The 57,671-nt window shown below is 39.7% G+C and carries 56 protein-coding genes and 1 other annotated feature (1 of these 57 running past the window's edge); of the genes, 4 read left to right on the top strand and 52 right to left on the bottom strand.

Going from position 1 to position 57,671, the window contains the following annotated elements; genetic code table 11:
- On the bottom strand, positions 1–492 hold the 5' portion of the coding sequence (locus AWM68_RS09800) for a calcium-translocating P-type ATPase, SERCA-type (protein ID WP_066240625.1). The gene continues 2,178 nt to the left of window position 1, outside the view; the window shows 492 of its 2,670 coding nt (coding positions 1–492); its start codon is at positions 490–492; its stop codon lies off the left edge, out of view.
- Positions 493–590: 98 nt separating this feature from the next.
- On the opposite strand from AWM68_RS09800, the gene AWM68_RS09795 reads away from it, so the two are divergent.
- Positions 591–2,300 carry an Rqc2 family fibronectin-binding protein gene (locus AWM68_RS09795; RefSeq protein ID WP_066240623.1) on the top strand — a complete coding sequence of 570 codons (1,710 nt, stop codon included), beginning with the start codon at positions 591–593 and terminating at the stop codon, positions 2,298–2,300.
- A gap of 297 nt (positions 2,301–2,597) precedes the next feature.
- Here AWM68_RS09795 and AWM68_RS09790 read toward each other — a convergent pair whose 3' ends face one another.
- From AWM68_RS09790 to AWM68_RS09615, 36 genes are all read right to left on the bottom strand, one after another.
- Positions 2,598–3,257, bottom strand: coding sequence for a class I SAM-dependent methyltransferase (locus tag AWM68_RS09790; RefSeq protein ID WP_231868423.1), 660 nt, complete (start codon positions 3,255–3,257; stop codon positions 2,598–2,600).
- Positions 3,258–3,289: 32 nt separating this feature from the next.
- The gene (gene pyrE, locus AWM68_RS09785) at positions 3,290–3,928 is read right to left on the bottom strand and encodes an orotate phosphoribosyltransferase (protein ID WP_066240617.1); all 639 of its coding nucleotides are present in this window, start codon (positions 3,926–3,928) and stop codon (positions 3,290–3,292) included.
- On the bottom strand, positions 3,897–4,631 hold the full coding sequence (gene pyrF, locus AWM68_RS09780) for an orotidine-5'-phosphate decarboxylase (RefSeq protein ID WP_066240615.1): 735 nt from the start codon (positions 4,629–4,631) through the stop codon (positions 3,897–3,899). Before pyrF ends, pyrE begins: the two co-directional genes overlap by 32 nt.
- On the bottom strand, positions 4,604–5,542 hold the full coding sequence (locus AWM68_RS09775) for a dihydroorotate dehydrogenase (protein ID WP_066240611.1): 939 nt from the start codon (positions 5,540–5,542) through the stop codon (positions 4,604–4,606). The genes pyrF and AWM68_RS09775 overlap by 28 nt, the downstream gene beginning before the upstream one ends.
- The gene (locus AWM68_RS09770; protein ID WP_066240609.1) at positions 5,539–6,309 is read right to left on the bottom strand and encodes a dihydroorotate dehydrogenase electron transfer subunit; all 771 of its coding nucleotides are present in this window, start codon (positions 6,307–6,309) and stop codon (positions 5,539–5,541) included. Before AWM68_RS09770 ends, AWM68_RS09775 begins: the two co-directional genes overlap by 4 nt.
- Positions 6,306–9,512 carry a carbamoyl-phosphate synthase large subunit gene (gene carB, locus AWM68_RS09765; RefSeq protein WP_066240606.1) on the bottom strand — a complete coding sequence of 1,069 codons (3,207 nt, stop codon included), beginning with the start codon at positions 9,510–9,512 and terminating at the stop codon, positions 6,306–6,308. The genes AWM68_RS09770 and carB overlap by 4 nt, the downstream gene beginning before the upstream one ends.
- Positions 9,505–10,602, bottom strand: a complete 1,098-nt coding sequence (locus tag AWM68_RS09760; RefSeq protein ID WP_066240603.1) for a carbamoyl phosphate synthase small subunit — start codon at positions 10,600–10,602, stop codon at positions 9,505–9,507. The genes carB and AWM68_RS09760 overlap by 8 nt, the downstream gene beginning before the upstream one ends.
- The gene (locus tag AWM68_RS09755; RefSeq protein ID WP_066240600.1) at positions 10,599–11,891 is read right to left on the bottom strand and encodes a dihydroorotase; all 1,293 of its coding nucleotides are present in this window, start codon (positions 11,889–11,891) and stop codon (positions 10,599–10,601) included. Before AWM68_RS09755 ends, AWM68_RS09760 begins: the two co-directional genes overlap by 4 nt.
- Positions 11,866–12,786, bottom strand: coding sequence for an aspartate carbamoyltransferase catalytic subunit (locus tag AWM68_RS09750; RefSeq protein ID WP_066240596.1), 921 nt, complete (start codon positions 12,784–12,786; stop codon positions 11,866–11,868). The genes AWM68_RS09755 and AWM68_RS09750 overlap by 26 nt, the downstream gene beginning before the upstream one ends.
- Positions 12,787–12,915: 129 nt before the next feature.
- The gene (locus tag AWM68_RS09745) at positions 12,916–14,235 is read right to left on the bottom strand and encodes a solute carrier family 23 protein (RefSeq protein WP_066240594.1); all 1,320 of its coding nucleotides are present in this window, start codon (positions 14,233–14,235) and stop codon (positions 12,916–12,918) included.
- Between the two features lie 156 nt (positions 14,236–14,391).
- A complete protein-coding gene (gene pyrR, locus AWM68_RS09740; protein ID WP_066240591.1) occupies positions 14,392–14,934 on the bottom strand; it encodes a bifunctional pyr operon transcriptional regulator/uracil phosphoribosyltransferase PyrR in 543 nt (180 codons plus the stop codon).
- A gap of 192 nt (positions 14,935–15,126) precedes the next feature.
- Positions 15,127–16,041: an RluA family pseudouridine synthase gene (locus AWM68_RS09735; protein WP_066240589.1), complete on the bottom strand. Its 915-nt coding sequence runs from the start codon at positions 16,039–16,041 to the stop codon at positions 15,127–15,129.
- Entirely contained in the window at positions 16,034–16,498 is a 465-nt protein-coding gene (gene lspA / locus AWM68_RS09730) for a signal peptidase II (RefSeq protein ID WP_066240586.1), read from the bottom strand. The genes AWM68_RS09735 and lspA overlap by 8 nt, the downstream gene beginning before the upstream one ends.
- Before the next feature lie 372 nt (positions 16,499–16,870).
- Positions 16,871–19,633 (bottom strand): isoleucine--tRNA ligase, encoded by a 2,763-nt coding sequence (gene ileS, locus AWM68_RS09725; protein WP_066240585.1) that lies wholly within the window; start codon positions 19,631–19,633, stop codon positions 16,871–16,873.
- Positions 19,634–19,731: 98 nt separating this feature from the next.
- Positions 19,732–19,962: a binding site (T-box leader), on the bottom strand.
- A gap of 39 nt (positions 19,963–20,001) precedes the next feature.
- A complete protein-coding gene (locus tag AWM68_RS09720; RefSeq protein WP_066240582.1) occupies positions 20,002–20,511 on the bottom strand; it encodes a DivIVA domain-containing protein in 510 nt (169 codons plus the stop codon).
- 76 nt (positions 20,512–20,587) lie between these two features.
- Positions 20,588–21,361 (bottom strand): RNA-binding protein, encoded by a 774-nt coding sequence (locus AWM68_RS09715; RefSeq protein ID WP_066240579.1) that lies wholly within the window; start codon positions 21,359–21,361, stop codon positions 20,588–20,590.
- Positions 21,362–21,368: 7 nt separating this feature from the next.
- Positions 21,369–21,644 carry a YggT family protein gene (locus tag AWM68_RS09710; protein WP_066242415.1) on the bottom strand — a complete coding sequence of 92 codons (276 nt, stop codon included), beginning with the start codon at positions 21,642–21,644 and terminating at the stop codon, positions 21,369–21,371.
- 25 nt (positions 21,645–21,669) lie between these two features.
- Entirely contained in the window at positions 21,670–22,092 is a 423-nt protein-coding gene (locus AWM68_RS09705) for a cell division protein SepF (RefSeq protein ID WP_066240575.1), read from the bottom strand.
- Between the two features lie 12 nt (positions 22,093–22,104).
- Positions 22,105–22,785: a YggS family pyridoxal phosphate-dependent enzyme gene (locus AWM68_RS09700; protein WP_082820660.1), complete on the bottom strand. Its 681-nt coding sequence runs from the start codon at positions 22,783–22,785 to the stop codon at positions 22,105–22,107.
- Positions 22,772–23,614: a peptidoglycan editing factor PgeF gene (gene pgeF, locus AWM68_RS09695; protein WP_066240573.1), complete on the bottom strand. Its 843-nt coding sequence runs from the start codon at positions 23,612–23,614 to the stop codon at positions 22,772–22,774. Before pgeF ends, AWM68_RS09700 begins: the two co-directional genes overlap by 14 nt.
- 74 nt (positions 23,615–23,688) lie before the next feature.
- Positions 23,689–23,973, bottom strand: a complete 285-nt coding sequence (locus AWM68_RS09690) for a YlmC/YmxH family sporulation protein (protein ID WP_066240570.1) — start codon at positions 23,971–23,973, stop codon at positions 23,689–23,691.
- Positions 23,974–24,064: 91 nt separating this feature from the next.
- Positions 24,065–24,847, bottom strand: a complete 783-nt coding sequence (gene sigG, locus AWM68_RS09685) for an RNA polymerase sporulation sigma factor SigG (protein ID WP_066240567.1) — start codon at positions 24,845–24,847, stop codon at positions 24,065–24,067.
- 121 nt (positions 24,848–24,968) lie between these two features.
- Positions 24,969–25,691: an RNA polymerase sporulation sigma factor SigE gene (gene sigE / locus AWM68_RS09680; RefSeq protein ID WP_066240564.1), complete on the bottom strand. Its 723-nt coding sequence runs from the start codon at positions 25,689–25,691 to the stop codon at positions 24,969–24,971.
- Between the two features lie 29 nt (positions 25,692–25,720).
- Complete coding sequence (gene spoIIGA, locus AWM68_RS09675; RefSeq protein WP_066240561.1) at positions 25,721–26,632, bottom strand: sigma-E processing peptidase SpoIIGA; 912 nt, start codon at positions 26,630–26,632, stop codon at positions 25,721–25,723.
- Between the two features lie 719 nt (positions 26,633–27,351).
- Positions 27,352–28,539 (bottom strand): cell division protein FtsZ, encoded by a 1,188-nt coding sequence (ftsZ, locus tag AWM68_RS09670; RefSeq protein WP_066240558.1) that lies wholly within the window; start codon positions 28,537–28,539, stop codon positions 27,352–27,354.
- Between the two features lie 32 nt (positions 28,540–28,571).
- A complete protein-coding gene (gene ftsA, locus AWM68_RS09665) occupies positions 28,572–29,855 on the bottom strand; it encodes a cell division protein FtsA (RefSeq protein WP_066240556.1) in 1,284 nt (427 codons plus the stop codon).
- 149 nt (positions 29,856–30,004) lie between these two features.
- Positions 30,005–30,358: a small basic family protein gene (locus AWM68_RS09660; RefSeq protein ID WP_066240553.1), complete on the bottom strand. Its 354-nt coding sequence runs from the start codon at positions 30,356–30,358 to the stop codon at positions 30,005–30,007.
- A gap of 1 nt (position 30,359) precedes the next feature.
- Entirely contained in the window at positions 30,360–31,067 is a 708-nt protein-coding gene (locus AWM68_RS09655) for a DUF881 domain-containing protein (protein ID WP_197468159.1), read from the bottom strand.
- A 5-nt stretch (positions 31,068–31,072) separates the two neighbouring features.
- The gene (locus tag AWM68_RS09650) at positions 31,073–31,768 is read right to left on the bottom strand and encodes a DUF881 domain-containing protein (protein ID WP_066240546.1); all 696 of its coding nucleotides are present in this window, start codon (positions 31,766–31,768) and stop codon (positions 31,073–31,075) included.
- Positions 31,755–32,534 carry a cell division protein FtsQ/DivIB gene (locus AWM68_RS09645; protein ID WP_066240543.1) on the bottom strand — a complete coding sequence of 260 codons (780 nt, stop codon included), beginning with the start codon at positions 32,532–32,534 and terminating at the stop codon, positions 31,755–31,757. The genes AWM68_RS09650 and AWM68_RS09645 overlap by 14 nt, the downstream gene beginning before the upstream one ends.
- 233 nt (positions 32,535–32,767) lie before the next feature.
- Complete coding sequence (gene murB, locus AWM68_RS09640) at positions 32,768–33,682, bottom strand: UDP-N-acetylmuramate dehydrogenase (RefSeq protein ID WP_231868411.1); 915 nt, start codon at positions 33,680–33,682, stop codon at positions 32,768–32,770.
- 436 nt (positions 33,683–34,118) lie between these two features.
- On the bottom strand, positions 34,119–35,186 hold the full coding sequence (gene spoVE, locus AWM68_RS09635) for a stage V sporulation protein E (protein WP_419865583.1): 1,068 nt from the start codon (positions 35,184–35,186) through the stop codon (positions 34,119–34,121).
- A gap of 69 nt (positions 35,187–35,255) precedes the next feature.
- Positions 35,256–36,605 (bottom strand): UDP-N-acetylmuramoyl-L-alanine--D-glutamate ligase, encoded by a 1,350-nt coding sequence (gene murD, locus AWM68_RS09630; protein ID WP_066240537.1) that lies wholly within the window; start codon positions 36,603–36,605, stop codon positions 35,256–35,258.
- Positions 36,606–37,580 carry a phospho-N-acetylmuramoyl-pentapeptide-transferase gene (mraY, locus tag AWM68_RS09625; RefSeq protein WP_066240534.1) on the bottom strand — a complete coding sequence of 325 codons (975 nt, stop codon included), beginning with the start codon at positions 37,578–37,580 and terminating at the stop codon, positions 36,606–36,608.
- Positions 37,577–38,959, bottom strand: coding sequence for a UDP-N-acetylmuramoyl-tripeptide--D-alanyl-D-alanine ligase (locus tag AWM68_RS09620; protein WP_066240531.1), 1,383 nt, complete (start codon positions 38,957–38,959; stop codon positions 37,577–37,579). Before AWM68_RS09620 ends, mraY begins: the two co-directional genes overlap by 4 nt.
- Positions 38,956–40,422, bottom strand: a complete 1,467-nt coding sequence (locus tag AWM68_RS09615) for a UDP-N-acetylmuramoyl-L-alanyl-D-glutamate--2,6-diaminopimelate ligase (protein ID WP_066240527.1) — start codon at positions 40,420–40,422, stop codon at positions 38,956–38,958. Before AWM68_RS09615 ends, AWM68_RS09620 begins: the two co-directional genes overlap by 4 nt.
- A 314-nt stretch (positions 40,423–40,736) precedes the next feature.
- Here AWM68_RS09615 and AWM68_RS21410 point away from each other — a divergent pair, with 314 nt between their 5' ends.
- On the top strand, positions 40,737–40,883 hold the full coding sequence (locus AWM68_RS21410) for a hypothetical protein (RefSeq protein ID WP_156488374.1): 147 nt from the start codon (positions 40,737–40,739) through the stop codon (positions 40,881–40,883).
- Positions 40,884–40,983: 100 nt separating this feature from the next.
- On the opposite strand, the gene AWM68_RS09610 is transcribed toward AWM68_RS21410, so the two are convergent.
- From AWM68_RS09610 to AWM68_RS09560, 11 genes are all read right to left on the bottom strand, one after another.
- Positions 40,984–42,918 carry a stage V sporulation protein D gene (locus tag AWM68_RS09610; RefSeq protein ID WP_066240525.1) on the bottom strand — a complete coding sequence of 645 codons (1,935 nt, stop codon included), beginning with the start codon at positions 42,916–42,918 and terminating at the stop codon, positions 40,984–40,986.
- Positions 42,919–42,981: 63 nt separating this feature from the next.
- Complete coding sequence (locus AWM68_RS09605) at positions 42,982–45,192, bottom strand: penicillin-binding protein (RefSeq protein WP_066240522.1); 2,211 nt, start codon at positions 45,190–45,192, stop codon at positions 42,982–42,984.
- A 15-nt stretch (positions 45,193–45,207) separates the two neighbouring features.
- On the bottom strand, positions 45,208–45,567 hold the full coding sequence (gene ftsL / locus AWM68_RS09600) for a cell division protein FtsL (protein WP_066240519.1): 360 nt from the start codon (positions 45,565–45,567) through the stop codon (positions 45,208–45,210).
- A gap of 14 nt (positions 45,568–45,581) precedes the next feature.
- Positions 45,582–46,514, bottom strand: a complete 933-nt coding sequence (gene rsmH / locus AWM68_RS09595; protein ID WP_066240518.1) for a 16S rRNA (cytosine(1402)-N(4))-methyltransferase RsmH — start codon at positions 46,512–46,514, stop codon at positions 45,582–45,584.
- 32 nt (positions 46,515–46,546) lie between these two features.
- Entirely contained in the window at positions 46,547–46,978 is a 432-nt protein-coding gene (gene mraZ, locus AWM68_RS09590; RefSeq protein WP_066240515.1) for a division/cell wall cluster transcriptional repressor MraZ, read from the bottom strand.
- Between the two features lie 127 nt (positions 46,979–47,105).
- Positions 47,106–48,728 carry a bacillithiol biosynthesis cysteine-adding enzyme BshC gene (gene bshC, locus AWM68_RS09585; RefSeq protein ID WP_066240513.1) on the bottom strand — a complete coding sequence of 541 codons (1,623 nt, stop codon included), beginning with the start codon at positions 48,726–48,728 and terminating at the stop codon, positions 47,106–47,108.
- 80 nt (positions 48,729–48,808) lie between these two features.
- Positions 48,809–49,192, bottom strand: coding sequence for a DUF3397 domain-containing protein (locus AWM68_RS09580; protein ID WP_066240510.1), 384 nt, complete (start codon positions 49,190–49,192; stop codon positions 48,809–48,811).
- Positions 49,193–49,196: 4 nt separating this feature from the next.
- On the bottom strand, positions 49,197–50,084 hold the full coding sequence (locus AWM68_RS09575; RefSeq protein ID WP_066240507.1) for a ketopantoate reductase family protein: 888 nt from the start codon (positions 50,082–50,084) through the stop codon (positions 49,197–49,199).
- A gap of 88 nt (positions 50,085–50,172) precedes the next feature.
- Positions 50,173–51,711 carry an acyl-CoA carboxylase subunit beta gene (locus AWM68_RS09570; RefSeq protein ID WP_066240505.1) on the bottom strand — a complete coding sequence of 513 codons (1,539 nt, stop codon included), beginning with the start codon at positions 51,709–51,711 and terminating at the stop codon, positions 50,173–50,175.
- A 53-nt stretch (positions 51,712–51,764) separates the two neighbouring features.
- Complete coding sequence (locus tag AWM68_RS09565; protein ID WP_066240502.1) at positions 51,765–51,977, bottom strand: acetyl-CoA carboxylase biotin carboxyl carrier protein subunit; 213 nt, start codon at positions 51,975–51,977, stop codon at positions 51,765–51,767.
- 22 nt (positions 51,978–51,999) lie between these two features.
- Positions 52,000–53,343, bottom strand: coding sequence for an acetyl-CoA carboxylase biotin carboxylase subunit (locus AWM68_RS09560; protein ID WP_066240500.1), 1,344 nt, complete (start codon positions 53,341–53,343; stop codon positions 52,000–52,002).
- Positions 53,344–53,509: 166 nt separating this feature from the next.
- Here AWM68_RS09560 and AWM68_RS09555 point away from each other — a divergent pair, with 166 nt between their 5' ends.
- Entirely contained in the window at positions 53,510–53,989 is a 480-nt protein-coding gene (locus tag AWM68_RS09555; protein ID WP_066240497.1) for an N-acetyltransferase, read from the top strand.
- A gap of 36 nt (positions 53,990–54,025) precedes the next feature.
- Here the strand turns inward: AWM68_RS09555 and AWM68_RS09550 are convergent, their stop codons facing one another.
- The 4 genes from AWM68_RS09550 to AWM68_RS09535 all read right to left on the bottom strand — a co-directional run bounded on the left by AWM68_RS09550 (position 54,026) and on the right by AWM68_RS09535 (position 56,272).
- Positions 54,026–54,595 (bottom strand): RsfA family transcriptional regulator, encoded by a 570-nt coding sequence (locus AWM68_RS09550; protein ID WP_066240493.1) that lies wholly within the window; start codon positions 54,593–54,595, stop codon positions 54,026–54,028.
- 88 nt (positions 54,596–54,683) lie between these two features.
- Entirely contained in the window at positions 54,684–55,445 is a 762-nt protein-coding gene (locus AWM68_RS09545) for an enoyl-CoA hydratase/isomerase family protein (RefSeq protein WP_231868410.1), read from the bottom strand.
- Positions 55,446–55,527: 82 nt separating this feature from the next.
- Positions 55,528–55,701, bottom strand: coding sequence for a 50S ribosomal protein L32 (gene rpmF, locus AWM68_RS09540; protein ID WP_066240492.1), 174 nt, complete (start codon positions 55,699–55,701; stop codon positions 55,528–55,530).
- Between the two features lie 52 nt (positions 55,702–55,753).
- Entirely contained in the window at positions 55,754–56,272 is a 519-nt protein-coding gene (locus AWM68_RS09535; protein WP_066240487.1) for a YceD family protein, read from the bottom strand.
- Positions 56,273–56,413: 141 nt separating this feature from the next.
- Here AWM68_RS09535 and AWM68_RS09530 point away from each other — a divergent pair, with 141 nt between their 5' ends.
- Positions 56,414–57,628: a nucleotidyltransferase gene (locus AWM68_RS09530; protein ID WP_419865581.1), complete on the top strand. Its 1,215-nt coding sequence runs from the start codon at positions 56,414–56,416 to the stop codon at positions 57,626–57,628.
- The last annotated feature ends 43 nt before the right edge of the window (positions 57,629–57,671 follow it).

Genomic DNA, 57,671 nt, shown 5'->3' with positions numbered 1-57,671 from the left:
TGCTGACTCCTCGATTTGCAGACCTGACGTCTTTAATAATCGAATATCTGCACCCACTCTATCGCCACTTTTTACTTTGATCACATCACCTGTTACGACATCTTTTGCGGCGATCGACACCCATTTCCCTTCTCTTAAAACCTGTGCCGTCGGTGCAGAAAGTTCTTTTAGGGAAGCAAGAGACTTCTCTGCTTTTCTCTCTTGAATAAACCCTAGAATACCATTCATGACAACGATCAAGATGATGGCAATAGCGTCTAAATATTCTCCTAAAAAACCAGAAAGCAACGTCGCAGCTAGTAATACTAAAACCATAAAATCTTTGAACTGTGCAAGGAACATTAAAATGGCAGACTGCTTCTTGCCTTCTTCTAACTGGTTCGGTCCATCTAGCTTTAACCGTCGTTCTTGCTCGCTCTTCGTGAGCCCTTCTTCCATTCTGCTGTTCAGTATGGATTCAATTTCGTCTTGCGGCAGCTGGTACCAATTCATAGCTTCCACCTCTAATAAGATTAGTTAATAGCATTTATATGCAGGCATGTCCCCAAAAATGCTATACTATGAATCAGAAAAAAGAGGTGAACCAAATCATGAGTTTTGATGGAATAATGACACGTGCAATTACTACAGAATTACAAAACACACTTACGTCAGGCAGAATTTCAAAAGTGTATCAGCCACATAAGACTGATCTCGTTTTTACAATCAGAGCGAACGGAAAGAACCATAAGCTTTTGTTATCTGCCAATCCTTCGTTTGCGAGAGTTCATCTGACTGAACACACATATGAAAATCCAGATACTCCACCCATGTTTTGTATGCTGCTCAGAAAGCATTTAGAAGGGGCTTTTATCGAAAAGATCGAACAACTTGATGTGGAGAGAATCATTAAGATCACTGTAAAAAACCGTGATGAGATCGGGGATGAAACAACAAAGGTACTATACGTAGAGATCATGGGCAGACATAGCAACATTATTTTAGTTGACGAAAAATCAGAAAAGATTGTCGATAGCATCAAACATGTTCCCAGCTTTCAAAATCGTCACAGAACCATTCTTCCAGGTTTTCAATATGTGATGCCTCCTGCACAGGAGAAAACCAATCCTTTTACTATTACAAATAAGGAAGACTTTATTTCAAGAATTTCCTGGAACGAAGGGAAATTAGATAAGCAGCTTGTGGCCCGATTCAGCGGGTTCTCTCCATTGATCGCAAAAGAAATTGTTCACAGAGCCGGTCTATCCGTTAAAGAGGAAGTTGCGGACGCATTTTTTGAAATAATGAAGCCTTTATCAGAGCAAAACTACGAACCTCAAATGATTACAAATGAAAAGAAAGAATACTTTTCAGTCATTCCGTTAAATCATGTTACAGGTGAGAACCGCCTTTTTGATACCGTAAGCAAAATGCTCGATCGCTTTTTCTATGGAAAAGCTGACCGAGATCGGATTAAACAGCAGGCAAATGATCTTGAAAAATACTTGTCAAACGAGTATGACAAAATCACGAAAAAGATTGGCAAACTAGAAAGAGAACTTCAGCAAACTGTCAATGCTGAAGAGTACCAAAGAAAAGGTGAACTGCTTACTGCGTATATGTATTTAGCAAAAAAGGGCGATAAAGAAATAGAAGTTGAGGATTATTTCTCAGAGGACCAGCCATTAATTAAGATTGATCTTGATCCGCTTAAAACGCCTGCAGATAATGCACAAAACTACTTTAAAAAATACGCAAAGTTAAAAAAATCTGTTTCAATCATCAAAGAGCAAATAGAAAAGTCAAAGAATGAATTGCTTTATTTTGAAAGATTAATCGTTCAGATGGATTCTGCATCCATGAAAGACGTTGAAGAAATTCGAGAAGAGCTTGGAGAAGGCGGTTATTTAAAACACCGGCAAAGTAAAAATAAGAAAAAACAAACCAAGACCCCTCAGCCAGAGAAATTCGTTGCTACCGACGGAACCGAAATCTTGGTTGGAAAGAACAATAAGCAAAACGATTTTCTAACGTTTAAACTTTCTCGAGCGAATGAAACATGGCTTCATACAAAAGACATTCCAGGCTCTCATGTGCTTATTCGCTCATCATCTCCAAGTGAATCAGCAATTCAAGAAGCTGCAGTTTTAGCAGGATTTTTCAGCAAAGCAAAGAATTCCAGCTCAGTACCCGTTGATTATACGTTAGTCAAGCATGTAAAAAAACCAAACGGAGCAAAGCCTGGATTTGTCATTTATGATAATCAGCAGACGCTTTATGTGACACCGGATGAAGATTTAGTGTTTCGTTTAAAAAAATAATAAACTGATTAGTAAACTCTGTAGCTCTTGAAAGATGTTGATTCCCGTTACAGGTAGCTCGCTTTCCTCGGGGCAGGCGGTGAGCCACATTCGGACGTTTCACTCTTAAGTGTATCACCTGCCCGCCTGTCCCGCAGGACAAGGAAGGCTTCGGCAGTGTCGCATCGCACGAAGAAAATTCGAAGTTCAATTTTCGAGGAGTCTCGCCACCTTTCACTCTAATAATGAAGCGAATGAACAAGCTTATCTATAGCAACATATTCTAAATTAGAACTGAAAAAAAGCAGAACAGCATGATTAGCTGTTCTGCTCTTTTTTTGCTGTAGTAATAAGCGCAAGCCCGCCTAGAACTTCTTGATGTTTGATCTCCCTAAAATGAAGATCTTGAAGCAATCCTGTCATTTCATTCTCTGTATAACGATGTCTTCTCGTACTGACATTTGACCATTTTAATAAAGCCGTTCTCTCAAAGCCCGAGATTCCATGTTCCTTCCCGAAAGAAAGAGCGGTCTCCTGACTCATCTTTTCAGTAGGGTTCAACATCGCAATCATACCATCATGCTTAAGTGTACGATGAACCTCTCGTATTCCCTTACGAGGATCTGGCAATAAGAACATCACACAAGTGGATAATGCTAAATCAAATTCTTCATCTTTAAATGGCAAATTTTCTGCGTCTGCAACTAAAAATTCACTTTTACTACTTAATTCATGGTAAAAAAATTGTTGAATACTCGCCTTCACCATCTCAGATGATAAATCCACTCCTACTAACCTTTTCGCTTCTTCTGCTCCTCTGAGCAAAAGCCTGCCGGTTCCACAACCTACATCCAGGACTTCTTTATCCACCCATGACCCTGTTGTTTCTTTTAATGTATCATGTACTTCTTTCAGCCATGTTGTACGCGCCATAGCATCAAAAAAAGAAACAAGCTCGTCAAATTCTTCACCGTTCATTTTTCTCAAAATCGTAGTCTCTCCTTAGAATACTATTTGGAAAAAGAGGCAGCTCCCCAATGCTCTGGGTCTTGTTGCCATTCTTTTAATAAAGAAAGCCCCTGTTCACTAATCTTACCGCTTTCTTGTGCTTCCTCTATTAATGTACTAAAGTTTGTAACCGTTTGAAAAGGAATATCTCGTTCACCAAGTGCGTCATCTGCTTTTTTCAATCCGTAGCTAAAGATGGCTACAACACCTAACACTTCAATACCCGCTTCACGAAGTGCAAGAACAGATTGAATGGAGCTTTTTCCTGTAGAAATCAGATCTTCAACAACAACTGCCTTTTTGCTTTTTTCTGTTAAACCCTCGATTTGTTTCGCTTTTCCATGAGCTTTTGCGCTTGATCGTACGTAGCACATCGGCAGATTCATCTGTTCAGCTACAAATGCAGCATGCGGGATACCAGCTGTTGCAGTTCCTGCGATTAAATCGGCTTCCCCGTAATGATTCTGAATTAACGCTGCAAGTTCTTCAGCAACTTGTTTACGAATTTCCGGGTACGCGATAATTAGACGGTTATCGCAATAAATGGGAGACTTTAAACCTGAAGACCACGTGTAGGGATTTTCTGGTGATAGTGTTACGGCTTCAATATTAAGCAAGTGTTTGGAAACGGTTGTTTTCATAGCTTTCTCTCCATTCATTGAAAATTTCGTTATATATGCTCACTGGTTCTTCAGCTCCTGTGATGCTCCGACCGACAACCATATAATCTGATTTCTTCATTGCTGCTTCTGCTGGTGTTGCTATTCTTGCTTGATCATGCGTCTCAGAACCAGAAAGTCTGATTCCAGGAGTTACCGTAAGAAAATCTTCTCCGCAAACATTCTTTATAGAAGAAGCTTCTTGTACCGAGCAAACGACGCCATCAAGACCTGCATGCTTTGCAAGTTTTGCATAGTGTGATACGCAATCATTCAAATTGTGATCCTTAATCAACAACTCTTCTTTCAACACTTTTTCTGTTGTACTCGTCAGTTGTGTGACAGCAATTAATTTCGTCTGATGAGCACCTGCTGCAATCAGTCCGTCCTTAGCGGCTTTCATCATAGCAAATCCGCCAGCAGCATGAACATTAACCATATCAATGTTCAGTCCACCTAGAACTTTCATAGCTTTATGGACAGTCGTCGGAATATCATGAAGCTTTAAATCTAGGAAAACACGAAAGTTTCGTTCTTTCAGCCAGCTGACAAAGGAAGCACCTTCTGCATAAAAAAGCTCCATGCCCACTTTTACATATGGAGACCGACCTTCAAAACTGGCTAAAAATGCTTTTGTTTTTTTTGCATTTTCAAAATCTAACGCGATGATAACGGGGTTTTCCATTTTCTAAAACTCCTTCCAGTCATTTCGCTTATATTTTCAACACCGATCTCGTCCAATAATGCGGGAAGACTGTCGATAATTTCAGGGCATATATAAGGATTCACAAAGTTCGCGGTACCTACCGCTACAGCAGAAGCTCCAGCTGACATCATTTCAAGTACATCTTCAGCAGTACTCACACCGCCCATACCGATAATCGGAAGTGATACTTTTTGACTGACTTCATAGATCATACGAATCGCTACTGGTTTGATCGCTGGACCAGATAAACCGCCAGTTTTGTTCGCCAAGATCGGATTTCCCGTTCTCCAGTCCAGTTTCATTCCAACAAGTGTATTGATCATCGAAAGACCGTCTGCACCTGCTTCTTCCACCGCTTGTGCCATCTCCACGATGTTTGATACATTCGGTGAAAGTTTAACGTACACAGGTTTTTGTGATGCTTCTTTTACTTTTCGTGTTAAGTCAGCAGCTGATTTATAATGTGTTCCGAACTGTATGCCACCCTCTTTTACATTCGGGCAGGATATATTTAACTCAACCGCTGATACGAGAGGTGAAGCGGAAATTTGTCGTGTAACTTCGATATATTCCTCTTCTGTTGATCCTGCAATATTAGCTAAGATTGGAATGTTGTATGGCTTCAGCGCAGGAAGTTCATTTTCGATAATGTTTGCAACTCCTGGATTTTGTAGACCAATGGCATTTAGCATGCCGCTTTCCGTTTCCGCTACTCGAGGGGTTGGGTTTCCGAAACGACCCTCAAGCGTAGCCGCTTTAATCGTAATACCGCCAAGAAGGCTTAAGTCATACCATTTTGAATATTCTTTTCCGAAACCAAAACAACCTGACGCAGGCAGAATGGGGTTCTTCATATTTAATCCTGGCAATGAAACACTTAGCCGACTCATAAAACAACCTCCCCCATTTTAAAGACCGGTCCGTCGCTGCAAATTTTTACGTAACCTGATTTTCTTGTTTCGGTCGGACATACACACGCAAAACACGCTCCGATCCCGCAGCCCATTCTTTCTTCTAAAGAAAGATAGCCGTCTAAGCTGTCTGCTTTTTCTTCAACAGCTTTTAGCATTACTGCTGGGCCAACAGAATAGATAACAGGCTCCTCTTTCAAGCTTTGTTCCATCGCATCTGTAACAAATCCTTTTATACCAAAAGAACCATCTGCGGTCGTTACGATCGTTTCACCAATTTCTTTAAACTTATCAATATAAAAGCTATCTTCAAGTGATTGATAGCCCAAGATGAACGTGACTTGTACTCCAGTATTTTTAAGCTGTTTTCCAAGGTAGTAAAGCGGGGGTACACCAATTCCTCCACCGACAAGGAGAGCACTTCTTTTTATATCAACTTCATCCATGTTAAAGCCGTTACCAAGCGGACCAAGAACATCTACTAGTTCACCGTTTTGTTTTTCGCTAAGCTGCTTCGTACCATCACCTTGCGCTCGATATAACAAAGTTACTTCTTCTCTTTCAAGATCTACATCACAGATCGATAAAGGACGGCGCAATAGTTTAGAAGTATGATTTCCAATACTGACATGGAGAAACTGACCAGGTGAAGTCATATTTCCTACACCAGGGCCAGTCAATTTCATTTCAAATATATTTCGAGCTATCTCCGTATTCGACGTAACCTTTAACAAATGTTTCATCATACGAGCACCTTTTCTTTTTTAGTGAAAGAAGACAGGGCATGCGCTGAGAACGAAATGGACTCTAGTACTTCTAATAGAGCAACAGAAGTATCCAGGTTTGTCAGACACACTACTCCGTTTTCGGCACATTCTCTTCGAATTCGGAATCCGTCTCTAGCTGGCAGCTTTCCTTTAGTCAGTGTGTTAACAACAAATTGTGCTTCGCCTTTTCGGATCACTTCTAGCATGTTTCTTCCTTCAGCACCAATCTTGCCTACAACTTCAACTGGGATGCCTTCTTTTTCAATAATGCCTGCTGTTCCTTCAGTCGCCATGATTGTGTAGCCGATCTCGTAGAATCTCTTCACCATATGAAGCGCTTCTTCTTTATCTTTATCTGCTACAGTAAAGAGTACTGCTCCATATTTAGGAATCTTCATGCCAGATGCGATAAGTCCTTTGTAAAGGGCTTTTTGAAGATTCTTATCTCTTCCCATTACTTCCCCAGTTGATTTCATCTCAGGTCCTAAATACGTATCTACTCGGCGCAGTTTAGCAAATGAGAACACTGGTACTTTTACAGAAACTTCATCCGCTTCCTTCTGGTAGCCTGTATGATAGCCTTGACTTTCTAAGCTGTCACCTAAAATAACTTTTGTAGCAACGTTTGCCATCGGAACACCTGTTATCTTGCTTAGGAACGGCACTGTTCGGCTTGAGCGCGGATTCACTTCAAGTACATATACTTCCTCTTTGTGCCAAACAAACTGTATGTTCAACAATCCAATGATCTTTAATCCTTTTGCGATCGAGATGGTTCTGTCGATAATCTTTTGTTTGATATTTTCAGGCAATGTTTGCGGAGGATATACCGCGATTGAGTCACCTGAGTGAACACCCGCGCGTTCAATATGCTCCATCATTCCAGGGATGAACACATCTTTTCCATCTGAGATCGCATCGACTTCAATCTCTTTACCTTCAAGGTATCTGTCAACCAATACAGGGTGATCCGGATTTACTCTCGCTGCGTTCTCCATATATTGAAGAAGTTCGCTTTCTTGGTACACGATCTCCATCGCTCTTCCACCTAATACATAAGACGGGCGAACAAGAACAGGGTAGCCGATTGAATTTGCGATCGTTACAGCATCTGTTACAGAGAATGCTGTTTTTCCTGCTGGCTGCGGAATGTTAAGCTGCTGCATCACTTTTTCAAAACGCTCTCTGTCTTCTGCTAAATCCATGCTGTCTAACGATGTTCCAAGAATCTTAATTCCTCTTCTTTCAAGTTCTTCAGAAAGATTGATGGCAGTTTGTCCTCCAAACTGAACAATAACTCCTTCAGGCTTTTCGTGTTCAATAACATGCATAACGTCTTCTACCGTCAGTGGTTCAAAATAAAGCTTATCTGACATACTAAAATCTGTAGATACGGTTTCAGGATTATTGTTAATGATGATTGCTTCATATCCTGCTTCTTGAATCGCCCAAACGGTATGAACAGTAGCGTAGTCGAATTCAATTCCTTGTCCGATTCTGATCGGTCCTGAACCAAGTACTACAACACTCTTCTTTTCGGTAATGATTGATTCATCTTCCTCACCGTAAGTTCCGTAGTAGTAAGGTGTCGCGGATTCGAACTCAGCCGCACACGTATCTACCATCTTGAACACAGGTTTAATTTCTTCGTTCAGTCTGAATTGGTAAAGCTCGTATTCATCCATCTCCCAAGCTTCTGCAATCCAGCGGTCGCTGAATCCTTTTTCTTTTGCTTTCTTTAAGATCACCGCATCTTTTTTACGCTCTTTAACTCGTTTCTCTAGTAAGATGATTCCGTATAACTTTTCTAAGAAGAACAGATCAATCTTTGTCCACTCATGAATTTCTTCCACTGTAATGCCCATTCTGAATGCTTCTGCGATATAGAAAAGTCTTTCATCATCTGCTCGCAGGATCTTTTCTTCAACTTCTGATTTTGTTAGATTTTTTTCTTTTACATCTAGATGGAAAGCAGATATTTCGAGTGACCTCACTGCTTTTAAAAGTGATTCTTCAAAGTTGCGTCCGATTGCCATAACCTCTCCTGTTGCTTTCATCTGAGTGCCGAGCTTACGGTTCGCGCCTTCAAACTTGTCAAACGGCCATCTAGGTATCTTTGAAACAATATAGTCAAGAGCAGGTTCAAAACAAGCATACGTTGTTCCTGTTACGGGATTTTTAATCTCATCGAGTGTGTAGCCTACTGCAATCTTCGCCGCTAGTTTCGCGATCGGATAACCTGTCGCTTTTGAAGCAAGTGCTGATGAACGGCTGACACGCGGATTTACTTCAATCACATAATATTGTGAGCTTTCTGGGTCTAGAGCAAGCTGTACGTTACAGCCTCCCTCAATTTTTAACGCTCTAATAATTCTTAATGATGCATTTCGTAAAAGCTGGTAGTCCCGATCTGTCAGTGTCTGACTCGGAGCTACTACGATTGAATCACCTGTATGAATACCGACAGGATCAATGTTTTCCATGTTACATACAACGATGGCTGTATCATTCTTGTCTCTCATTACTTCATATTCGACTTCTTTAAAGCCTGCGATGCTTTTCTCGATCAGTACTTGTCCAACAGGGCTTGCATGCAGACCAGATGGTGTAATTTCTAAAAATTCTTCCTCGTTTGTTACGATACCTCCGCCTGTTCCTCCGAGTGTAAAGGCAGGACGAATGATCACTGGATAGCCATTTTCTTCAACAAATGCTCTTGCTTCTTCCATGTTGTGAACGATTGCACTCTCAGGTACTGGCTCATTCAACTCTCTCATTAAATTTCTGAACAAGTCACGATCTTCTGCTTGCTGGATGGAGGGAAGCTTTGTTCCTAATAGTTCTACGTTGTATTCTTCAAGAATGCCTGAGTTAAACAGTTCTACTGCCATGTTAAGTCCTGTTTGACCACCAAGTGTAGCAAGAAGTCCATCAGGACGCTCTTGACGGATAATTCGAGAAACAAACTCAAGTGTTAAAGGTTCGATGTACACCTTATCTGCCATGTTAGGATCTGTCATGATGGTTGCTGGGTTTGAGTTAACAAGTACAACTTCATATCCTTCTTCTTTTAAAGCTTGGCAAGCTTGTGTACCTGCATAGTCAAATTCTGCTGCTTGTCCAATTACGATTGGTCCAGAACCAATCACTAGAATTTTTCGGATGTCTTGTCGTTTAGGCATATTGCATCAAACCTTCTTTCTTAGTTGTTTTTATCATGTTCATGAACTCATCAAAGATCGGATTTGAATCTTGAGGTCCTGGTGACGCCTCTGGGTGATATTGAATAGAAAAAGCTGGTTTAAATTTATGCTTCAAACCTTCCACTGTCCCATCGTTTACCGCTTGATGTGTAAGCACTAAATCTGTATTTAACAATGAACTTTCGTTTACCGCGTATCCATGGTTTTGAGAAGTTAGTGCGATCTTGCCTGTTGCAAGATCTTTTACAGGGTGATTCGATCCTCTATGACCGAATTTAAGCTTTTCTGTATCAGCTCCTGAAGCTAGAGCTAGAAGCTGATGCCCCAGGCAGATTCCTAAGATTGGAACATTGTTTTTTAACAGCTCTTGAATCATTGTAATCCCTGTGTGTACATCTTTTGGATCTCCAGGGCCATTGCTGAGTAAAACACCGTCTGGCTGCAGGCGGATAATTTCAGCTGCCGTAGTGTTGTAAGGGACAACGATTACATCACATAAACGTCTAGAAAGCTCTCTAAGCATTCCGCTTTTTACACCAAAGTCTACTACTACAACTCGATATCCGCTGTTTGGCAGGTGATAAGGAGACTTTGTCGATACTTTACTTACTTGATCAGTCGTTAATCCTGATCTGTTTAATTCATTAATGATCTCTTCAGCATTTTCAATGGAATTCGTCATTTTTCCTTTTAATGTCCCGAATTGACGTATCTTTCTCGTTAACTTGCGCGTATCAATTCCGTACAGTCCAGGAATGTCTTTCGCCGTCAGCCAGCTGCTTAATGACTGCATGCCTTCATGGTGATTAGGGAACTCCGCATGTTCGTTTACAATGATTCCGCTTGTAGCTGGATGAATCGACTCATAATCAGATCGGTTGATTCCGTAGTTGCCTACTAACGGGTACGTAAAGCATATGATCTGATCACAATACGATGGATCTGTCATAACTTCCTGATAACCTGTCATACTTGTTGTAAATACAACCTCTCCACTTGATTCACGCTGTGAACCAAATGCCAGTCCGTTAAAAATTGTTCCATCCTCTAATATTAAGTAGCGTTTCATACTAAGCTCTCCTCTCTGTGATAAACAAGCTTTCCATCAAATATGGTTGCAACTGGCCATCCTTTGCAGTTCCATCCGTCAAATGGTGTATTCTTCCCTTTTGATACGAACTCACCAGCGTTGATGACTTCTTCTTTTTCTAAATCAACGATTGTTATGTCTGCTACTGCACCTTCTTTAAGTGATCCATAAGGCAGATCAAAGCTTTCTGCCGGCTTTTTCGTCATGTTATCCACCAGCTCCTGCAGTGTGAATAGCTTCTTCTTTACGACAAGCTCTGTGTAAAGAAGGGGGAATGCTGTTTCGAGACCTACAATTCCAAAAGGTGCAAGTTCCACATTCTGATTTTTCTCTTCAGCACTATGCGGCGCATGATCTGTTGCGATGAAGTCTAGCGTGCCTTCTTTTAATCCTTGGATTAACGCTTCACGATCAGCTTCACTTCTAAGCGGCGGATTCATCTTGTAATGTGTATCGTTAGCTCTTATGTCTTTGTCACTTAAAATTAAGTGGTGAGGTGTTACTTCTGCAGTTACTTTTATACCAGCGCATTTTGCATCTTTTATAACGCGAACAGATTCTTTCGTACTCACATGACAAACATGGTATCTGGCATCTGCTGCTTCAGCGAGCAGTACATCACGTGCGATGTGAACAGATTCACTTACTGAAGGAATTCCTGGCAAACCTTCTTTTTTTGTAAATTCACCTTCATGAAATGCGCCTCCTTTAGGAAGGAGTGTATTGTCTTCACAATGTGCCACGATTACCGCTCCAAGCCTGCTCGCCTCTTTCATCGCCTTTAGCATCATCCCAGCTGACTGCACGCCGACTCCATCATCCGTAAAAGCAAAGGCTCCTCCTTTTATAAGCGTTTCAAAATCTGTTAGTTCGCTGCCGATTTGTCTTGTTGTTATAGAAGCGTAAGGCAATACTCTGCAGCTCGCTGTATCCTTAATCTTTTGCTGTACAAGTTCTAACGTCTCTGCACTGTCTGGAACAGGGCGTGTGTTAGGCATTGCTGCAAGAGTCGTATAGCCACCTTTTACAGCTGCTTTCGTTCCTGTTTCTATCGTTTCTTTATGTTCACCGCCAGGCTCTCTTAAGTGAACGTGAAGATCTACAAATCCTGGCGTTACAAGTTTTCCATCTACTTCTAAGACTTGGTGCTCATCTGCAGGGATGTCTTTTTCGATTTTTTGAATCACGTTATTCTCGATTAAAATATCAGTATGGATAAAGTTGTTGTTTCCATCTAAAATGTTAGCGTTTTTTAATAAGTAACCCATGATCTACCGCCTCCTGATTCGTTGTTAAAGCCCATTTTAAAACAGCCATTCGGATAAAGACCCCGTTCTGAACTTGTTTAAAGATTCTAGAACGTTCACACTCTACAAGCTCATCTGCGATTTCAACCCCTCTATTAACTGGGGCAGGGTGCATGATTATGCTGTGAGGCTTCATTCTCTTTTCTCTTTCAATTGTCAGTCCATATTGCTGATGATAATCCTCTTTGGTTAAAAGCATGGAATTGCTATGTCTTTCATGCTGTATTCTGAGCATCATCAACGCGTCAGCCGCTTCTACTGCTTCATCCATCGGTATAAAGTCCTCTTTCCACTCATCAACAAACCATTCTTCAGGTCCTGAGAACAACACTCTAGCTCCCATTTTTCGAAGTACCTCTGCATTTGATCGTGCAACTCGGCTGTGCAGGATATCTCCTACAATTACGACTGTTAATCCTTGTAAGACAATAAACTCTTGTTGAATCGTTAGTACATCTAAAAGAGATTGAGTAGGATGATTTCCGCAGCCATCTCCGGCGTTGATGATTGGAACATTTATTTTTTCAGCTAAGCCATCGAAATAGCGGTCTTCAGGATGCCTGATAACAAATGCCTCTACTCCGATTTCCTCTAGTGTTCTTAACGTGTCGTAAAGCGTCTCTCCTTTTTGAACGGAAGATCCGTTAACTTCCACGTTTAAAGGGTTCATGCCAAGTCTGTGCTCTGCAGCTTCAAAGCTGAACCTTGTTCTTGTACTTGGCTCAAAAAATAAATTCGCGATCAACTTATTGTTGAAGATTTTATCTTGCTTTCCGCTTTTAAATTCTTCTGCTTTGTTTAAGATGTATTGAATGTCCTCGATAGACAATTCGTTCATAGACAGCAAATGATTCATCTAAAACTCTCCTTTTGACATAAAAATAGCACCCTGAAAGTTTTTTCAGGGTGCTCTTAACAGAAGAAGACAATCGTTCCTCTTAAGTCGTCACCCTTTTAAGTCTCTCGTACTTATTTAAAAGGTGTATTATGCAGCTGTGTCGCTACCATCTGTTTTAAACATTTTGTTCATTAGATCTTTATCGTTTTCTTTACCTGGCAGCACCAAGTTTAAGACAATTCCGATCAGTGTTGCTAATGCCATTCCAGCGATCTCAAAGTTTGCATTAATCTTGAGGGCTGCACCGCCGATTCCCGTTACTAAGATAACAGATGAGATAATCAAGTTTCTTTTGTTTCCAAAGTCTATATTGTTATCCACAAGCATTCTTAGTCCAGACGAAGCAATGATTCCGAATAAGAGAATGGAAACTCCACCCATTACCGCTGTTGGTATCGTACTGATTAGTGCTGTTACTTTACCAGAGAATCCGAACAAAATGGCCGTTATAGCAGCTCCCCCGATTACGAAAACTGAGTAAACTCGAGTGATAGCTAACACTCCGATGTTTTCACCGTAAGTGGTTACAGGAGGTCCTCCGATTATCGAACCGATAACCACTCCCATTCCGTCTCCTAGAATCGAGCGATGAAGGCCTGGTTTTTCGATAAAGTTTCGGCCAACTACTTTTGATAAGACGAGCTGATGTCCGATGTGTTCTGCAATGGTAACCGCAGCAACAGGCATCATGATCATCGCGATACTCCAAGAAAAGTCTGGAGTGTAGTTTACAAAAGGAACAAAGAAGTCTGGTGCTTGAATCCATTTTGCTTCTGCCACTTTCGTAAAATCTACGATACCTCTAAAGTAGGCAAAGCTAAAACCTGCGATGATTCCGATCAAGATTGGTATAATTCCTAAAATCCCTCTGAAAAAAATGGAGCAAATGATTGTTATTCCTAGTGTAAAGAGCGCCACCGTAAAGTGGTTTAAGCTATACTTCTGTGTTTCCGGATCGTTCATCGCCATACCTACTGCTACGTTCGCTAACCCTAATCCGATAACAATGATTACTGGTCCAACCACAACTGGTGGTAATACTCTCATCAGCCACTTGAACCCAAAACCTTTAATTAGTAGGGCAACTACCCCATATACTAATCCCGCTAGAAAGCTTCCTAACATTGCAGCCTCAGGACCGCCAAAAGCTTTAACAGTCAAGATTGGGGTAATAAAAGCAAAGCTTGATCCAAGGTAGGCTGGTATCTGTCCTTTTGTTACTAAAAGGTATGCGATGGTTGCAAGTCCGCTTGATACAAGCGCAACTCCAGGGTGCAGTCCAACGAGAAACGGTACTAATACCGTTGCGCCGAACATTGCGAATAAGTGCTGTAAGCTCAGTGTAAGCCATTGAACCGGTGATGGTTTTTCATTTACATCTAATATTGCTTTTGTGTTGTTTTCCATTTGTAATTAAACCTCCTATTTTGTGAATCTAATGAAAAGACCTCTTCTGCTTTTAGCAAAAGAGGCCGTGGAGGCATACATGTTTCACTTTTAATTTAGTGAACATGTAATTTATACCTCCCTTGCCAGCCTCTCTGGACTGAATTTAAAGGGACATTATTTGTTTGTAGAGATTGATACTTCATCAAAGCCATCAACTTCTATTAAAGAAGCTGAAATGATTTCTTCGCTTGATGTCGGAACATTCTTTCCTACATAATCAGCTCTTATCGGCAGTTCTCTATGACCTCTGTCGATAAGGACTGCGAGCTGTATATTCGATGCTCGTCCAAGATCCATGATGGCATCCATACCCGCTCTAACGGTTCTTCCTGTATATAGAACATCATCGACTAAGATAATCTTTTTGTCCGAAACTTCGACCGGAATATCTGTTCCTTTCACTTCAGGTTCAGAATCATCCGTTTTGATCTTGAGGTCGTCTCTGTATAATGTGATATCAATTACACCGACTGACACAGCGTTCCCTTCGATCTGTTCGATACGCTCAGCAAGGCGTTTTGCAAGAAATTCTCCACGGGTCTTTATGCCAGCTAATACGATGTCTTTGACTCCTTTATTTCGCTCAATGATTTCGTGCGCGATTCGAGTCAGTGCTCTTCTAATTGCTTGGTCATCCATTAAAACTGTCTTTGACATAATTTACCCTCCCTATTAAAACTTGCTGCCTTTAACCTTATTTCAAAAAAAAAAATCCTCTCGTCACGCATGACGAGAGGATAGAGTAATCCCTGATGGATTCTCATGAATAACGTTTCCTTCTCAGCCTCACGGGACTAAAGTTAAAGGACTATTAAGTTACATTGATTATGACAAACTCCTAGATGATTGTCAACTTCTTTTCTCTAAAAGATCTAATAGCTCATTCATGTCAGCTGGAATTTCACGTTTAAATTCCATATATTCGCCTGTTCTCGGATGATCAAAACCAAGGGTTTCTGCATGAAGTGCCTGGCCATCAATGGTAAGCGTCTTTGAAGGACCATACTTCGGGTCACCTGCTAGAGGAAATCCAATATATTTCATGTGGACACGGATTTGGTGTGTTCTTCCCGTTTCTAATTGACACTCAACAAACGTATAATTTGCAAATCGTTTTATGACATTAAAATGCGTTACAGCGTCACGGCTATTTTCATCAGTAACTGTCATTTTCTGACGATCACTTTTATCTCTTCCGATTGGAGCATCGATCGTGCCTTGATCATGCTGCATAACGCCATGAACAATAGCTTTATAAACACGAGTTGTTGTTTTCGCTTTAAGCTGGTTAACAAGAGACTCATGAGCCATGTCATTCTTTGCGACCATAAGCAGTCCTGACGTATCTTTATCAATACGGTGGACGATCCCAGGACGCAATACACCATTAATTCCAGAAAGGTCCTTACAATGAGCCATAAGACCGTTAACGAGTGTTCCGCTGTAATGCCCTGGAGCTGGGTGAACAACCATGCCGCGCGGTTTATTTACTACAAGAACATCTGAATCTTCATATACGATATCGAGATTCATCTCTTCAGGAACAACATCAAGCACTTCTGGTTCCGGTATATCAATTTCAATAACGTCACCAGCTGCACATTTGTAGTTAGATTTTACAGGACTGTCTTTTAATAACACAATTTTGTCTTTGATCCAGCTTTGAATTTGCGAACGGGACCAATCGTCCTGAACTTCAGACAAAACCTTATCAATACGGTTTCCTGCTTGTTCAGGAGTTACCGTATACTCGAATTTATTCATTTTCTGTCTCCTTCTTTTTGCTTTCCATAAAACTTTGTATAAAAATAAGACCTACGCCTACAACAAGCGCACTGTCAGCAACATTAAATATCGGGAAATCATAACTTCCTATATAAACATTTAGAAAATCAACTACTTCTCCGCGAAGTAAACGATCGATAAAGTTTCCAACTGCTCCTCCTAATACAAGTGCAAGAGCTGTTTTAAGCAAAGTATCATGCGCGTGCTTCTGCAGGTAGTAAATCACTGCCCCAACAACTATGACCGTAATAAGGATAAAAAAGGATCGCTGATCTTGCAGGATACCGAATGCTGCTCCCCTGTTTCGGTGAGAGGTTATGTAGAAAACTTGATCAATAACTGAAATAGACTCGCCATACTCCATTTTCTTTACAATTACCCACTTTGTCGCCTGATCGATTATCAAGATTAACAAAGCTACAAGATAATAAAACAATAGAACTCCTCCGATACAGAAATTAATGTCTTTATGAATTGTAGCACAGCCATCGGACGTTCTACAATTTAATTTGTGCAAGTCACTAACGAAGTACTCCATCACAAGAAAAAATCCCGCAAAGTGCGGGATTGTTTTTCTTATTGGTTGTTTTATAGAAGAATTTTTGCTTGTAAATGTTTTGTTCATTCGCTTCACTGGCAAGTTGATTGGAGTGTAAGATGCGAGACTCTCGGCTAGGACAAGCCGGCAGGTGAGACACTTATACGTGAAACGTACAAATGTGGCTCACCGCCTGCCCCGCGGAAAGCGAGCATCTGAAACGCAAATCAACCACTTTCAAAAAAGCACCAATTAATTAAATAAGAAATTTTATGCGTAATGCTTTTCAACTATATCTGCACAGCTTGCACAAAGAGTAGGATGGCTCTCATTCTTACCTACATCTTCAGAAACAACCCAGCATCGCTCACAAGTTTCACCTTCCGCTGAAGTTACAGAAACAGCAACATGTTCATACTGCCCTGCCGATTCAGGAGCTTCAGCTTTCACTCCTCCAACTTCTGCTTTAGAAACGATAAAGAGCTTATTCAAGTCTTCTACTGACTCAAGCCAAGGTTTTAAAGTATCGGTCGGATAAAGAGTGATTGAAGCAGTTAATGATTTACCAATCGTTTTTTGGCTTCTCGCTTCTTCCAAAGCTTTTAACACTTCATCACGCACATCCATGAATACATCCCAGTCTTTTTCAAGCTGTTCTGTACCTTGATAGTTTTTCACTTCTGGCATTGTTGTTAACTGAACACTTGCTTCTTCAGCACCAGGAATGTACTCCCATACTTCGTCAGCTGTGTGAGAAAGGACTGGGGCAGAAAGCTTTGTTAGTGCCATTAATGTTTCATAAAGCACCGTTTGGATACTTCTGCGTTTATGATCATCCTCAGCTTGAATATAGAGTGTATCTTTTGCCATATCCAAATAGAAAGAGCTTAACTCGATCGTACAGAAATTATGGATGGTATTGTATACCGTGATAAACTGATACTCTTCATACGCTTTCTTCACTTTAGCTACAACTTTGTCAAGCTTTACCATCATGTATTTTTCAAGATCCGGCATTTCTTCAAATGCAACAGAATGTTGTTTAGGATCGAAGCCATGAAGGTTACCCAATAAGAAACGAAGTGTATTTCTGATCTTACGGTATACTTCTGCAACTTGTTTTAAAATATCATCGGATACACGCACATCTGATTGATAGTCTACAGAAGATACCCATAGACGAATGATGTCTGCTCCAAGCTGCTTCATAACCTTGATAGGGTCAAGCGTATTTCCGATTGATTTACTCATCTTGCGTCCTTCACCATCTAAAACGAATCCATGGCTTAGAACTGCTTTATATGGCGCTTTCCCTGTGATTGCAACGGATGTTGAAAGCGATGAGTTAAACCATCCGCGGTATTGGTCAGACCCTTCAAGATAGAGATCTGCAGGACGAACTAAGTTTTCTCTCTCTTCAAGAACACCCCAGTGTGATGTTCCTGAATCAAACCATACATCCATAATATCTGTTTCTTTTGAGAAACGACCATTCGGACTATGAGGAGATGTAAACCCTTCAGGGAGCAAATCTTTAGCATCTCTTTCAAACCAAACGTTAGAACCATGCTCTCTAAACAATTCTACGACATGAGCAATCGTTTCTTCAGTAAGGATTGCTTCTCCGTCCTCACCATAGAATACAGGGATTGGTACACCCCATGCTCGTTGACGGGAGATACACCAATCTTCACGGTCTTTGATCATATTGTGAAGACGCGTCTCACCCCATGTAGGAACCCAGTTTACCTCTTCAATCGCTCGCAGCATATCTTCACGGATTCCTTTAATAGATGCAAACCACTGTGCAGTTGCACGGAATATTACCGGCTTTTTTGTTCTCCAGTCATGTGGATAGGAGTGAGTGATAAACGAAAGCTTTAACAATGCACCTTTTTCTTGTAGTTGTTCGGTGATCGGTTTATTTGCTTCATCATAAAAGAGACCTTCGAACCCAGGAGCTTCTTTTGTCATTACACCTCTGTCATCAACAGGGCATAACACTTCAAGACCGTAGCGCTTACCGACTAAGAAGTCATCTTCCCCGTGTCCGGGAGCGGTGTGAACACAGCCTGTTCCTGCGTCCGTTGTAACGTGTTCACCAAGCATAACGAGAGAATCACGTCCATACAATGGGTGGCTAGCTACTACATTTTCGATTTCAGCACCTTTGAAACGCTTAACAACTTCAGCCTGTTCCCATTCGAATTCTTTTGTAAGAGATTCTAAAAGAGCTTCAGCAACAACGTATTTACCATTCTCTGTTTGAACAGAAACGTAATCTAACTCAGGGTGAACAGAGATTCCTAGGTTTGCTGGAATCGTCCATGGCGTTGTTGTCCAGATAACAAGTTTTTCATCTGTATCAAGAACCCCTTTGCCATCTTTCACATCAAAAGCTACATAGATAGAAGCTGAACGCTTATCTTGATATTCAATTTCCGCCTCTGCCAAAGCGGACTCTGATGATGGTGACCAATAAACAGGCTTTAGCCCCTTATAGATCAAGTCTCTCTTCGCCATCTCGCCGAATACTTCAATCTGTCTTGCTTCATAGCCTTTATCAAGTGTGATATAAGGGTTTTCCCAGTCCCCGCGAACACCTAGGCGTTTGAACTGTTCACGCTGATGATCCACTTGTTTAAGAGCATATTCTTCACAAAGCTTGCGAAATTCTGCGACAGTAAGCTCTTTGCGTTTAACTTTCCCGCTTTTTGTAAGTGCCGTTTCAATCGGCAATCCGTGTGTATCCCAGCCAGGTACATAAGGAGCATAATGACCTGTCATCGATTTGAAACGAACAATGATATCTTTTAGGATTTTGTTTTCAGCATGCCCGATGTGGATATCGCCGTTGGCATACGGAGGTCCGTCATGCAAGATAAATGGCGGCAAATCCTTCGTATTTTCAAGCACCATTTCATAAATGTTTAGTTCTTTCCATTTTTCTTGAACGACAGGTTCTCTTTGCGGAAGATTTCCACGCATCGGAAACTCTGTTTTTGGCATTAATAGCGTGTCTTTATAATTCATAATCTTTCCTCCTTCATTACGATAAAACGTGACAGATGACTTGGTCTTTTGGTAATCGCACGGAAAACAAAAAACCTTCTCATCCCCACTGTATGAACAGTAGGGACGAGAAGGTTAACCCGCGGTACCACCCTAATAGGTTTATGATGAAGTCATAAAACCCGCTTAGTCATCCGTAGCGTGGATGAGGCGCTTGAACTTACTCTCAACTATTTCAGTCCAAGAACTCAGGGGTGATTTTCAAATACTTCACTATACTGGGCTCACACCGTTTCCCAGTTCGCTTAAATAGAAAGAAAGTATTTTACTGTCCCCGTCTTCGTCACATATTAATCTTAGAAAAGTATATGCGATTTTTTAATTGAATGTCAAGCTTCCGTCTTTACTTCCTGAAGTTCGTAACTCTCAAGATTTTCAGGAGCATTTAAAGAATCCCAGTCATCATTCTTCAACATTTCAAGCTGTGCTTCAATCAGCATTCTGAATCGCGTACGATAAACGGAAGACTGCTTTTTCAGTTCATCGATCTCCATTGAGATCTTTCTAGATTTAGACAGTGATTCATTGATGATTCGATCAGCGTTCTTTTCTGCCTCTTTAACAATTAAACGCGCTTCTTTTGTCGCTGTTCGTTTTACTTCTTCGCCTGTTTCTTGAGCAATTAGGATCGACTTATTTAGTGTTTCTTCAATATTTTTAAAATATGAAATTTTTTCTTCAAGGTTTGCAACCGTTTCCTCTAATTCTTTCTTTTCACGAATCACTGCTTCATAATCTTTAATGACTTGATCTAAAAAGTCATTTACCTCATCTTCACTATACCCTCTGAAACCTCTTGTGAATTCCTTGTTGTGGATATCCAATGGTGTTAAAGGCACAACGGCCACCTCCATAGATGCATTATTTTTTACCTAATTTCGACAAAATTTCTTGCATTCCTTCTTTAGCTGGAAATTATTTTAGTATTCCGTAGCGAATACGCCATTTTTCCTTTTTAGTCGTTCCTTCTATTGCAATCAGCTTGCTTCTGCCTAGCCCTCTTACTGAAAGTTCGTCCCCTTCCATCACTTCAGCTGCCACTTGTTCAGTAACTTTATGGTTCAATTTCACACGGCCCTGTTGAATGAATGGAGAAGCTTTTGCACGAGACAAGTTATAGATTTCAGCTACGATAACATCAAGACGAAGTGATGATACCGTACCATTTCTTTCGTCGTATTCGGTTTTCGCTTCAATTAACTGGTTTTCTTCTATAGGAAGCAGCTTTACACCCGTTCTTCCTATCTTCGTTAAATTCAACTCAATAAATCCTGCGATCTCGGCAGCACATATAAACTGAACGTTGTCACCAGAGATTAAAATATCTCCATACTTTCCCCGTTTCACTCCGATGTTCATTAGCGCACCTAATACGTCTCTATGTTCAATTGAAGAAAACTTTGAAGGATAATCGATATCATAACAAACCAATTGAAAGTCTTGCGTTTTAGCTTCCAAATAATCTGGATACAAAATCGCACGTTTTCGTTCAGAAAAAGAAGAGCCTCCCCATAAAGAGAGGCGTACATCCGTATCATTACCAACGATCGTTTTTATAATTTCCTGTTCACGTGGATCTAGAAATTCAGTCAGCTTCGGGCTGTATCGTTCAGTCACTTCTGACTTCCAATTCAATACACGATCAACAAACTCATGTTCTTCTGGTCTATAGTGCTGGTAAATACTCATAACAACCTTATATCGATCGAGCTAACATATTAGCAATTGCACTTACTCCAAAACGGGCAAAGTGCAGTGCCATTAGAGCTACGATTGGCGAAAGATCGATCATGCCAAGCGGAGGAATAATCTTACGGAATGGAGATAAATAAGGCTCTACAAGTCTTGCAATAACTTGCCCAATCGATGACTCACGAGCATTGGGAAACCAAGATAAAAGTATGTATCCGATTATCATGTAATAGTAGATTTGAATAAGGGTTAGTACTACATCTTCAACTGCATAAATCATGTTCAATAATCTTCACCTGCCTAATTTAATCTTCGTCCATCATTTCTGAAATCGTACCGGATACATCCACATTTTCTGGTGTGCACAAGAATGTATTTGGTCCTAGCTTTTGAATATCTCCACCAATTGCATAAACAGTTCCTGATAAAAAGTCTACGATGCGTTTTGCTTGATCATGCGGAATTCTTTGTAAATTCATAACAACCGCTCTTCGATTTTTTAATTGATCAGCGATGTCTTGAGCTTCTGCATATACGCGAGGCTCTACTAGTACAACTTTAACCTGCTGCTGAATGCTTTGAAGACTTACAACGTTCGGCTTTCCTTTTTTCGTATGAGAAGGTGTAATCTCTTCTTCTTCAGCTACTGACTCATCTTCGTACTCGTTATCATACTCATAATCATCCTCAAGATCAAAAAAGCGTTTGAATTTTGTTTTAATTCCCATTTATTCCACCTCCTAAAATTCTTTACCTACTAAGCTCGTCCCAATACGAATAAAAGTGGCTCCTTCTTCAACAGCAATTAAATAATCATTTGACATTCCCATTGATAACTCAGTGCAAGGAGCGTGCGGCATTTCCTTTTCCTGTATCTCCAATTGAAGCTGCTTCAATGTAGAAAAAACCTTCCTAATTAAAGCTTCATCATCCGTAAATGGTGCCATAGTCATCAGACCAGCAACTTTAATACGATCGTAGTCTCTTAGTTTATCGACAAAAGGAAGCACATCGTTTACTGCAAGTCCATGTTTAGAGTCTTCTTCAGCAATATTTACTTGTACAAAACATGAAATGGGCCTATCTGCTCGTTTTTGTATCTCTTTCGCTAAACTCAATCGATCTAGTGAATGAATGTAATCAACATGTTCTATAATATCTTTTACTTTCCTTGTTTGCAGAGTACCGATAAAGTGCCATTTAACAGATAGGTCATTTAGGAATTCTTTTTTTGTCAGAAGTCCTTCGACTCTGTTTTCTCCGATATGTTCAACACCTGCTAAAACAGCCTCTTTCGTCGTGTCGTTACTAACATATTTCGTTACAGCGATTAAATTAACGCCCTTTGGAGATCTGTTTTTTTTCTCGCAGGCAGTTTGAATGTCATTCATAATATGATTTCTATTTTCAACGATTCCCAAAGCCAGATAAATCTCCTTTCATGCCTATATAACTCATCATTCTTCCTGTTTTGCCTTTATCTTTACGGTGTGAAAAAAAGATATCATTCTCACAACTTGTACATTGCTCAGAAATAATTATGTTTTCCTGAAGCACACCAGCATGCATGAGTAATGATTCATTTAATTTCTTTAAATTCAGCTGAAATTTTCCGTTATCATTTTTCTTATAGATTTGACAGTCGTCTGTTCCATTTAAAGCTGCTTTCACTTCATTTATTACTCGATCATCTACTTCATAACAGCATTCTCCAATGGACGGTCCGATGGCAACTTGAATGGTTTTAACATCTACATTCTCTTTCTCAACCCAAATCTTAACCATTTCTGGTCCGATTTTTGCGACTGTTCCTTTCCAGCCAGCATGTGCAAGACCTACTAACTGTTCATTAGGCTCATAAAAATAAAGTGGAACACAATCAGCATAAAGAGAGGTTAAAAGAATATCTTCATCTGAAGTGTACAGAGCATCTGAATCTGGTATAGCCGTTTCAAAATCTAAGGAACCGTGACCACAAGTATTCATGGATACTTTTACGACCTTAGCACCATGAACTTGTTTTGAACTTACCCAGTTTTCAATAGGGAATCCGATTAACTCTGCAAACTTTTTTCGATTTTTTCGAACGATTTCTGGATTATCATCTACATGAAACCCCATGTTCATTGAATAAAAAGGCTCTGAACTATTCCCACCTTCACGCGTTGTAAAACCTGCAACAATTTTAGGATTTTGTTCTTGCCATTCAACGAGTTCAAGATGCTTTCCAGATTGTTTAAATGTGTTCATATGTATGTACTCCTCCTGGAAAGTTTTATCTTTATTTTAACACATTTTTTGGTGAGAAAGAAAAAAAGAACCGTTTATTTCATTTGATCAAACGGTTCTTTAACGTATTCATTTAGTTCGCTTGCTTCCATATGCCTAACCAATATAACATCCGCACCAATTTTTACGATATTTCGCCACGGTATCACAATGTCATTTTCTCTTGCGAAAAAACCAAGCATCTTACCCGCTCCAGGGATGATGATCGCATCTATCTTACCTGTATTTAGATTGATTTCAAGATCTGCTATATGACCGAGCTTTTTTCCGTTTGCTACGTTAACGACATCCTTCACTTGAAAATCTGATATTTTATTCATCCTCTAATCCCCCGCCTTTCTTTTCCATTATATGAAGGACAAAGCTGTTTCATGTTTATGGACAAAAATAAAAACCCGTATAAAACGGGTTTTAGCTGCTTTGAATATTTTTATTCATTTGTGAGATTGCTGCTTTTTCAAGCCTTGAAACTTGCGCTTGAGAGATTCCAATCTCATCTGCTACTTCCATTTGTGTTTTCCCTTGGAAGAAACGCATAGTAAGAATCATTTTTTCTCTGTCGTTCAAGCGCCGCATTCCTTCCTTTAACGCGATTTCTTCGATCCATTGCATATCCTTCGCCTTATCATCACTGATTTGGTCCATTACGAATATTGGATCTCCACCATCGTTATAGATCGGTTCAAAAAGCGATACCGGATCTTGGATAGCATCAAGCGCAAATACTACTTCTTCTTTTGGAACATCAAGTGCTTCTGCAATTTGTTGTGCTGTTGGTTCCCGAGATAATTTGTTCATAAGCTGGTCACGAACTTGCAGTGCTTTATAAGCGATATCCCTCAAGCTTCTCGAAACTCGAATCGGGTTATTGTCTCTCAGATATCGGCGAATTTCACCAATAATCATTGGCACTGCATAGGTAGAAAACTTAACATTCTGACCTAAATCAAAATTGTCGATCGACTTCATAAGTCCAATACAACCAACTTGAAATAAATCATCAACATGCTCTCCGCGGTTGTTGAATCTCTGAATTACACTCAGAACGAGCCTGAGGTTTCCATTAACCAAAGTTTCGCGTGCATCAGGGTCACCCTTATGCATCTTATCAAAAAGAATGCGCATCTCTGGATTTTTTAAAACAGGAAGCTTTGATGTGTCAACTCCGCAAATCTCAACTTTATTTCTTGTCAAGTCTTTTCCCTCCTGCCGGGAGCTAATTTCAAATTAAGTATCACCGAACGGAGGGAAATTTATGCAATTGTAAATTTTGATTAAAACTGTAAAAGAGTAATCATGCTATACGGAATAATGTCTAAACCATCTTATTAAATTCTTTTTGAAGCCTCTTAATAATTCGTTTTTCGAGTCTGGAAATATAGGATTGAGATATTCCGAGCATATCTGCTACATCTTTTTGCGTCTTTTCTTCACCGCCAGATAAACCAAAGCGAAGTTCCATAATCTGTTTTTCACGGTCATTTAAGGTAAACAGTGCTTTTAATAGTAACTTTCGATCAACATTTGCCTCAATTCGACGGGTAATGATATCGTCCTCTGTACCTAAAACATCCGAAAGCAAAAGTTCATTCCCGTCCCAATCGACATTTAAAGGTTCGTCAAAGGATACTTCAGAGCGTGTTTTATTATTTCGGCGCAAATACATCAATATTTCATTCTCAATACATCTGGAAGCATATGTGGCAAGTTTGATCTTTTTTTCTGGGTTAAACGTATTAACCGCTTTAATAAGACCGATTGTTCCAATACTGATTAAATCTTCTATGTTTATCCCTGTATTCTCAAATTTGCGCGCGATGTAAACAACAAGGCGAAGGTTTCGTTCAATTAGAAGTGATTTAGCTGCTTGGTCACCAGAAGGCAATTTTTCTAACAGAATGGCTTCTTCTTCTTTGCTTAATGGCGGTGGTAATGCTTCGTTACCACCAATGTAATAGATCTCATCCGACTTGAGTCCAAGTTTAAATAACAGCTTATACCAATACATTGTTAATTTAAGACGCCACTTATTGAACATAATAACTCCCCTTTCACCTTATCCTCATACTAAGACGCTTGTACATGTTGCAGGTACATCTTTGGGTGCACAATCGCATCAAATTGACCTTCACTAGATAATACCGTCCAGCTTAATCCAATTAAACTTTGAGGTGAAACAACCGGTTTTCCATCCTTCTCAATTTCAATGTGATCTGGTTTTAGACATGCTAAAAATTGCTGATGCCCCACAGCTCGATAGGGTACGATTCTAAGTCTGTTAAGCCAAGGATGCTCGTTTTCACCGGTGTCCATTGACAGGACATCCTTTGCCGCACTTTGGATAATTTCAGGAAATGAATTCCCATGAATGTTCATATCAAGAATCATTACAGGCATTTTTGAAATCGGATCATATAATTTATTACCAGTATCAATAAGTCCATTTGCAGTAATAATGACTTCTCCTATTGAGATTTTTACAGAGACAAAACTATTGGAATCCATTTTTTCCACAGCAATGTCATCAACTCTTCTCTTAGAGAAATACATGAGAGCAGGTACACCAACTGCAACAAATAGCCAGCTTATCGGATCACCCATACCTGTGCTTTTTGTTGTAATAACTCCATTCATAATCACAGCATCACTTTGCATAAAGTAATGAAGAGCAAAAATTCCACCGCCTGTTACAAAAGAGACAAAATAAAACATGGCAATATTCTTCAGTACAAATTTAAACCGTTTAAATCCAAATGCAATAATCATGATCACAATTGAGAAAAGAAACTTTAAGACCGGCTGTGAAAATAACATAAGTTCTGGGTAGATCACTAGAAACACATAACAAGATGCTACTAGTGAGGCAAGAAGGATTCTTGTTTTCGATGCATTGCGCTTAAGCACATACGCTGTTAGAGAAATCAATACATAATCAATGCAGAAATTAAGAAACCAAATGACGTCCAAATATAGGGTCATTGGTTTTCTCCTTTCTTAATTTTGAAATTAGTATAACGTATAGGTTGTTTGAAAGTCTGTCAGTTTATGAGAGAAGTATTGTTCTTATTTTCTCTTTTTTTGTCAAAAAAACTTATATGTTAGATATACGCTTGAAGGACAAGAATATGACAAAATTAAACGCTTTTTTTGTCATCCTTGCTGCACTTGGAAGTGGTTGATTTCCGTTTCAGGTGCTCGCTTTCCGCGGGGCAGGCGGTGAGCCACATTTGTACGTTTCACTCTTAAGTGTCTCACCTGCCCGCCTGTCCTAGCCGAGAGTCTCGCACCTTACACTCCAATCAACGGTACAATTAAGCATTTCATAAACCCTCTTTGCAGCAACATTTTACTTGTCAAGTATCACTGTTGTAGAGAAAGACAAAAGCAATAATTTTTTGCTGTTTTCTATAGTTTGTTGATTTTGAATGTTCTAATCTTATTTCATTCTCTTCATTTGCATGTTGATTGGAGCGCAAGGTTGCCGACTCCTACGGGACGAGCGGTCAGGTGGAGACTCCTAAAGGCGCAAAGCGGCAGGAGGCTCACCGTACGCCCCGTGGAAAGCGAGCAACCTGGAGCGGAAATCAACTACTAACATTAGCAACAATGAATAAGAAAACTGCACTAAGAAAGGGATTTTGACAAAAACAAAAAAAGCATGCTCTCGTTTTCTCGAGAACATGCTTGTATTTTTGCATTTATCTTCTTCTGTTACGGCTGCGGTTACGCAGGAATGTTGGAATATCTAGCGTGTCTGAATCAGCGTTTGTATAAGAAGTGCCTCTTGATTCTGACTGACTTTCTTCGCGTGATTGACCTTGTGATTGGTTCTGTGGCTGCGATTGGCTTTGTGAAGAATGAGATTGGCTAGATGCAGGAGGCTGCTGCATTCTTGGACGTTCTGCTCTCTGCTGGTTATTCACCATTTTCTCAGCCTCATCAAAACCTGTTGCGATTACCGTTACTAAAATCTCATCTTTTAGCTCTTCATTGATTACAGAACCGAAGATCATATTTACTTCAGGGTCTGAAGCAGAAGATACAATATCAGCGGCTTCGTTAACTTCATAAAGACTCAAGTTTGCTCCACCCGTAATATTCATCAACACACCTTTTGCTCCATCGATAGAAGTTTCAAGAAGTGGAGATGAGATGGCTTTTTTCGCTGCTTCAGCGGCACGGTTTTCACCTGTACCAACACCAATACCCATAAGTGCTGATCCACGTTCAGTCATGATCGTTTTCACGTCTGCAAAGTCTAGGTTGATCAATCCTGGTACTGCGATCAAATCTGAGATACCTTGTACACCTTGACGAAGAACGTTATCTGCTTCACGGAATGCTTCTAACATTGGTGTATTCTTGTCAACGATCTCAAGCAAACGATCATTTGGAATCACGATAAGCGTATCTACTTTTTCTTTCAAAACAGAGATTCCGCCTACAGCTTGTGTAGAACGTTTACGCCCTTCAAACGTGAATGGTCTAGTCACAACACCAACTGTAAGAGCTCCAAGGTCTTTAGCGATCTCAGCTACTACAGGTGCTGCACCTGTTCCAGTACCTCCGCCCATTCCAGCAGTTACGAAAACCATATCAGCACCGCTAAGTGCTTCTTCAATCTGCTCACGGCTTTCTTCTGCAGCTTTCTTTCCAATATCAGGATTTGCGCCTGCACCTAATCCTCTAGTCAATTTTGTTCCAATTTGCATTTTCACTGGAGCTTTTGAAAGATTTAGTGCTTGAGCATCTGTGTTAACACAAATAAACTCTACTCCTTGTACACCGTGCTCAATCATTCGGTTAACCGCGTTGCTTCCGCCGCCGCCAACACCAATAACTTTAATTGTCGCCAATTGATCCATATTCATATCAAACTCTAACATGAGCGTTCCTCCTAATGACTAGTTCCTTAATGTTATTCGAAAAATAAACCAAACCAGTCTTTGACTTTTGATTTCATGCCACCAGGCTGTTTTTCTTGAGCCGGCTTTTGGCTGGATTGTTGTTTCTTCTTAGGTAAAGGTTCTCCAGCATTTTCAGCTAATGCAGAAGCAACTTCTTTACCTTGGACTTTAATGTTTTTGTGCGTGAATTGAATTAATCCAACTCCAGCTGTGAATTTCGGTTCCCTAACTCCGATATAATCCGGCAATGAAACTCTAACATTCTGCTGGAAGATATCTTGTGCGAGTTCGAGTACACCAGGAATGGCAGCAACCCCACCTGTAATAACAAAACCGCCCGGCAATTCGGAATATCCGCGCTGATGCAATTCATCGTCGATCATCTCAAATATTTCAGCCATGCGGGCCTCAATAATTAAAGAGAGTTCATATTGAGAGATTTCCTGGTCTTGTGAAGAACCAATTTGTGAAACAGTAAATGTCTCATCCTTTGATGCATAATCCACAAATGAATGACCATGCTTCAATTTAATTTTCTCTGCATCCTCAGCAGATGTCCTTAAACCAATTGAAATATCTTTTGTAATAAAGTCTCCGCCGATTGGAAGAACAGAAGTAAGCTGCATTGTGCCCTGGTCAAAAACAGAAAGCGTTGTTGATCCACCGCCAATATCGATTAATGCAACTCCAAGTTCCATCTCATCTCGTGAAAGTGCAATTGATGATGTAGCCAATGGCTCTAAACAAATATCCGCCACTGTAAGTCCTGCCCGCTCCACGCAACGTAATAAATTATGTAGGATTGTCTTGGAACCAGTAATAACCGTTCCTTCCATCTCAAGGCGCACACCTAACATGCCTCTCGGATCAATAATCTCATCTGTTCCATCAACAATGAACTGTCGAGGGATCACATCTATAATTTCTCTTTCTGGAGGCACAGACATCACTTGGGCTGCCTCTATTACTCTAGCAATATCATCATCACCAATTTCACGGTCTTCTCTTGATACTGCTACTACACCATGACAAGGCTGAAGTTGAATATGATTTCCTTTCACACCTACAATTACAGCATTAATCGGAATACCTAACATTCTTTCTGCCTGCTCTACGGCCTTCCGTATGGAACGAACAGTTTCATCAATATCTACAATGGAACCTTTTCTGATTCCAGCTGATTTTGCATGGCCAACACCAATAACATTAAAGGATTCACTGGTCATTTCTCCAATGATTACCTTAATATTGGATGTACCGATGTCTAAACTTACATAAATTTCATTGCTGTTCATTCTGTGGCACCTCCTAACCTTTCATCCATTAAATCCTCTTCACCTTTATAAGATGAATAATTAATTTTCCTTGATTTTCGCTTAATTATGGAATAAATTCCACAAACAACGGGGTATCCCTCTTTTTTTTTACCGTTTTTTCAAATTTTTTAGGCCTTTTTGCGTGAATCTGACCATTTTGAAATAATTAATCGCCTGATAACAGCAATATTATTAAACAACCTTACACCAAACGCAAAAATTGCAGCTAAATACAGGTCAATACCAAGGTGTACTCCTAAATAAGCGAGCCCGGCAGCCAGTAAAATATTAAAGAAAAAACCTGTAATGAACACTTTATCTTCAAAACTGCCTTGAAGGTGTGCACGGATACCACCAAAAAGTGTATCCAATGCAGCCAATACAGCTATTGATAAATAATTTGAGTATTCAGGAGGGACCCGGATATCAGACATGAAACCCAATAAGAGACCTAATAATAGTCCAAGTACCGGTAACCACATCTTAAGTTTCCTCCTTTGCCGGTTTCATAAACTTAACTTTCATACTTTTATCAAAGGCTGGCAGAATAACTTTTGCTGCTGGAGAGGATTCCACAAGGAAATTTTCTCGTATAAACTCTTCTACAGCAGGTGAAGCAATGATCTTCTGGTGAAGTTTTTCATTGTCTTTTGCCAGTACTCTGATTTCGATTGGAAAAGAAGAAACAGGCTCATTATTTATATAAATGTTTCCATTTACTTCCCGGATCGGTGTTTTAGATACGATACGCTGGCCATCAATACTGATTTCTTTAGCATCATATCTATTTAATTCATTAACAAGTCTTCTTAGCATATCAGGATCAATTTTCGGCAGAGGGCGATCTACTCCAATTAGCTCGTCATTAAAAGGTTCGATCGTTATCACGATTCCTTGTCCGCTAACTGTGGTTAATCCGGCCTGTTTTTTTAAATCTGACAGTGCATTTTCCATTGCCTGGATTTTTTCTTCCTTACCATCACCTTGATACTGATTTAAAAGTTCACTATATTGTTCAAGTTCCTCATTAAGCTCCTGCTGACGCTGTTTTTCTTTTTCCAAATCAGCTCTTAAATCCCATAGATCTCTAGTGTCTCGAACGATAGGGTTGTTTGTGGTCTCAAATTGGATCGCCAGCATTCCGCCGATAATGAGGGCAATTGTTGCAAACATGAATTGTCTTTCTTTCAAGTCACTCATCCCTCTTCTGTAATAAATGGCTCCATCTCGATCGCGCTTTCTTTTTCCACCCTTACTTCCACACCATCATTTACAATTTTATTAACTAGATATAAATTTAAAGACTTTTCCAAAGTGGAAGAATTACCGATAGCGGTAATGACAAAGGGTGCAGGATATTGATTGCCATCCACAGATACAACAGGTCCGATACACGCGATATACGTGTCATGAGAAATTCTCTGTCCGTTTATCGCAATCGCTTCTGCACCTGATACGTGCAGTTCGTCAATAACACTTCTAATATGTTCTTCATGGACGATATAATCGTTAGGATTCGCCCCTTCTGGAATATAAGAGGAGTCTTGAAGAGTAACTTCTACTCCCTCCCCTTTCACTTTCACGTTTCCAACTATCATTCTGAGCTCATTTAAATCTTCAACTAGTTTAGAAGATATCTCCTCTTGATTAGCCAGCTTGCTTTCTTTTTTCTGAACATTCTGCTGCAGCCCCTGAAGTTCGACTGCTAGTTCGCGATTTGTCTTTTGAAGATTAAGAATCTGGCTTCGCAACGAATCTTCTTTTTTCCATTCATTGTTTTGAACAACATTGTGCTTTTCAATCTGTGCTCTTTGGTAGGAGAAGGATAATATGAACCCGGTAACTAGAAGGATTAGTGACAAAAAAAGATGCTTCCCACTAATTTTGCTCATTACTTTCCTCCGTAACTGCTCGGTTGTATCTTTCAAAGCGTGTGCTGATTCCTAAATAAAACGTGCCTTTTTCTTCAGGCTTCAACTCATCCACTAAAGACGGATATGCAGAAAGCCTTTCAGAGAACTTCGGAATCGAAGTGACAACTTTGTTGCCATCTGTCATAAACAAAGTTAGTTGATTAGATTGATTTGAAGCAGGTGTATGCGTTATCTCGGAAATCCGATGTATGATTCCCTCTGGAAGCTTTTGAAGTTCCTGTGCCATCGTTTCAAGCTGTTCAGGATCTTCCCAGCTCACGATGATTGGAGCATTTACTGGTCTCTCATTCTTTTTAAGAGGTTCTAACATTTTTCCGTTCTGAAGCATCGGATAATATGTATTTTCTTTTCTAAAATAACCAACCCGCTGGAATTCACTAACTTTGATAACTACTTGGTTAAAAAACTTTTTTTCAACAGATACCGAACTGATCTCGTTGATGCTTTCTAACCTTTTCGCAATGTCGTCCTCTGAAACATTTAAGTATTTTGTTTTTGTAGAAACCTTACTTTTTTTCAAAATGTCATTATCGGTTACAAAATAGTTGCCTGAGACCGTAATTTTTTTCACATGACTTAGGTCAGATTGAAAATAAACAACGACCATTAATAACAGGAAGAAAAAGGACAAGTAAAATATAAGACGGCGATTTGCTTTTTGTTTACGGTGTTCTTTCAGCTTCGGAATTCGGTCCTCAATTTTGACAACCTTTACCTTGTCCATCCTCTTCCTCCGTTTTATAAATATAGTTCAAGAAATCATTAACTGATGAACGAAATAAAAGAACTTGGCAGTGAGACGCCAAGTCTTCATAAAAGGTACTGATTACAGTCCAACTATTAGAAGAAAAACGAAATGCAATCGTTCTTTTAGAAACGTCAAAAGTTAATTTTTTCTTGTTCTTTGTATTATAGCACGGATAACACCCATTTCAGCACTATTTATCCAATTTTTTGTTAATCATTTCGGCCGATAATTTCAACTTCTGTTTCCAGTTCGACATCGTGCTTTTCTTTAATTGTTTTTTGAATATAGCTAATAAGATCTAATACATCTTTTGCTTTGGCATCCCCTGTATTCACAATGAAATTCGCATGCATTTCAGATACTTGAGCTCCACCAATCTGTGTACCTTTTAGCCCTGATTTTTCAATGAGCTGACCCGCATAATTCGGCAATGGATTGCGGAACACACTACCACAGCATGGAAAGTTCCACGGCTGAGTGTTTTTTCTATACTCTTTGTTCTTTTTAAGCTCTGCCATGATGGTTTCTTTTTCACCTTTTTCTAAGATGAGCACAGCTTCAACACAAATCCCCCCTGTTTCTTGAAGAACGGATGTACGGTAAGAAAAACGAAGTTCCTCGTTTGAAAGCCATTTTAATTCCCCGTCAGGGAATAGGATTAAAGCTTTTTCTAGGATTTTGGACATATCTGATCCGTGTGCACCAGCATTCATAAATACGGCACCGCCGACTGACCCAGGAATACCCGCTGCGAACTCAAGACCGGTAAATGCTTCACGAGACATTAGAGTTGCAAGAGTAATTAAGGAGTATCCTCCGCCTACTCTTATTTTAGTGTCACTTTTTTCAAGGTGGTTAAGCCCCTCCCCTACTTTAATAACAACTCCTTCAATTCCTCCGTCAGCAACTAAAAGGTTTGATCCTCTTCCAATTGCGCGAATCGGAGCATTAGCTTCTTTCATATAAGTTAAAGCTTTTTTTAGGCTTTCAATGTCTTTAGGCTCATAATAAAGATCGGCAGGACCCCCAATTTTTAAAGTGGTATGATTTTTTAATGGTTCATTAACAAGGACAGTTCCTAAATCTTCATTTTTTAATTTTTCCGCTAATTGGCTATACATCATAAAAAAACCCCCTACGTTCATACGCATCATTCTATTTATATGCTATGCGTTAATCTTTTCCATGTTTTCAATGTTCATAAACATCGACAAAGTAGTATTCGAATGAATTACTCTTTTTGTTACTTATTTTTGAAATACGACATCAAATTATCGTTGGCGCTCTTGAAAGTGGTTAATTTCCGTTACAGGATGCTCGCTTTCCGGGGGGCGTGCGGTGAGCCACTTCGTGCTTTGCACGTTAAGTGTCTCACCTGTCACGCTTATCCCCCAGGAGTCTCGCACCTTTCACTCCAATTAACTTGGCAATGATGAGTTTCAAGAAATAATTAACACCAAAAAAGAAAACAGAAAAAGAAGATACCCTGCCATGATTGACAGGGTATTGTCTTTAAATCGCTATGTTTAGAATAAGAGAAAATGCCTATAAACTCAAGTATTAATACCTTGAATAGCGGCTAATATTGAGGATGACTCCGATTGATGCAAGCATCAATGTTAGAGATGAACCTCCATAACTTAAAAATGGCAATGTTATTCCTGTTACCGGCATTAATCCAGTGACTACTCCGATGTTTATCATGACTTGAATGGCCACCATTCCAATGATTCCGATTGCTAAAAAGCTGCCGAATAGATCTGGAGCTCCTAAAGCAATTCTGATTCCACGCCATAGCAGCAGGCTGAAGAGGATTAAAACAAAGACAGCGCCGATAAATCCAAGTTCCTCAGAAAGTATGGCAAAAATAAAATCTGTTTGCGGTTCAGGAAGATAACCAAACTTCTGTCTGCTCTGACCTAAACCTAACCCGAGCAGCCCTCCAGGACCAAGGGAATACAAAGACTGGATGATCTGAAAGCCACTTCCTAGAGGGTCGCTCCACGGATCAAGGAATGAAGTAATCCTCTTAATTCGATAAGGAGCTGAAATAATTAATCCAGCAAGCCCGATTAGACCGATCAAACCCATACCTACAAAATGAGAGATGCGGGCACCTGCCACAAACACCATAACGATACTTGTTCCAACCATAACAGCTCCAGTACCCAAGTCAGGCTGCAGCATGATCATAGCAAAAGCGACCATCACTAAACCTAGTGTAGGCACCAAGCCTTTTTTTAGTGATGTGATCTTTTTTTGGTGCTCTGATAAATACTTAGCTAAGAAAGTAATCATGGCGAGTTTCATAAACTCAGAAGGCTGTATGGAGAAAGCTCCTACACCAATCCAGCTTCTTGCACCGCCGCGCACCATACCGACTCCTGGAATGAGAACGGCAATCAGCAATACGAAACAAATGATTAACAGAATCTTAGACCAGACTCTCCATGTCATATAGTTGATGTTCATAATAAAAAACATCGCTGCAATCCCTACCCCGGCAAATAACAACTGCCGTTTAGCAAAAAAGAACGCATCATCAAATTTGTATAGACCTAGATCCGCACTGGCGCTATAAACCATTATAATCCCAATGGATAACAGCAATAGCGTGACCACAATCATAATAATATCAGGGGTTGATCTCGTTGCAGGCAAAGGGAAACACCTCAACTCTTGTTTTTTGTACAAACCTTATTTAAGTTTATGCACGGAGTTGATAAACATGTCCCCTCTTTGTTCAAAAGTCTTATATTGATCCCAGCTTGCACAAGCGGGAGATAACAATATAACATCTTCTGCATGTGAAAGACTGTAAGCAAGGGGAACAGCTTCTTCCACATTATCAGCACGTTTAATTGTTTCTATTCCTGCTTGTTTGCCTGCATCTGCTAGTTTTTCAGCTGTTTGGCCAAATGTAACCATCGCTTTAACATTTTTTAAAGCAGGTATAAGATCGTCGAACGAATTTCCTCGGTCAAGCCCTCCCGCAAGAAGAATGACAGGATTTTGAAATGCTGAGAGTGCTGCTTTTGTTGCTAAAATATTCGTAGCTTTGGAGTCATTGTAAAAGCGCCTGCCGTTTTTTTCTTCAACATATTGAAGCCTGTGTTTCACTCCAGGGAAAGTAGTTAAAACGTGGCGAATCTGTTCTTTTGTAGCTCCTGCTAATAATGAAGCCGCCACCGCAGCCATAATGTTAGAAAGATTATGCTTACCTGGAAGAACGATCTCCTTTAACTCAATTACTTTTTGCTCTTGAAAATACAGGGCATCTTCTTGTATGTATACCCCTTCACACTTCCGAGTAACAGAAAAAGGAATGTGCTTAGCGCGAGAATCCTTCATTAACGCTGTTACATTTTCATCATCAGCGTTATAGATCACATAGTCAGCCGAATCCTGATTCTCAGTTATCTTCGCTTTTGCTTTTCCATATTCATCTATGGAACCATGATAGTCTAAATGTGCTTCAAAGAGATTCAAAAACACTGAGATTTCAGGTTTAAATCGTTCCGTTCCCATTAGCTGAAAGCTAGATAGTTCTGCTACTAAAATATCATCCGGTGTTGATTCAGCAGCAACCTCAGAAAAGACAGTCCCGATATTCCCTGCAACAATCGGTGTCTTTTCACTATTTTTTAACATTTCACCAATTAGAGTTGTAGTTGTTGTCTTACCGTTCGAACCTGTTATCGCAATAATAGGAGCATCTGAGATCATCCCGGCAATTTCCACCTCTGTATAGATTGGAATATTGCGCTTTATTGCTTCAGATAACAATGGATTTTGGTATGGAATACCTGGATTTTTTACGATAAAATCTAGATTTTTATCAAGCAATGTTAATGGATGTGCTCCACAAACCACTTCAATACCCAGCTGTTCCAGTTTTTCAGCTTCCATATTTCCTTCTCTTGGGCTCTTATCATTTACGAATAAATGCGCCCCAAAAGAATGAAGCAGTTTTGCTGCAGCAAAACCGCTTTTGGCTAATCCGACAATTAAAATATTCTTTCCTTTAAAAAATTCAGTGTTTTTCATCTAAACCCACACCTCTAAATAAATTCCTAAAGCAGCAAATACAAGTCCTACAAGCCAGAACGTAACAACGATACGCCATTCACTCCAGCCAGATAATTCATAGTGGTGGTGAAGGGGACTCATCTTAAAAACACGTCGACCTGTTAGTTTAAAAGAAGTGACTTGAATCATGACAGAGAGTGTTTCAATAACGAAAACTCCTCCAACGATAACCAGCAAGATCTCCAACTTCGTTAAAATTGCAACGGCACTAATCGCTCCACCAAGCGCAAGTGATCCTGTATCCCCCATAAAGACCTTTGCGGGATGCGCATTAAATACTAAAAATCCAAGTACTGCTCCTACCACCGCAACAGAGAAAATGGCTGCTTCGAATTGAAGAATAGTAGAAGAAAGTACAGCAAATGCTCCAAATGCAATGGCTGCTGTACCTGCAAGCAAGCCGTCTAGTCCATCTGTAAGGTTAACCGCATTTGAAGCACCGATCAGCATGAAAACGACTAAAACAGGATAGAACCAGCCAAGGTCAAATGAAAAATCAGTTCCCGGAACGGAAACGACAGTTGAGAAATCGATTGCTCTTAAACCTAAAAAGAAAAGAGCTGCAATAACCAGCTGGCCAATTAGTTTTTGCTTAGATGTTAATCCTAAGTTTCTTTTTTTCACTACTTTTATGAAATCATCTAAAAATCCGATTAGTCCATATCCTAATGTTACAAGGATGAGCAAATGAGTTTCGGCTGTAATGGCAAAAAACTTCGCTGTCATCGCATAAGTTGCGATCACGAGTGCCAGAACGATTACAATTCCCCCCATCGTAGGAGTTCCTTGCTTTTTTTGATGAGATTTCGGTCCTTCGTCACGAATACTCTGCCCAAATTTTAATCTTCTTAAAAACGGGATAAAAAAGGGAGAACTTAATACCGCTAGTAAGAAGGATGTTACTAAAGTAAATAATAAGACTTGCTCAATCATTTTTTCGACTCCTGTTCTTCTTCTAAAAATGTAGATATAAGGGTTTCTAGTACCATCCCTCTGGATGCTTTAAAAAGAATTGCAGTGTCTTTTGATAACAGCTTTTCGATTGGTTTAATTGCTTCTTCTTTCGTCAGACATTGAATAACCTCAAGATTCTTCCGCTTCTGTTTATTCAATTCATCTGCAATCCAAGCACCTTTTTGGCCTACACAAATAACATGGCTAATGGTTTCATCCACATGATTTGCAATATTCCTATGCATTTCTTCCTCGTTTGAACCTAATTCGTACATGTCACCAAGAACTGCAACTTTTATAGAATAGTCCTTTAACTCTGAGAGTGTTTCTAATGCAGCAATCATACTTGTCGGACTTGCATTATAAGCATCATTAATAAGAAGTGTTTCCTTCTTTCCGCTTTTCATTTCAAGTCTCATTGAAGTTACCTTAAGGCTCTCAAGACCCTCTAAAATTTTATTTTCTTCTATATTCAAATAATGCCCAACTGCTATCGCATATGCTGCATTTTTTATATTATGACGGCCGAGCATAGGAATACGATAAACGGTAGTGCCCTCTTCGAGAGTAAAGGAAACACCTTTTGCATCTGTTTTTATATTTGACAGTTTTAAAGTAGAGGAATCGCCAAATCCTACTTGCAGTACATTCTCACCTTTCACATGAGAAAGAAGCGGTTCGTCTCCATCGATGATGAACAACCCGCCTTGCTTTAATCCAACTGCGATCTCAAGCTTTGCTTTTGCAATCCCTTCGCGGCTTCCAAGCTGTTCAAGGTGACTCTCACCAATATTTGTAATGACCGCTACATCAGGTTCTGCAATTTTGCTTAACAAAGAGATTTCTCCATAATTACTCATACCCATTTCGAGAATTAAAACTTCAGTTGACTCTTCCATGGCAAGAATCGTTAGAGGCATCCCGATATGATTATTGTAATTCCCCTGTGTTTTATAGGTTTTGAAGTTTGCAGCAGATACACATTCAATCATATCTTTTGTTGTTGTTTTTCCATTGCTGCCTGTTACAGCAACAACAACAGGATTGATCTTTTTCAAATAAAACTTTGAAATCTTTTGTAAGTATTCCACGGTATCCGTTGTGTAAAGAACCGGAAAATCTTCTGGTAGTTCCGCCGGCAATTCTTTTCCCTCTTGCCAAATCGTTGCTGTACATCCTTGTTTTATGGCATCCAGCAAGAAATCGTGACCATCAAAACGCTCACCAGCAATGGGTAGATATAGTGCATTTTCACTTTTTTGCCGCGTATCTTTTGACACTCCCTCTAATAACAAGTGATCTTGTTTCCCAGTTGCCTTGTCAGCTAACGTAATCAGTTCTTTTATGTCTAATTTCATTTTTTCACCGCCTCAATCGCTTCCTTTGCAACGACTCGATCATCAAATTCAAACACGTCTTTACCAATGATCTGATAGGTTTCATGCCCCTTGCCGGCAATTAGAATAACATCATCTGTTTTCGCAAGTCCGACTGCATATTCAATCGCTTTTTTACGATCTGGAATCGTTACATAATTCCCTTCGTCAGCCCCTTCTTCCATATCTTTTAAGATTTGGAGTGGATCTTCTGTTCGAGGATTATCACTTGTAAAAATAGCACTGTCTGCTAAATTCGCAGCAATACCTGCCATTATAGGACGTTTCGTTTTATCCCGATCACCGCCACAGCCAACAATAGCAGTTATCTTTCCTGTAGCAAATTCCTTGATCGTTCTTAACACGTTTTCCAAGCTATCTGGTGTGTGTGAGTAATCGACAATCACTGTAAAGTCCTGACCTGCAATGACTGGCTCGAAGCGTCCAGGAACTCCTGTAACCTCTTGGAGTGTGGAAAGAATTTGGTCGAGGTCTAAACCGGATAATAAACAAGCAGAAGTAGCAGCAAGAACGTTATAAACAGAGAACTTACCAATAAGTTCAAGAGTAACTTCTCTTGTTCCTACTGGTGTAGTTAATGTAAATGTCGTACCTTGAGAGCCAATCGTTATGTTTGTTGCACGAATATCGCTATCATTATCAATCCCATATGAAATGACTTGTGCTGCCGTTACTCTCTCGAAAATTTTGGAAGCAGGATCATCATTATTTAAAACGGCTACCTTTCGATCACTCTTTTGATAAACATTCCCCATTTGAGAAAACAAAAGACTTTTTGCAAACTGGTATTCTTCCATATTTTTATGGTAGTCCAAGTGATCCTGTGTCAGATTTGTAAACACTGCTATATTAAAATCACAACCCCACACTCTTCCTTGGTCTAGTGCATGTGAAGAGACTTCCATTACAGCAACATCTACTTTTTCTTTTGTCATCTCATAAAAGGCATTCTGCAAAAATAGTGAATCAGGTGTTGTATTCGCTACTTTATATTTGCGGTCTTTAATTCTCATCTCAATCGTACCGATCATCCCAGTACTTTTACCAGCATCTCTAAACACCTTTTCGATCAAATGAGATGTAGTCGTCTTGCCGTTCGTTCCCGTGATGCCGATTAAATGCATCTTTTGAGATGGATGGCCATAAAAGGCATCAGCTAAAACAGCGAGTGCTTTCTTAGAGTTTTTAACTCTTATCACTGGAATGTTAACATCTACATCTTTTTCAGCTAAAATTGCCGCTGCACCATTATTGGCAACAGTTTTGGCAAAATCATGGCCGTCGAACATAAGTCCTTCCATACAAACAAAAAGACAGCCTTTCCCAGCTTTCCTTGAATCCATTTCAATCGAGGTAATTTCAGGATTGGCTTCAATATCCATTTTATAATTCACTAAATATGTAAGCAGTTCTTTTAATTCCATTAATCCCGATCTCTCCTCTAATCATCGTTAAAAAGTACATTTTCAGATGTCTGTGTTAAATTATATTTCATTAATAATGTCCGCTCCAAATTTGCGGACTGACTGCCAAGCTTCTTCGTTTGTCCATCTACTTTAGAACATTGCAGTCAACATTTCTAGCACGAGTGTCGTGAATTCTGTGTTTCGCTTCTAATACATGTTGATTGTAATGCAAGGTGCGAGACTCTTGGCTAGGACAGGCGGGCAGTTCGATATGTGGAAGTGGCTCGTTCAGCCCCGACAAGCAAAAGATGAATTGGCTAGGAAGGCGCACTTTGCCTTCTAGACCATTAGCTTTTGACCTCGAGGGGCTAGCCTGTGCAACTAGACAGGTGAGACACTTAAAAGTGAAACGCACGAATGTGGCTCACCGCCTGCCCCGCGGAAAGCGAGCACCTGAAACAGAAATCAAACTCTTCTAAGATCTCACTGTTTTCTTAAACAGTTCTATAAATAATAGAGCGCTTAAGAAAAATAAGCCAAGGCAAGATTCCGCGCTTGGCTATATGTCCATCCTTTATTTTAATCTTCTACGTCTTTTTTGTCACCCAAAAATAAACGAATGGTCTTTCCTGCCTCAAGCTTTACCCCTGCTTGCGGGGCTTGCTGTACGATGTAACTTCCTTTTCCTGAAGTTTCTATTTTTAAATTATACAATAAGTTTGTCAGATCCTTTGTTTTCTTTCCAACTAGATCTGGAACGACAACTTCAGGTGCATCAAGCCACGTTTTTTCCTTTTCAATCTGTCCTTTTTGCTTTTTAACTCCCATAGCAGAAAGGCTGTCTTCGATAATATTCCCAACAATCGGGGCAGCTACGATACCACCGAACTGCAACGTTTCCTTTGGATAATCAATCGCTACATATACGACGATCTCTGGGTTGTTTGCTGGAGCCATACCGATAAATGAAACAATATGATTGTTCTTTAGGTAAACTCCACCTTCAGCTTTTTGGGCAGTACCTGTTTTTCCGCCAACACGGTAACCCTCTACAAATGCATTTTTCCCTGTTCCTTGAGCAACTACACTTTCAAGAGCACGCCTTACTTCTTTACTTGTCTTTTCTGAGATCACTTTTCTTTTTAGTTTAGGAGTCTGCTTACTAATAACTTTGCCTGTAATAGGGTCCACAAGCTCTTTAGCTATATATGGTTCGTATAAATAACCGCCATTTACGGCCGCCGAAACTGCTGCTACTTGCTGGATCGGTGTAACGGATACCCCCTGGCCAAAAGCCGTAGTTGCCAGTTCAAGCGGTCCTACACGGTCTAACGAGAATAAAATTCCTCTTCCTTCACCGGCTAAATCAACACCGGTCTTTTCTCCAAAACCAAAGTCTTTTATATATTCAAACAGTTTATCTTTGCCTAATCGCTGTCCAAGTATTACGAAACCTGGGTTGCATGAATTTTGTACTCCTTCTAAAAAGGATTGACTGCCATGCCCTCCTGCCTTCCAGCACTTCAGTTTCCTTCCCGCTACTTCAATTGATCCTGGATCATGGAAATGGTCTTTCTCTAAATCTACTTTTCCTTCCTCAAGTGCTGCTGCAAGCGTAATGATCTTAAATGTTGAACCTGGTTCGTATTGTGCCCAAACAGGCAGGTTCCTGTTATATACTTCAGGTGAAACTCGTTTATATTCTTCTGGATCAAAATCTGGCCGTGAACTCATTCCGAGGATTTCGCCAGTATTGGGATTCATGGCAATCGCTATAGCGCCATCCGGGTTATAGGTCGCTTGTGCGATATCTAGTTCCCTTTCAATAATCGTTTGTACACGAGAGTCCGTAGTTAGTCTGAGGTCATAACCGTCCTTTGGTTTTTCATATTTATCTGATAAAGAAGGCATCCGCCGTCCTCGTGCGTCGGAGAAAAAGGAAATGTGTCCTTTTTCTCCGTTCAGCTGCTCATCATAATATAATTCTAGTCCTGTTAGTCCTTGGCTGTCGATTCCTGCAAATCCTAACACGTGCGAAAGGTATGAACCGTATGGATAATGGCGTTTGCTGTCCTCAGCAACAAAAACACCTGGAAGATTTAACGCTTCCACTTCTTTCGCTTTTTCATTACTGATTTTCCGTCCGCCGTTATCAATTCTAACGATAGAAGCTTTCTTGGTAAGCCTTTGATACACCTCTGTTTTTGATATATTTAACAACGCAGCCAGTTTTTCTGCTGTATCTTCAGGTTCTTTTATTTGCCTAGGAACTACAAAAACGGTTGGCGCACTAATATTTGTAGCCAGAACGACATCATTACGGTCGAGGATTTTTCCCCTTTTTGGTTCAAAAGGGATATCTCTGCTCCACGAATCGAGGGCTTGATCAGTCAGCATATTTCCTAATACAAATTGAACATAGCCGAGTCTCACAGAAATGACAAAAAAGAAAGCTAGTCCAAATATAAGAACAAAAATTAAGCGCCTGCGTACTGTAACATTTGAAACTCGCACACACAATACCTCCCTTGTATGGTTCGTTTCAAATATATGCTTGTACACAAGCGCATAGAACAATTAGTCAGTTATTGGCAGATCTTCTTCTGTATCCTCTTCTGACGTCGTATCACTATCTTGTTTATTCTCTTTTTTTTCAGGTTCAGTTTCCATCGGCGGTTCGAGCTGAACGACAAAGAAGTCTCCTTCTTTAACAGGATTTCCAGGTTTGATGCTTTGTTTAACTGCAAAACCACTGCCTGTTATCGTTTCTTTCAAACCGAGAAGTTTACTGATTCTTAAGATATCCATGTAAGACCAGTCTTTAACATCTGGCATTTTCGCATCTCCTGAAGTTCTAAGAATAACCCGTTCACCCTTCATAACATAAGCACCCTCATATGGTTCTTGCTTCATAATTTCATCTCCAGAACCGATAACAGAAACTTCCATGCCTAGCTTTTCCAGCTCACTTTTTGCTTCTTTTGCAGATTGGCCTGTATAATCAGGCAATTCTTTTCCGTAAGTTTTTTTCACATTAACAGAATCTTTCTTTTGTTTTGCTTCTGGCTGTATGTTTAAGTATTGAAGACTGCTTTTCATAACACTCGTAAAGATATTTGCAACTGGGGTTGAACCCATTTCAGGGAACTCCACCTTTGGCCGTTCAACAGCCACATAGACTAATAGTTTTGGGTCATCTTTTGGAGCCATGCCAAGGAAAGAAAAAACATTCTCTCCCCATCCTGAGATGTATTTGCCATCTTTTCCAGGAATCTGTGCTGTTCCTGTTTTACCTGCAACACTATAGCCATCGATCATATAAGGTTTACCTGTTCCATCCGTTACAACCGTTTCTAAAATATCTCTCACTTGTTTAGCAGTTGCTTCAGATATTGGATTGCCAGCAACTTTAGGTTCATTTGAAAGGACAGTTTTCTTGGTTTCTGGATCCATGATTTTGTCGATCACATATGGCTTCATCATTTTTCCGTTATTTGCAATAGCGGTTGCTGCTTGAATTTGTTGGATAGGCGTAACCGTTGAACCCTGTCCAAAAGCAGTTGTTACTTTTTCAATTTCATAGTTATACAGAATAGAGCCATTTTTTTCATTAGGAAGATCAATATTCGTCTTACGATCCAATCCAAATTTAGAGATATAGCTTCTAAATTTCTCATAACCTAATTTCTCACGTACAAGCTTTGAAAAAGCAACGTTTGAAGAGTTCTGGACCCCTTCGTTATAGGTGATCGGACCCCATCCTCTTCTGTTATGATCGTAAATGGGTCTTCCGATATTCGGAAGCTTGTATGATCCAGATTGAAACACTTCATTGCCGTTATACTTACCTTCTTGAATGGCAGCAGCTAATGTAAAGATCTTCATCGTGGAACCAGGCTCAAATGGATATGAAACAGCATAGTTCGTATAGTTCTTAATATCTTTTTTGTTTGGATTAAAACTCGGGGAGTTGGTCATTGCGAGTATTCGTCCCGTTTTTGGATCTGCAACGATTCCTGTAATCTTTTCTGGTTTATATTTCTTAGCCGCTTCTTGTACAGCCTCATCTAGATAGAGCTGTATTTTTTCATCAAGAGTCAAGTAAACATCCTGACCATGTTTTGGCGGCGTAATGGATTCTTTATTAGCAGGTATCGCTCTGCTGAACGCATCACCTACAAAAGTAATCTTCCCATCTTTCTCCTGCAAATATTTATCCAGTGATTTTTCAAGTCCCATAACTCCAGCTTGAACTCCGCTTTCTCCGTTTCCTGTATACCCTAATACATGCGAAGCGAAAGTTTGATTCGGATAATACCTTCTAGACTCTCTTAAAAAGTCAATTCCAGGAATTTTCATCTTTTCGATCTGTTCTTTTTTCCGGTAAGATACTTTTCTACCAGAAGGAATCTCGACCTGAAATCTTCCTTCTTTGCTCAATAGTGTTTCTAGTTCATCCTTCTCTGTGTCTAAGACTTCAGATAATTTCTCTGCTGCTGCTTCTGGATCTTTAATGTGGTTCGGGTAGTTCTTATCCAGAATAGCGATAACACTATAAGAAGGGATATCCTGGGCGATGACTTCACCGTTTCGATCGAACATCGTTCCACGCTTTGCATCTAAAACATCGCTCTTCATCCATTTCCTTTTTCCATATTCAATTAAATCCACGCCTTCTGCCGATTGAGAAGAAGCAACGAGAAAAAACTTGCTCGTTAATACAAAAAAGAGCACGGTAAACAAAACCATAAGAATACCTGCTCCAACATTTTTTCTTTTTAATTTCATAACAACACCTGCTTTTTAGTCCTGGACCACTTTTACATTTTTATCGTCAAAGATGAAACCTTGTTCCTTCGCTAATTTCATGATTCGTTCTGGATTGCTCAGTTCTGTCACTTGCAGGTGATAATCTTCAACAACCTTTGTTTCCGCTGTGATTTTATTTTGAGTGGCCACAACTTCTGCAGTAGCTTGATAGACAGATGCATAAAGAGAAATGAGCCAAATTAATCCTGCTACTAATACAACCCCCATAGCCCCCCATAAAATCACTTCACCTTTTGTAAATAATTTACGGGATGGCTGCTGAACCGGCTTAGGGTTTCTTTCAGGCTGTAATTTCATTTGTTGATTCTGAACTTGATAGGCTAAATTACTCACTATAGCTCTCCTCTCTATTTTTGTTTTTCAGCAATTCTCAATTTCGCAGAGCGTGATCTTCTGTTTTCTTCAAGCTCGTTTTCTGTTGGTACGATCGGTTTCCTTGTAATGAGCTTTAGTTCAGGTTTGAATTCTTCAGGTATGACCGGCAGCCCTGGAGGTAATTCAGGGCCTGTACTAGCCTTTTTAAGTATATTTTTACACGCACGATCTTCTAACGAATGAAACGTGATGACTGCAATTCTTCCACCGACATTTAAAAGTTCAATAGAGTCTTGAAGTGCATCTTCAAAGGCGTTCAACTCATCATTTACAGCAATACGAATGGCTTGAAATGTCCGTTTTGCAGGATGTCCGCCTGTTCTCCTTGCAGGAGCAGGAATAGCTTCCTTTATTATTTCGACAAGTTCTCCCGTTGTTTGAATCTCTTTTTTCTCTCGTGCCGCTTCAATTTTTCTAGCGATCTGTTTAGCGAATTTTTCTTCGCCATATCTCGAGATAATTTTCATCAAATCATTGAACGACCATTCGTTTACCACTTCTTTTGCTGTAAGTTCACTAGTCTGATCCATTCGCATATCAAGATCAGCATCATGCTGATAGCTAAATCCTCTATCCGCTTCATCAAGTTGTGGGGATGAGACACCTAGGTCAAAAAGAATCCCATCTACCTTATGTATACCGCGGTTAGCTAGCTCTTTTTTTATGTGACGGAAATTGCTGCGAATAATCGTAAACTTACCTTCATGTTCCTTCAGTACCTGACGTGCGTTTTCAATAGCTTTGTCATCTTGATCAAAGGCATATAGATGGCCAGTTTCTAACTGAGACAGAATGAGTCCGCTATGGCCCGCCCCACCCATTGTACAATCAACATAAATACCATTTGGTTTAACGTGCAAACCATCTACAGATTCTTGTTTTAAAACAGTTATATGGTCAAACATGGAAAATTCCTTTCTGCTGTAAACTTAAGGGGTTATAAATCGAAGTCCATCAGACTTTCTGCAATTTCTCCAAAAGAGTCTTCTGACTTTGAGAAATATTCTTCCCAAATCGATTTGCTCCAAATTTCAATTCTATTCGAGACACCTATGACTACGCAATCCTTTTCTAGTTTTGCATAATCTCTGAGTGGAGATGCAATATTCACTCTTCCCTGTTTATCAAGCTGGCATTCAGCCGCACCAGAAAAGAAAAAACGTGTAAATGCACGCGCATCCTTCTTTGTAAATGGCAAGTTCTTAAGTTTTTCTTCAATTACTTTCCACTCACTTAAAGGATAGCCGAATACACATTGATCCAACCCGCGAGTCAAAATAAACTCTGTGCCTAGTTCTTCACGAAACTTGGAGGGGATGATCATACGTCCTTTTTCGTCGATGCTGTGCTGATACTCTCCCATGAACATATGATCACCCACTTTCTACCCTAAATCTACCACAACGCTCCACTTTTCACCACTACCAGTATTATTCGTGTACAAAAAAAAAAATCCTGCTGTACCACAGGATTTTTTCTAAAATATTTTCTATTATTTATAAGAAAAGAATTTTATGTTTTCCATTGAATTCATAAGGGTATTGAATAAGTTGTTTTACAAGATCAGGACCCAACTCATTGTAGAATTGGTAAATGTTCCAGATCCTTTCTTGGAAAATCCCTGTAGGTTTTAATTGCAGCATGATCTCATCGAATTCGGCAAGCGGCTCTTTCACTTTTTTACGAACTCGCTGTTCCATCTTGTGTTCGATATAGTCAATTTCTGAATGGATCCTCTTTAGATTATGATCTGCAACAGGAAGGAGTTTCTTATCAATTTCTTCTGCCAATTTAAGAAGTTTTCCGTATGCGGCCGTAATTTCTGCTTTAACTGTTTCAATGGATTCATTGGTTTCGATCGGTCTATTTTGAGAAAACCACTCTCTTTTGAAATCATCTGTTCCTTTTTCTATTACTTGTTTCACTGTTAACTCTTTAGATTTCATCAACTTCTGAATATGATCCGTTACAAGGGTAAAAGACAACCTTGGAGTTAATATTGGCATTTTTCTATTAAATTGATGAAAAACCTTTCCAAGTACAGCCCAATAGGATATCTCCCCAGGGCCAGCGATAAAGGATAGAACAGGAAGCATAAATTCTTGCATCAACGGACGTGTTACAACATTGTTGCTGAATCTCTCTGGGAATTGTACAGCTTCTTCTAATAGTTCTGTCTCCGTAATAGAAAAATCATTTTCTTTTGAGGTAAAGCCATTCTCAGAACGATATAATAGAATTCTTTCATTATCTTGTGTATAGAACAAATGAGCATTGTTTTTTTGAACTTCTATCGGATCACGATATCCGCTTTTATTAAGTTCATTCGTTTGGGAAATAAAAGCTGCATCAATTTCACTGTTTTTAATGATCATATCCTGCAAAGCACGGGATTGAAGTTTCTTGAATTCGGGGTCCCCAGAATCTAAAAGAATTAATCCTTCCTCTCTGAACCACTTTGAAAGCAGTTTAGCAAAAAACGTAACAATGGAATCAGACTTCTCTAATATTCTTTCAGTCTCAGCAAAAAGATCACTCGTAAATGCAGTTTCACCAAAAGCACGAAATACTTCTTTAAGCCAAGGCTTAACATCTTCTTTGTTCCAATTCCACAATGATGCAGAAGACTTAACTGATGATGCTGCTTTTAAAGATATTTTTTTAGCTGTATTATTCATCGGAACCATTACATGATTGATTTCATCCATATCATGATCCTCACCAGCTATCCAAAATATAGGAACAACCGGAACGTTGAGTTCTTTTTGAGCTTGTTTTGCTAATTGAATCGTACTAATGCATTTATAAATAACTAAAAGCGGTCCAGTGAGAAGACCTGCTTGCTGTCCACCAACAACAGCTAAAGTTTCAGGTGAATTCAGTTTTTGTATATGGTCCGATGTTTTAGGTGATGAGCCTATTTTTTCATTATAAAAAGATAAATACTGTGTTAGTTCTTGCCTTGGAAATGAATATCGCTTCAATTCCTGCTGCCTTTTCGTCCATTCACGCTTATCTTGAGGTGCTTTATAATCAAAAAAACGGACAACATCTGAATCTCCGTTGGAGTACCTTTCAAGAAAAGGTGATGTATGAAGCTGCATTTCCTCCAGTCTCATTTATGTACTTCCTTTCTTCGTATCAATTACATCCTTAACGAGTATAGCAAAGAAATGTTGAAGACAAAAAAAGATTTGCTCTAAACTTCCAAAATTCGTGAAACGATGCCATAAGACATTAATGAAAAATATCCGATGGAAAGAATAAGGAATTGCAGCCGCCAATTGAGCCTTAAAATCTTACCAATTGATAAATCCAGCTCATATTTCCAAATTAAATATGTAAAAAATAAACAGCCCAATAAAAATAACAAAAGAAGGATCCAGTAATAAGATTGGCCCCAAATCTCAACTGTCATTCTTTCAATGGCTAAAAACAAAAAAAATGTTGTACTGTCGGTCCCTGCCTTAAAGGCCATTCTTTTCTTTTTCGTAAGTTTATATATACTCTTATTAACAAGAAAAAAGACGATATAAGGAACGGTTATTAAAGTAGCCATAATCGCACCTATTACACTAATCAATCATTCATCCTCTCCGATCTAATGCTTTAACAGCTTCATATACAAACCGGGAATAGGGAGTGTCAATCTTGAGTGTTATTGCTCGTTTGATAATTTCACCTGTAATGCTGTCTATTTCCGTTTGCTGACCGCTTTCCACACTTTTTAACATGGATGAGCGGTTCAATGAAGTATTTCTGCAAAGTATTAGCAATTCCTTCCATAGGGCTTCTCGCCGATCGATTAAATTCAAAGCGCTGATCGTCTCATCATACAGTTTTTTCATTATAGAAAAGGCATAATTATTTGAGAGCAGTTCACCATTTGTAACTCTTAAAATTGCTGTTAGGGGATTTATGCATGCATTCATAACTAATTTCTCATACACCATCGTTTCCCATACTTCTTCTATTTTTACGAGTGAAGAATTTGAATTTAGAAGCGACTTCCATTCAAAGTGAGCATTCCCTCTGTAAGAAGACAGCTTTATTCTTCCTACTCCTAAATGGTGAACCGTTGTATGATTTTCTTTTACAGCTCCATGTTCCACTACACCTATGCTTACCTGTTTATGAGGCATGTTGTCTATAAAAGAAAGATGGCTGATACCATTTTGTAAAAAGAGGCACGAGATTTCTTTGTGATCTCCTAGCCATTGTAAATCTTTTATTGCCGTTTGCTTAACCGTGATTATACAATATGATTCTCTCCCACTAAATTCCTCAATAGGCTTTGCTTCTACTTTGACATTGTACGGTAAACCTTCTACGTTTATATAGGTGAGGCCGGACTTCCCTAACGCTTCAGCCTGTTCGGCACTTCGAGTATAGATAACAGGTTCTTTTTTATTTATTTTTAAATAATACGCGACTAATAAGCCAATCGCCCCGCCGCCAATTATACTTACCTTCATAGAAACCCCCTAAAGCCTTTTTTATCTTGATATTACCATATATATGAAACATTCAAAAAAACCCTCCCGTGCGTGCGGGAGGGTTCGTTTATACGGGATAAACCGGATGTTTGCGTTCACTAAAGATCATTTCTTTGTTTTCATAGAAAGCAAAACGGTTCGTAAGTTCGTCTCGCAACGATGAAGGGGAAACGATATCGTCAATGATCATTTCAGATGCAAGCTTATAAATATCAATGTGTTCTTTATATTCTTGCTGCTTTTGCTGAACATACTGAATACGTTCTTTAACATCTTCAATTGCATTTATTTTGTTCGAATATACGGCATTTACAGCAGCTTCAGGTCCCATAACGGCAATTTGCGCCGTAGGGAGCGCAATACAGCAATCTGGTTCAAAAGCAGGACCAGCCATTGCATAAAGGCCTGCTCCATATGCTTTTCGAACAATAACTGAAATTTTCGGAACGGTTACATCGCTCATAGCCGCGATTAACTTAGCCCCGTGACGTATAATCCCAGCTCGTTCTACTTTCGTTCCGATCATGAACCCAGGAACGTCAGATAAGAAAAGAAGCGGAATCGAGAATGCATCACAAAGCGTTATAAAACGCGCTGCTTTATCAGCAGAATCAACAAACAATACGCCGCCTTTTACTTTAGGCTGGTTTGCAATTATGCCAACAGGCTTTCCGTCAATGCGGCCAAAACCAGTTACGATCTCTTGCGCAAATAATTTCTTCATTTCAAAAAAGCTTCCTTCATCAATCAGCCCGTCGATAAACTCATACATATCAAATGGAACGTTTTGATTTTCTGGAACAATCGCTTCTAAATCTCTGCCAGCCTTAGGTGAAACAGCTTCTTTAACAGGAGCTTTTTGCTTGTAGTTGCTAGGGAAGTATGAAAGATAACGTCTTGCTTCCTCAATCGCTTCTGTTTCGTTAGCAGCTAAAAGGTCTCCGCATCCACTAATTGAACAATGCATTCTTGCTCCGCCCATTTCTTCAAGCGTTACTTTCTCACCGATTACCTTCTCGGCCATACGCGGACTTCCTAAATACATGGATGCATTCTGATCTACCATGATTACGATATCACAAAACGCCGGAATATACGCTCCTCCAGCGGCTGACGGACCAAACAAAATACAAACCTGGGGAACCATACCAGACATTTTCACTTGATTGTAAAAAATCTTTCCTGCTCCACGGCGGTTTGGAAACATGTCGATCTGATCGGTAATTCTAGCACCTGCAGAGTCAACTAAATAGAGCATTGGGACTTTTAGCTTTTGAGCAGTCTCTTGAATGCGGATAATCTTTTCAACTGTTCGCGCTCCCCAAGAACCAGCTTTTACAGTTGAATCATTAGCCATTACACAAACTGTTTTGCCACCAAGTTTACCGATTGCTGTTACAACACCATCTGCTGGAAGATCCCCGGCTTGGTTGTTTGCGAATTTGGCATCTTCAACTGTATATTCACCTTTATCAAAAAGCAGATTAAGTCGCTCTCGTACAAACATCTTATTTTGAGAACTGTTTTTTTCGTGATACTTCTCTGCACCGCCTGCTTCGATCTGTTCAATTTTTTCTTTTAGTTGGTTTTCTAATTTTGCAACCATGATATACCTCCTTTAAGAGAGTGAGCGCTCGCTCAGAATTTATGCAGAGCTAATTATTTTAATGTAACGAGTACATCGCCCTCATTAACAAAATCTCCAGATGCAAACTTAACGCTTTCTACAGTTCCACCGTCTGTAGCATCAACCGGGATTTCCATTTTCATAGATTCCAAGATAATAACAGTTTGACCCTCACTAACTGCTTCACCTTCACTCACTAATACTTGCCATACTGTACCTGCCATAGATGCTGTAATTTCTTTCATTTCTCTCTCTCCCTTTTTCTAATTATGATTTACTTACTGTTCGTTTGCCCAAATAGCTTGTCGTATAATCACCTTTTACAAAATCCTCTTCGTTTAATAGCATTTGAAATAGCGGTGCATTTGTTTTAAGCCCATTAATTTCAAGCTTCTCAAAGAATTCAAGACCACGTTTAATACATTCCTCACGATTGGAATCGCTTACAATAATCTTCGCGATCATAGGATCATAAAAAGGTGTAACCGTATTTCCACTTTCATAACCTCTATCGATTCTTACATTCTCCGTTTGCGGCCAAACAAGTTCCTCTATCTTTCCAGGTGACGGGAAGAATGTTACTGGATCCTCCGCGTAAAGCCTGAACTCTATTGCATGACCTTTACTCACAATCTCATTTTGAGTCAGAGGAAGCTTTTCACCCTGCGCAATTTGAATCTGCCATCTTACAAGATCCAGACCTGTAATACTTTCTGTTACAGGATGCTCGACTTGAAGTCTAGTGTTCATCTCTAAAAAATAGAACTCACCATTTTCACTTACAACAAATTCAACCGTCCCTGCATTTACATAATTTACTGCAATAGCCGCTTTTACAGCTGATTTGGTAATCTTAGAGCGAAGACTTTCTGTTAAAAAAGGTGAAGGAGATTCTTCGACTACTTTTTGGTTTCTGCGCTGAACACTGCAATCCCTCTCGTAAAGATGAACGATATTTCCATGTGAATCACCCATGATCTGGACTTCTATATGTCTTGCATTCTCAATACATTTTTCAATAAACATTCTGCCAGAACCAAAGTAATTTTTGGCACGCTGCTGTGAAGATACAAAGTGCTTACGAAGATCGTCCTTATTCTCGCACTTCACCATTCCGATCCCGCCACCGCCGCTGCTTGCTTTAAGCATAACAGGATAGCCGATCTGTTCAGCAAGTTTAATTCCCTCTTCTACATCTTCAATGGGCTCAATCGTTCCCGGTACAATCGGAACATCTGCTTGCTGCATTGTTTTTCTTGCCATAATCTTATCGCCCATCCACTCAATCGTCTGAGGCGAGGGACCTATAAACGTTATACCCGCTTCTTCTATTTTTCTGGCAAACTCATCATTTTCAGATAAAAGTCCATATCCTGGATGAATGGCGTCTACCTTATGTTTGAGTGCAGCCTCTAGGATAACATCACTCTGCAGATAGGATTTGGCAACCGGTGGTTCACCAATATGTACAGCCTCATCAGCAGCTTTTACAAAAGGGAGGTCTTTATCTGCTTCAGAATATACTGCTACCGTTTCAATGTTCATTTCTTTACACGTTTGGATAATTCGAAGAGCAATTTCCCCACGATTGGCAATTAAGATTTTTTTCATGTTAATCCTCCTTCCTGTTATCAACATTACGTTTTTCGACAAAAAAGCCGAATATCCTTTTTTGTAAGCGTAAACTAAACGAATATTTTATTTTTAAAGAATTTTTTGCATAATTAGTATATACTATAACTATAGAGAAAAGTACAGGATGACTGGGGGAGAGAATATGTCAAAGTATGAAGTAAAAAAATTATTAGTTAACTATAAAACGCTTGAAGAATTTAAACAGTTCAAAGAATATGGTGTTCAAGAGCTGTCAATGCTCGAGGATCTTCAAGAAAATATGATTGAAAACGACAGTGAGTCTCCGTTCTACGGAATTTATTATGGTGATAAACTAGTTGCCCGCATGAGTCTATATCAAATTGAAGCTGCATATGATCAGTATTTTGATCCGCCTCAGGATTATTTGGAGCTTTGGAAACTAGAAGTGTTGCCACACCACCAAACGAAAGGACTTGGAAAGGCATTAGTAGAGTTCGCAAAAACATTCCAGCTTCCAATCAAAACGAATGGCAGACAGCAATCTGGCGGTTTCTGGGAAAAGATGGGCTTTGAGGCTGTAACATATAATCAAGATCGCGATCGCGGTCAAAACCCTTATGTTTGGTATCCTACTGGCGTGAGTGAACAACGCCTAGCATAAAAATATTAAAAAAGATGGCAAATTTGCCATCTTTTTTTAATTTCTTACAGGTACTTCTACGAGTTTTCTCGCTCTATCCATAATCTGCAGAACTTCTTTATAATCCCTGTAAACCGTCTCATATTCTTTATTCACTTTGCTAAGTTTGCTCTTTAAGTTGCCGTTTTCTTTCTTTAATTGTTGAAGCTTTGATAATAACGCACTGTTTTCAGCTTCTAAGCTTTTAGCAGAAGGGTCTTCAATTTGAAGCTGCTGTAAAAATAGTATGATTTCATTTAACGTAAGTGGCTTCTCATTTTGATCGCTGTTTTTGGCATCACTTAGTTGAGGATGAGCACTTTCTTCTAATGCAGAAAGATGCTGTCTCACTTTTCTTTTATTGCGCTCTTTTCGAACTTTTTTTGCCTCAGCGATTGCTTTGTCATATTGTTTCCTTATAAGCGAGTTCCACCTGAATCCGCAAGCGGCAGGTGTTCTTGTTAATTTCTCTCCTACTTCTTCAAAAGCAACTAGCTGTGTACTTCCTTCACGTATGTGCCGGAGTGTAACTTCTGCAAGAATTGCATCTTCGTCTTTTGTCCAGGCATCCTGGCGCAAATTTGTCATTTAGATCCCCCCATTTTAGTGGTTTGTAATAAGAATATGCTAGTGCTAGAAAAGATAGACTTTTTATTCTACTAAAATGAGGGAAAACTTATTTATTTAAAAACGCCTCTACTCTTTTATGATGTTCATCTGATGCCCACAGCTTCGCACATCGCTCAATCTCAAGCTGTACACTTTTTTTGATTTTGGCTTCATCATATCTTTGAAGCTGCAGTGCTTTATATGAGGTGATAACTCCGAGAGGCTGCTGAATATAACGCAGTAAGAAGCGCTCTGTTTCTTTTAAAGAGTTTCCTTTTATCACGTACTGAATAAACCCTCGGTCCATTCCTTGCTTGGCTGTAACAGGGGTTGAGCTATATAAAAGATCCATCGCTTCGATCTGTCCCATCCTCTCTAGCAAATAACTGCCGCCTCCCCAACCTGTTGTGATGCCTAAACGACCTTGAATAAAGCCTACTTTAGCTTCCGCTCTTGCAAGTCTTAAATCGCATGCAGCCGCAATCTCACAACCGCCTCCTACCGCTGATCCGTTTATTAAAGCAACAGTAGGTTTTGGATAGAAAAACAGATCATTTAGTACAGATCCCATTTTAGAAAGCATGCCATATGCCTGCTCTTCTGTCTTAAGAGAATGAAATGCACTTAAATCTCCTCCAGAACAGAACGCTTTTGTGCCTGCACCTGTGATGACGAGGACTTTTACTTCATCATCTTGCTTGGCAGCATTCAAAAAATCAGTTAGAAGCTTCATCACTTCAAAATTGATTGCATTTCTAACTTCCGGCCTATTTAAGGTAATCCAACCCATTCCGTTTTTCTTCCTCCATAACACAGGTTGTTCACTCAACTCATACACCTCCATTTCAAAGAAAGCGCTTCTACTTTTATGTATATGAAAAAACAGGAAGCGTATAGCTCCCTGTTTTTCATTACTTGCTTACTACTTCTTTTCCTTTGTAAGATCCACACTCACGGCAAACGCGGTGAGATAACTTGTATTCTCCGCACTGTGGACACTTTACCATACCAGGCATGGAAAGCTTGTAGTGTGTACGACGCTTCGCTTGGCGAGTTTGAGAAGTTCTGCGAAAAGGTACTGCCATTTTGTATCCACCTCCTTAAAGGTTCTAGAAAGAATCATTATAACCTATTCTTTCACTTTTTGTCTTCGTCAAAAAATTTAGCTAGACCTTCTAAACGCGGGTCAACCCGGTTTGTCATGTCTTCTTCCGTAACCCTCTGCCATCCTTTTCCTTCTTTAGGAGCCGGACTGTCTGTCACATCAGCTGCCGTAATTTTTAACGGTTTTTCAAGCAAAATATGCTCTTCGATGACAGGGAGAAGGTCAACGTAATGTCCTTCAATTTTGTGAAGGCTTTCTTCATCTTCGTATTCCGTATAGTCCGGATCGAAAATAAAAATTTCCGTTGTTTTTACCGAGAATGGAAATTCCACATCTACCAAGGTGCTGGCACATGGCAACACCATTTTTCCTTTTATGTTTAAGTAAAAAGTGGCTTTTTGCTGAGTTACATCTGCATGTCCTTCTACGTGAACAGGATCAATGCTTCTGATCTCCGGGTCTTTTTCCATCACTCCGCTCGCATCAACATTTTGTTCAAACGTTAACGGTTTACGGTAAAAATTTTTTAATTCTTGTAGTGACCATTTCATGTCTTTATCACCTCAAGGCAACAGTAGTAATTATATCGGTCAAAATATAAAATGTCAATATTATATCTTTACAGTGACACTTTTGATTCTAAACTCTTTTTAGTACAATGTAAACAAGTATAATCGAACGTTTAAAAGGAAGTGGAACTGTTGAAAGCAACAGGTGTTGTTGTAGAATATAATCCGTTTCATAATGGACATTATTATCATCTGCAGGAAACGAAAAAACAAACGAATGCTGACTGTGTGATCGCTGTAATGAGCGGGAATTTTCTTCAACGCGGAGAACCAGCTCTTCTATCTAAATGGAAACGTACAAAAATGGCGCTATTAGGCGGAGCTGACATCGTTATTGAACTTCCTTATGCATTTGCCACTAGCCATGCCCCTCGATTTGCTTTTGGCAGCATTTTTTTACTCCAGGCATTGGGTGCAGAATCTTTTTGCTTTGGCAGCGAGTCCGGGGATATAAGTGTATTTACTAAAACTCACGATTCTTTAGACTCGCAGCAAGCTGATTATCAATTGAACATCCGAAACGTTATGTCTGATGGCCTTTCATATCCTGCCGCGGCAGCCAAGGCGTTTGAAGCTCTAAATACACCTTTACCGCTGGACCTTAGTAAACCAAACAATATATTGGGTTTTGAGTATATTCGTGCTAGCCGGGAGCTTGGTAATGTATTAAAACCGCTGACGATAAAAAGAAAGAACGCAGATTATCATGATGTCGTGCTAGGGAAGGGAAATATCGCAAGTGCTACTGCAATTAGGGAAGCATTATTCTCTAAGGACCTAAGTAAAGCCGAAAATTATATGCCTGCCTTCACTTATGATCTTATGGTAGAAGATCAGCAAGAAAAAGGTACTTTAATGAATTGGGAGCGTTTCTTCCCCTTACTCCGTTATCAATTATTATCTTCAAGTCCTTCAGAAATAAACAGCTACTATGAAGTCGAAGAAGGTTTAGAATACAGAATGATTGAAGCTATCAAGTCGTCTGACAGTTTTAATACTTTTATGACCCTTTTAAAGACAAAACGCTACACATGGACAAGGTTGCAGAGAGCATGCCTTCATGTACTTAATAAAATAAAAAAAGAGGAGATGCATCAGCTTTTAGAAACACCTCCCGCATACATTCGAGTCTTAGGAATGACTGAAAAAGGGCAAAAATATCTAAGTTCAGTCAAAAAATCATTGGAATTCCCATTAGTGACGACCGTTTCAAAACACGACTTGCCAGGACTGAGGATGGAAGCTAGAACCTCGCTCGTGTATGCACAAGGTGCACTGGTGAATAAGTTATCCGCTGAAAAAGAGGAATTTAATACGCCGCCTGTCATAGTGAAATAATGACCACTCGCTCGTAAATGCTGAGAATCGCTCGTAAATGCTG

This window comes from Fictibacillus phosphorivorans (genome assembly GCF_001619875.1).
GTDB classification, from domain to species: Bacteria; Bacillota; Bacilli; order Bacillales; family Fictibacillaceae; genus Fictibacillus; species Fictibacillus phosphorivorans_B.
This window is presented reverse-complemented; position numbering and strand designations above follow the sequence as displayed.

Bases quoted from the DNA above. Each gene is read 5' to 3' on its own strand.
- pyrR (WP_066240591.1), bottom strand. From the start codon at position 14,934: ATGTCAAAGACAGTTTTAATGGATGACCAAGCAATTAGAAGAGCACTG.
- AWM68_RS09715 (WP_066240579.1), bottom strand. From the start codon at position 21,361: ATGAGTATTTACCAGCACTATAGACCAGAAGAACATGAGTTTGTTGAT.
- sigE (WP_066240564.1), bottom strand. From the start codon at position 25,691: ATGTTCAATAAGTGGCGTCTTAAATTAACAATGTATTGGTATAAGCTG.
- ftsA (WP_066240556.1), bottom strand. From the start codon at position 29,855: ATGAACAGCAATGAAATTTATGTAAGTTTAGACATCGGTACATCCAAT.
- AWM68_RS09650 (WP_066240546.1), bottom strand. From the start codon at position 31,768: ATGAGCAAAATTAGTGGGAAGCATCTTTTTTTGTCACTAATCCTTCTA.
- AWM68_RS09755 (WP_066240600.1), bottom strand. From the start codon at position 11,891: ATGGGTTACTTATTAAAAAACGCTAACATTTTAGATGGAAACAACAAC.
- AWM68_RS09570 (WP_066240505.1), bottom strand. From the start codon at position 51,711: ATGGTTGCAAAATTAGAAAACCAACTAAAAGAAAAAATTGAACAGATC.
- AWM68_RS09775 (WP_066240611.1), bottom strand. From the start codon at position 5,542: ATGAGTCGGCTAAGTGTTTCATTGCCAGGATTAAATATGAAGAACCCC.
- AWM68_RS09575 (WP_066240507.1), bottom strand. From the start codon at position 50,084: ATGAAGGTAAGTATAATTGGCGGCGGGGCGATTGGCTTATTAGTCGCG.
- AWM68_RS09620 (WP_066240531.1), bottom strand. From the start codon at position 38,959: ATGAAATTAGACATAAAAGAACTGATTACGTTAGCTGACAAGGCAACT.
- AWM68_RS09795 (WP_066240623.1), top strand. From the start codon at position 591: ATGAGTTTTGATGGAATAATGACACGTGCAATTACTACAGAATTACAA.
- bshC (WP_066240513.1), bottom strand. From the start codon at position 48,728: ATGAGACTGGAGGAAATGCAGCTTCATACATCACCTTTTCTTGAAAGG.
- AWM68_RS09760 (WP_066240603.1), bottom strand. From the start codon at position 10,602: ATGAAACGCTACTTAATATTAGAGGATGGAACAATTTTTAACGGACTG.
- pyrF (WP_066240615.1), bottom strand. From the start codon at position 4,631: ATGGAAAACCCCGTTATCATCGCGTTAGATTTTGAAAATGCAAAAAAA.
- AWM68_RS09565 (WP_066240502.1), bottom strand. From the start codon at position 51,977: ATGAAAGAAATTACAGCATCTATGGCAGGTACAGTATGGCAAGTATTA.
- AWM68_RS09535 (WP_066240487.1), bottom strand. From the start codon at position 56,272: ATGAAATGGTCACTACAAGAATTAAAAAATTTTTACCGTAAACCGTTA.
- pgeF (WP_066240573.1), bottom strand. From the start codon at position 23,614: ATGAACACATTTAAACAATCTGGAAAGCATCTTGAACTCGTTGAATGG.
- ftsZ (WP_066240558.1), bottom strand. From the start codon at position 28,539: ATGTTAGAGTTTGATATGAATATGGATCAATTGGCGACAATTAAAGTT.
- AWM68_RS09555 (WP_066240497.1), top strand. From the start codon at position 53,510: ATGTCAAAGTATGAAGTAAAAAAATTATTAGTTAACTATAAAACGCTT.
- AWM68_RS09690 (WP_066240570.1), bottom strand. From the start codon at position 23,973: ATGAATAAAATATCAGATTTTCAAGTGAAGGATGTCGTTAACGTAGCA.
- pyrE (WP_066240617.1), bottom strand. From the start codon at position 3,928: ATGAAAACAACCGTTTCCAAACACTTGCTTAATATTGAAGCCGTAACA.
- rpmF (WP_066240492.1), bottom strand. From the start codon at position 55,701: ATGGCAGTACCTTTTCGCAGAACTTCTCAAACTCGCCAAGCGAAGCGT.
- AWM68_RS09735 (WP_066240589.1), bottom strand. From the start codon at position 16,041: ATGAATAAATTCGAGTATACGGTAACTCCTGAACAAGCAGGAAACCGT.
- AWM68_RS09750 (WP_066240596.1), bottom strand. From the start codon at position 12,786: ATGAATCATTTGCTGTCTATGAACGAATTGTCTATCGAGGACATTCAA.
- rsmH (WP_066240518.1), bottom strand. From the start codon at position 46,514: ATGTTTGACCATATAACTGTTTTAAAACAAGAATCTGTAGATGGTTTG.
- murD (WP_066240537.1), bottom strand. From the start codon at position 36,605: ATGAAAAACACTGAATTTTTTAAAGGAAAGAATATTTTAATTGTCGGA.
- AWM68_RS09615 (WP_066240527.1), bottom strand. From the start codon at position 40,422: ATGGAATTAAAAGAACTGCTTACATATTTAGTGAATTATAAAATGGAT.
- AWM68_RS09560 (WP_066240500.1), bottom strand. From the start codon at position 53,343: ATGAAAAAAATCTTAATTGCCAATCGTGGGGAAATTGCTCTTCGAATT.
- spoVE (WP_419865583.1), bottom strand. From the start codon at position 35,186: ATGATTGTGGTCACGCTATTGCTGTTATCCATTGGGATTATAATGGTT.
- AWM68_RS09705 (WP_066240575.1), bottom strand. From the start codon at position 22,092: ATGGGAATTAAAACAAAATTCAAACGCTTTTTTGATCTTGAGGATGAT.
- carB (WP_066240606.1), bottom strand. From the start codon at position 9,512: ATGCCTAAACGACAAGACATCCGAAAAATTCTAGTGATTGGTTCTGGA.
- mraZ (WP_066240515.1), bottom strand. From the start codon at position 46,978: ATGTTCATGGGAGAGTATCAGCACAGCATCGACGAAAAAGGACGTATG.
- murB (WP_231868411.1), bottom strand. From the start codon at position 33,682: ATGATGTATAGCCAATTAGCGGAAAAATTAAAAAATGAAGATTTAGGA.
- AWM68_RS09645 (WP_066240543.1), bottom strand. From the start codon at position 32,534: ATGGACAAGGTAAAGGTTGTCAAAATTGAGGACCGAATTCCGAAGCTG.
- AWM68_RS09745 (WP_066240594.1), bottom strand. From the start codon at position 14,235: ATGGAAAACAACACAAAAGCAATATTAGATGTAAATGAAAAACCATCA.
- AWM68_RS09550 (WP_066240493.1), bottom strand. From the start codon at position 54,595: ATGACAAATTTGCGCCAGGATGCCTGGACAAAAGACGAAGATGCAATT.
- ileS (WP_066240585.1), bottom strand. From the start codon at position 19,633: ATGAATTATAAAGACACGCTATTAATGCCAAAAACAGAGTTTCCGATG.
- mraY (WP_066240534.1), bottom strand. From the start codon at position 37,580: ATGATTGAGCAAGTCTTATTATTTACTTTAGTAACATCCTTCTTACTA.
- AWM68_RS09790 (WP_231868423.1), bottom strand. From the start codon at position 3,257: ATGAACGGTGAAGAATTTGACGAGCTTGTTTCTTTTTTTGATGCTATG.
- AWM68_RS09770 (WP_066240609.1), bottom strand. From the start codon at position 6,309: ATGATGAAACATTTGTTAAAGGTTACGTCGAATACGGAGATAGCTCGA.
- AWM68_RS09605 (WP_066240522.1), bottom strand. From the start codon at position 45,192: ATGAAATTAAAAAGAAAAAATGTTGGAGCAGGTATTCTTATGGTTTTG.
- AWM68_RS09660 (WP_066240553.1), bottom strand. From the start codon at position 30,358: ATGTGGTTACCGGTACTTGGACTATTATTAGGTCTCTTATTGGGTTTC.
- spoIIGA (WP_066240561.1), bottom strand. From the start codon at position 26,632: ATGACCCTATATTTGGACGTCATTTGGTTTCTTAATTTCTGCATTGAT.
- AWM68_RS09710 (WP_066242415.1), bottom strand. From the start codon at position 21,644: ATGATTTATGCAGTTGAAGATGTAGTACTAACCCTTATTCAAATCTAC.